Origin of the sequence: Catenulispora sp. GP43, from assembly GCF_041260665.1 — a bacterium.
Taxonomy (GTDB): Bacteria; Actinomycetota; Actinomycetes; order Streptomycetales; family Catenulisporaceae; genus Catenulispora.
Window position 1 is genome coordinate 1 of sequence record NZ_JBGCCT010000033.1, and the last position, 56,470, is coordinate 56,470.

The 56,470-nt window shown below is 70.0% G+C and carries 52 protein-coding genes and 2 pseudogenes (1 of these 54 cut by a window edge); 27 read left to right on the forward strand and 27 right to left on the reverse strand.

All coding sequences use genetic code 11. From position 1 onward, the window contains the following. Positions 1-140 precede the first annotated feature (140 nt). On the reverse strand, positions 141-1,304 hold the full coding sequence (locus tag ABH926_RS43090; RefSeq protein ID WP_370372395.1) for an epoxide hydrolase family protein: 1,164 nt from the start codon (positions 1,302-1,304) through the stop codon (positions 141-143). A 131-nt stretch (positions 1,305-1,435) separates the two neighbouring features. Here ABH926_RS43090 and ABH926_RS43095 point away from each other — a divergent pair, with 131 nt between their 5' ends. Then, a complete protein-coding gene (locus ABH926_RS43095) occupies positions 1,436-1,999 on the forward strand; it encodes a TetR/AcrR family transcriptional regulator (RefSeq protein WP_370372598.1) in 564 nt (187 codons plus the stop codon). A gap of 46 nt (positions 2,000-2,045) precedes the next feature. Here the strand turns inward: ABH926_RS43095 and ABH926_RS43100 are convergent, their stop codons facing one another. Next, positions 2,046-2,945, reverse strand: a complete 900-nt coding sequence (locus ABH926_RS43100; RefSeq protein WP_370372397.1) for an MBL fold metallo-hydrolase — start codon at positions 2,943-2,945, stop codon at positions 2,046-2,048. A gap of 149 nt (positions 2,946-3,094) precedes the next feature. Between ABH926_RS43100 and ABH926_RS43105 the strand changes: the two genes are divergently transcribed. The 8 genes from ABH926_RS43105 (at position 3,095) to ABH926_RS43140 (ending at position 11,073) form a co-directional block, all read left to right on the forward strand. Beyond that, complete coding sequence (locus ABH926_RS43105; RefSeq protein WP_370372399.1) at positions 3,095-3,991, forward strand: helix-turn-helix domain-containing protein; 897 nt, start codon at positions 3,095-3,097, stop codon at positions 3,989-3,991. A 235-nt stretch (positions 3,992-4,226) separates the two neighbouring features. Next, positions 4,227-4,727 (forward strand): sigma-70 family RNA polymerase sigma factor, encoded by a 501-nt coding sequence (locus ABH926_RS43110; RefSeq protein ID WP_370372400.1) that lies wholly within the window; start codon positions 4,227-4,229, stop codon positions 4,725-4,727. A gap of 106 nt (positions 4,728-4,833) precedes the next feature. Then, the gene (locus ABH926_RS43115; RefSeq protein ID WP_370372402.1) at positions 4,834-5,151 is read left to right on the forward strand and encodes a transposase; all 318 of its coding nucleotides are present in this window, start codon (positions 4,834-4,836) and stop codon (positions 5,149-5,151) included. Positions 5,152-5,258: 107 nt separating this feature from the next. Then, positions 5,259-6,533, forward strand: a complete 1,275-nt coding sequence (locus tag ABH926_RS43120; protein ID WP_370372403.1) for a hypothetical protein — start codon at positions 5,259-5,261, stop codon at positions 6,531-6,533. Further along, on the forward strand, positions 6,533-8,833 hold the full coding sequence (locus ABH926_RS43125; protein WP_370372405.1) for a nitrate- and nitrite sensing domain-containing protein: 2,301 nt from the start codon (positions 6,533-6,535) through the stop codon (positions 8,831-8,833). Before ABH926_RS43120 ends, ABH926_RS43125 begins: the two co-directional genes overlap by 1 nt. Further along, positions 8,830-9,270, forward strand: coding sequence for a roadblock/LC7 domain-containing protein (locus ABH926_RS43130; RefSeq protein WP_370372407.1), 441 nt, complete (start codon positions 8,830-8,832; stop codon positions 9,268-9,270). Before ABH926_RS43125 ends, ABH926_RS43130 begins: the two co-directional genes overlap by 4 nt. Next, positions 9,267-10,220, forward strand: a complete 954-nt coding sequence (locus ABH926_RS43135; RefSeq protein ID WP_370372409.1) for an ABC transporter substrate-binding protein — start codon at positions 9,267-9,269, stop codon at positions 10,218-10,220. Before ABH926_RS43130 ends, ABH926_RS43135 begins: the two co-directional genes overlap by 4 nt. Before the next feature lie 85 nt (positions 10,221-10,305). Beyond that, entirely contained in the window at positions 10,306-11,073 is a 768-nt protein-coding gene (locus tag ABH926_RS43140; RefSeq protein ID WP_370372411.1) for a hypothetical protein, read from the forward strand. An 81-nt stretch (positions 11,074-11,154) separates the two neighbouring features. Here ABH926_RS43140 and ABH926_RS43145 read toward each other — a convergent pair whose 3' ends face one another. Continuing rightward, positions 11,155-11,880, reverse strand: coding sequence for a FadR/GntR family transcriptional regulator (locus tag ABH926_RS43145; protein ID WP_370372413.1), 726 nt, complete (start codon positions 11,878-11,880; stop codon positions 11,155-11,157). A 288-nt stretch (positions 11,881-12,168) separates the two neighbouring features. Between ABH926_RS43145 and ABH926_RS43150 the strand changes: the two genes are divergently transcribed. From ABH926_RS43150 to ABH926_RS43170, 5 genes are read left to right on the forward strand one after another with little or no spacing between them, the layout of a single operon-like run. Then, on the forward strand, positions 12,169-13,638 hold the full coding sequence (locus tag ABH926_RS43150; protein ID WP_370372600.1) for an amino acid permease: 1,470 nt from the start codon (positions 12,169-12,171) through the stop codon (positions 13,636-13,638). 20 nt (positions 13,639-13,658) lie between these two features. Beyond that, positions 13,659-15,002 carry a glutamine synthetase family protein gene (locus ABH926_RS43155; protein WP_370372415.1) on the forward strand — a complete coding sequence of 448 codons (1,344 nt, stop codon included), beginning with the start codon at positions 13,659-13,661 and terminating at the stop codon, positions 15,000-15,002. Beyond that, positions 14,999-15,727, forward strand: a complete 729-nt coding sequence (locus ABH926_RS43160; protein WP_370372416.1) for a gamma-glutamyl-gamma-aminobutyrate hydrolase family protein — start codon at positions 14,999-15,001, stop codon at positions 15,725-15,727. Before ABH926_RS43155 ends, ABH926_RS43160 begins: the two co-directional genes overlap by 4 nt. Further along, the gene (locus ABH926_RS43165; RefSeq protein WP_370372418.1) at positions 15,724-17,100 is read left to right on the forward strand and encodes an aldehyde dehydrogenase; all 1,377 of its coding nucleotides are present in this window, start codon (positions 15,724-15,726) and stop codon (positions 17,098-17,100) included. The genes ABH926_RS43160 and ABH926_RS43165 overlap by 4 nt, the downstream gene beginning before the upstream one ends. A 56-nt stretch (positions 17,101-17,156) precedes the next feature. Then, entirely contained in the window at positions 17,157-17,924 is a 768-nt protein-coding gene (locus ABH926_RS43170; RefSeq protein ID WP_370372420.1) for a 3-oxoacyl-ACP reductase, read from the forward strand. Positions 17,925-18,243: 319 nt separating this feature from the next. Here ABH926_RS43170 and ABH926_RS43175 read toward each other — a convergent pair whose 3' ends face one another. The 13 genes from ABH926_RS43175 to ABH926_RS43235 form a co-directional block, all read right to left on the reverse strand. Further along, the gene (locus tag ABH926_RS43175; protein WP_370372422.1) at positions 18,244-19,119 is read right to left on the reverse strand and encodes an NmrA family NAD(P)-binding protein; all 876 of its coding nucleotides are present in this window, start codon (positions 19,117-19,119) and stop codon (positions 18,244-18,246) included. Then, complete coding sequence (locus ABH926_RS43180; protein ID WP_370372424.1) at positions 19,116-19,556, reverse strand: hypothetical protein; 441 nt, start codon at positions 19,554-19,556, stop codon at positions 19,116-19,118. The genes ABH926_RS43175 and ABH926_RS43180 overlap by 4 nt, the downstream gene beginning before the upstream one ends. Positions 19,557-19,655: 99 nt before the next feature. Continuing rightward, positions 19,656-20,171, reverse strand: a complete 516-nt coding sequence (locus ABH926_RS43185) for a MarR family winged helix-turn-helix transcriptional regulator (protein WP_370372426.1) — start codon at positions 20,169-20,171, stop codon at positions 19,656-19,658. Positions 20,172-20,412: 241 nt separating this feature from the next. After that, on the reverse strand, positions 20,413-21,846 hold the full coding sequence (locus ABH926_RS43190) for an NAD-dependent succinate-semialdehyde dehydrogenase (protein WP_370372602.1): 1,434 nt from the start codon (positions 21,844-21,846) through the stop codon (positions 20,413-20,415). Positions 21,847-21,854: 8 nt separating this feature from the next. Further along, positions 21,855-23,027 carry an iron-containing alcohol dehydrogenase family protein gene (locus ABH926_RS43195; protein ID WP_370372427.1) on the reverse strand — a complete coding sequence of 391 codons (1,173 nt, stop codon included), beginning with the start codon at positions 23,025-23,027 and terminating at the stop codon, positions 21,855-21,857. Beyond that, positions 23,024-23,929 (reverse strand): NAD(P)-dependent oxidoreductase, encoded by a 906-nt coding sequence (locus tag ABH926_RS43200; protein ID WP_370372429.1) that lies wholly within the window; start codon positions 23,927-23,929, stop codon positions 23,024-23,026. Before ABH926_RS43200 ends, ABH926_RS43195 begins: the two co-directional genes overlap by 4 nt. 24 nt (positions 23,930-23,953) lie before the next feature. After that, on the reverse strand, positions 23,954-25,432 hold the full coding sequence (locus ABH926_RS43205; protein WP_370372431.1) for an aldehyde dehydrogenase family protein: 1,479 nt from the start codon (positions 25,430-25,432) through the stop codon (positions 23,954-23,956). After that, on the reverse strand, positions 25,429-26,532 hold the full coding sequence (locus ABH926_RS43210; RefSeq protein WP_370372433.1) for a mandelate racemase/muconate lactonizing enzyme family protein: 1,104 nt from the start codon (positions 26,530-26,532) through the stop codon (positions 25,429-25,431). The genes ABH926_RS43205 and ABH926_RS43210 overlap by 4 nt, the downstream gene beginning before the upstream one ends. After that, positions 26,529-27,074, reverse strand: a complete 546-nt coding sequence (gene fae, locus ABH926_RS43215) for a formaldehyde-activating enzyme (protein ID WP_370372435.1) — start codon at positions 27,072-27,074, stop codon at positions 26,529-26,531. The genes ABH926_RS43210 and fae overlap by 4 nt, the downstream gene beginning before the upstream one ends. Beyond that, positions 27,074-28,018: a glycine betaine ABC transporter substrate-binding protein gene (locus tag ABH926_RS43220; RefSeq protein WP_370372437.1), complete on the reverse strand. Its 945-nt coding sequence runs from the start codon at positions 28,016-28,018 to the stop codon at positions 27,074-27,076. The genes fae and ABH926_RS43220 overlap by 1 nt, the downstream gene beginning before the upstream one ends. A 63-nt stretch (positions 28,019-28,081) precedes the next feature. Beyond that, complete coding sequence (locus ABH926_RS43225) at positions 28,082-28,885, reverse strand: ABC transporter permease (RefSeq protein ID WP_370372439.1); 804 nt, start codon at positions 28,883-28,885, stop codon at positions 28,082-28,084. After that, a complete protein-coding gene (locus ABH926_RS43230) occupies positions 28,882-29,913 on the reverse strand; it encodes an ABC transporter ATP-binding protein (RefSeq protein WP_370372441.1) in 1,032 nt (343 codons plus the stop codon). Before ABH926_RS43230 ends, ABH926_RS43225 begins: the two co-directional genes overlap by 4 nt. Then, the gene (locus ABH926_RS43235; protein WP_370372443.1) at positions 29,906-30,562 is read right to left on the reverse strand and encodes an ABC transporter permease; all 657 of its coding nucleotides are present in this window, start codon (positions 30,560-30,562) and stop codon (positions 29,906-29,908) included. The genes ABH926_RS43230 and ABH926_RS43235 overlap by 8 nt, the downstream gene beginning before the upstream one ends. 123 nt (positions 30,563-30,685) lie before the next feature. Between ABH926_RS43235 and ABH926_RS43240 the strand changes: the two genes are divergently transcribed. The 9 genes from ABH926_RS43240 to ABH926_RS43280 all read left to right on the forward strand — a co-directional run bounded on the left by ABH926_RS43240 (position 30,686) and on the right by ABH926_RS43280 (position 42,720). After that, complete coding sequence (locus ABH926_RS43240; protein WP_370372445.1) at positions 30,686-31,468, forward strand: IclR family transcriptional regulator; 783 nt, start codon at positions 30,686-30,688, stop codon at positions 31,466-31,468. Positions 31,469-31,829: 361 nt separating this feature from the next. Further along, complete coding sequence (locus ABH926_RS43245) at positions 31,830-32,747, forward strand: alpha/beta hydrolase (RefSeq protein WP_370372447.1); 918 nt, start codon at positions 31,830-31,832, stop codon at positions 32,745-32,747. A gap of 632 nt (positions 32,748-33,379) precedes the next feature. Beyond that, a complete protein-coding gene (locus ABH926_RS43250; RefSeq protein WP_370372449.1) occupies positions 33,380-34,987 on the forward strand; it encodes an amino acid permease in 1,608 nt (535 codons plus the stop codon). Next, entirely contained in the window at positions 34,984-35,829 is an 846-nt protein-coding gene (locus tag ABH926_RS43255) for an urea amidolyase associated protein UAAP1 (protein ID WP_370372451.1), read from the forward strand. The genes ABH926_RS43250 and ABH926_RS43255 overlap by 4 nt, the downstream gene beginning before the upstream one ends. Next, the gene (locus tag ABH926_RS43260; RefSeq protein ID WP_370372453.1) at positions 35,826-36,500 is read left to right on the forward strand and encodes an urea amidolyase associated protein UAAP2; all 675 of its coding nucleotides are present in this window, start codon (positions 35,826-35,828) and stop codon (positions 36,498-36,500) included. The genes ABH926_RS43255 and ABH926_RS43260 overlap by 4 nt, the downstream gene beginning before the upstream one ends. Then, entirely contained in the window at positions 36,497-40,156 is a 3,660-nt protein-coding gene (uca, locus tag ABH926_RS43265) for an urea carboxylase (RefSeq protein WP_370372455.1), read from the forward strand. The genes ABH926_RS43260 and uca overlap by 4 nt, the downstream gene beginning before the upstream one ends. Then, the gene (locus tag ABH926_RS43270) at positions 40,153-41,802 is read left to right on the forward strand and encodes an allophanate hydrolase (RefSeq protein ID WP_370372457.1); all 1,650 of its coding nucleotides are present in this window, start codon (positions 40,153-40,155) and stop codon (positions 41,800-41,802) included. The genes uca and ABH926_RS43270 overlap by 4 nt, the downstream gene beginning before the upstream one ends. A gap of 5 nt (positions 41,803-41,807) precedes the next feature. Beyond that, the gene (locus tag ABH926_RS43275; RefSeq protein WP_370372459.1) at positions 41,808-42,485 is read left to right on the forward strand and encodes a TetR/AcrR family transcriptional regulator; all 678 of its coding nucleotides are present in this window, start codon (positions 41,808-41,810) and stop codon (positions 42,483-42,485) included. Between the two features lie 4 nt (positions 42,486-42,489). After that, on the forward strand, positions 42,490-42,720 hold the full coding sequence (locus ABH926_RS43280; RefSeq protein WP_370372461.1) for a hypothetical protein: 231 nt from the start codon (positions 42,490-42,492) through the stop codon (positions 42,718-42,720). Between the two features lie 110 nt (positions 42,721-42,830). Here the strand turns inward: ABH926_RS43280 and ABH926_RS43285 are convergent, their stop codons facing one another. Continuing rightward, on the reverse strand, positions 42,831-43,106 hold the full coding sequence (locus ABH926_RS43285) for a histidine kinase (RefSeq protein ID WP_370372462.1): 276 nt from the start codon (positions 43,104-43,106) through the stop codon (positions 42,831-42,833). A gap of 313 nt (positions 43,107-43,419) precedes the next feature. Here ABH926_RS43285 and ABH926_RS43290 point away from each other — a divergent pair, with 313 nt between their 5' ends. Further along, positions 43,420-43,848: an Hsp20/alpha crystallin family protein gene (locus ABH926_RS43290; protein WP_370372464.1), complete on the forward strand. Its 429-nt coding sequence runs from the start codon at positions 43,420-43,422 to the stop codon at positions 43,846-43,848. Between the two features lie 122 nt (positions 43,849-43,970). On the opposite strand, the gene mgtA is transcribed toward ABH926_RS43290, so the two are convergent. The 8 genes and pseudogenes from mgtA to ABH926_RS43330 form a co-directional block, all read right to left on the reverse strand. Next, positions 43,971-46,625 (reverse strand): magnesium-translocating P-type ATPase, encoded by a 2,655-nt coding sequence (gene mgtA, locus ABH926_RS43295; RefSeq protein WP_370372466.1) that lies wholly within the window; start codon positions 46,623-46,625, stop codon positions 43,971-43,973. A 302-nt stretch (positions 46,626-46,927) separates the two neighbouring features. After that, complete coding sequence (locus tag ABH926_RS43300) at positions 46,928-47,518, reverse strand: hypothetical protein (RefSeq protein WP_370372468.1); 591 nt, start codon at positions 47,516-47,518, stop codon at positions 46,928-46,930. 203 nt (positions 47,519-47,721) lie between these two features. After that, positions 47,722-47,997, reverse strand: coding sequence for a hypothetical protein (locus ABH926_RS43305; protein WP_370372608.1), 276 nt, complete (start codon positions 47,995-47,997; stop codon positions 47,722-47,724). Between the two features lie 24 nt (positions 47,998-48,021). Continuing rightward, positions 48,022-48,300: pseudogene (locus ABH926_RS43310) on the reverse strand (cation transporter); the annotation flags it as partial. 10 nt (positions 48,301-48,310) lie between these two features. Beyond that, a pseudogene (locus ABH926_RS43315) lies at positions 48,311-48,419 on the reverse strand (slipin family protein); the annotation flags it as partial. Between the two features lie 26 nt (positions 48,420-48,445). Beyond that, the gene (locus ABH926_RS43320; RefSeq protein ID WP_370372470.1) at positions 48,446-51,241 is read right to left on the reverse strand and encodes a cation-translocating P-type ATPase; all 2,796 of its coding nucleotides are present in this window, start codon (positions 51,239-51,241) and stop codon (positions 48,446-48,448) included. 51 nt (positions 51,242-51,292) lie between these two features. Further along, on the reverse strand, positions 51,293-51,784 hold the full coding sequence (locus ABH926_RS43325) for a general stress protein (RefSeq protein ID WP_370372473.1): 492 nt from the start codon (positions 51,782-51,784) through the stop codon (positions 51,293-51,295). Beyond that, positions 51,781-52,299, reverse strand: a complete 519-nt coding sequence (locus ABH926_RS43330) for a universal stress protein (RefSeq protein WP_370372475.1) — start codon at positions 52,297-52,299, stop codon at positions 51,781-51,783. The genes ABH926_RS43325 and ABH926_RS43330 overlap by 4 nt, the downstream gene beginning before the upstream one ends. A 731-nt stretch (positions 52,300-53,030) precedes the next feature. Between ABH926_RS43330 and ABH926_RS43335 the strand changes: the two genes are divergently transcribed. From ABH926_RS43335 to ABH926_RS43345, 3 genes are read left to right on the forward strand one after another with little or no spacing between them, the layout of a single operon-like run. Next, positions 53,031-53,630, forward strand: a complete 600-nt coding sequence (locus ABH926_RS43335; RefSeq protein WP_370372477.1) for a LemA family protein — start codon at positions 53,031-53,033, stop codon at positions 53,628-53,630. A gap of 11 nt (positions 53,631-53,641) precedes the next feature. After that, positions 53,642-54,592: a M48 family metalloprotease gene (locus ABH926_RS43340; RefSeq protein ID WP_370372479.1), complete on the forward strand. Its 951-nt coding sequence runs from the start codon at positions 53,642-53,644 to the stop codon at positions 54,590-54,592. 47 nt (positions 54,593-54,639) lie between these two features. After that, complete coding sequence (locus ABH926_RS43345; RefSeq protein ID WP_370372481.1) at positions 54,640-55,506, forward strand: universal stress protein; 867 nt, start codon at positions 54,640-54,642, stop codon at positions 55,504-55,506. 207 nt (positions 55,507-55,713) lie between these two features. Here ABH926_RS43345 and ABH926_RS43350 read toward each other — a convergent pair whose 3' ends face one another. Both ABH926_RS43350 and ABH926_RS43355 read right to left on the reverse strand, forming a co-directional pair. Next, positions 55,714-56,022 (reverse strand): three-helix bundle dimerization domain-containing protein, encoded by a 309-nt coding sequence (locus tag ABH926_RS43350; protein ID WP_370372483.1) that lies wholly within the window; start codon positions 56,020-56,022, stop codon positions 55,714-55,716. After that, positions 56,004-56,470, reverse strand: partial view of a phosphoketolase gene (locus ABH926_RS43355; RefSeq protein ID WP_370372485.1) — the final stretch only. The gene runs 1,954 nt beyond the window's last position; 467 of the gene's 2,421 nt are visible here — the last part of the coding sequence; its start codon lies off the right edge, out of view; the stop codon is at positions 56,004-56,006. The genes ABH926_RS43350 and ABH926_RS43355 overlap by 19 nt, the downstream gene beginning before the upstream one ends.

Genomic DNA, 56,470 nt, shown 5'->3' on the forward strand with positions numbered 1-56,470 from the left:
GAAGCTAAGCCCGCCAGCGCCGATGGTACTGCCAGGGGGACCTGGTGGGAGAGTAGGACGCGGCCGGACTAATTTTCACAGTAGGCCCCCGATGGGTTTCCATCGGGGGCCTACTGCTTTTTGGCGTTCCTGCCTAGGTTTCAGGAACGAAGGGTGCGCAGCCCGGTGCGAATCTCGCTGACAAGGATCTCGGGCTGTTCCAGCGCTGCGAAGTGGCCGCCCTTGTCGGCCTCGCCGTAGTGGATCAGATTGCTGTAGGCGTCCTCGATCCAGCTACGAGGCACGCGCGGGATGTCCCTCGGGAAGACGGTCGCCGCGACCGGAAGCGTCAGCTTCGGGCCGGCGAAGGTGAGTGACTTGTTCTCCCAGTAGATGCGGGCGGACGACGCCGCGCTGTTGGTGAACCAGTAGAGGGATATCGCGTCGAGGATGTCGTCCCTGCTGAGGGCGTCCTCGGCGAGCCCGTGGTTGTCGGTCTTGGACTGGAACTTCTCGTAGATCCAGGCTGCCTGGCCGGCGGGCGAGTCCGCCAGGGCGAATCCGACGGTCTCCGGCTTTGTGCCCTGAAGGTGGTTCGAGCCACCGAGCTCGCCGGTGTAGAGGGCGAGGGTCTCTACCGCGTGGCGCTGCTCGGGCGACAAGGTGTCGGGGATCTGTGCGGGAAAGGCGTACTGGGTGTTCAGGTGAATTCCGAGAAGCCCCTCAGGCTGCATGGCCCCGAGGGCGGTGGTGACGACGGCACCCCAATCGCCGCCTTGCGCGGCCCATCTGGTGTAGCCGAGGCGCTTCATCAGCTCCGCCCACGCCTCTGCGATGCGCGGCACAGTCCACCCGGTCTGCGTGGGCTTCTGGGAGAATCCGAACCCGGGGAGCGAGGGGACGACGACGTCGAAGGAATCGGCGGCGTCGCCTCCGAACGCGACCGGATCGGTCAGCGGCCCGATCAGCTTCAGGAACTCGACGATCGAGCCCGGCCATCCGTGCGTGAGGATCAGCGGCATCGCGTCGGGATTCTTGGACCGGACGTGGACGAAGTGGATGTCCAGCCCGTCGATCTCGGTCAGGAACTGGGGGAAGCGGTTGAGCTCGGACTCCAAGCGCCGCCAGTCGTAGCCGTGCTCCCAGTAGTCGACCAGAGATCTTGCATTCTCCACCCGGACCCCTTGCGACCAGTCGCCCACCGTTTCCGGGTCCGGCCAACGTGTTCTGGCCAGCCGCTGCTTGACGTCGTCGATCTCCGATTCCGAGATCGAGACGGTGAACGGGCGGACGAGGGGCGAGGTCGGCGAGGTCGGTACGGTCATGGCCTTCTCCTCTTCATCGAGCTTCCAAGCACGGCGCGACTGTTCGTTGCACACTGCTGTGCAATCTACTTTGTTGCACACTGCTGTGCAACAATGGCGTCGTGCCCGCCGAATCCGCCCGTGTGCGCTCGATGAACGAGACCCGCGACCGCATCCTCGACGTCGCCCTCGAGGTGCTGGGAGAGAGCCCCGACGCTGGAATGGGCGACATCGCCTCCGCCGCCGGCGTCGTCCGTCGCACGGTCTATGGCCATTTCCCCTCGCGCCTGGACCTGATTCGGACGCTCACGGAACGGGCCGTCGCCGAGATGACAGCCGTGCTGACCGAAATCAACGCCTCCGACGCGGAAGCGGACGCGGGGTGGGTCGCATTCATCGCCCGCGTCTGGCCGGTGGCGCACCGGTACCGGGTGCTGGTGGCGCTGCGCCGTGGCGAGTACGGCGAGGCGATCCACGGCCTGCTCGGGCCCGTCGACGAACTCCTCGCCGAGCTCGTGGAACGGGGCCAGGACAGCGACGTGTTCGCGCGGCACCTGCCGGCGGGCCTTCTGAGCCAGGTCGCCTACGGCGTCGTGTTCGCCATCGCGGACAGCGATCTGTCGAACGGGACCCTCGGCGCCCGAGCAGCGACGATCACGAGCCTGCTGATGCTGGGAGTTCCCGAGACGCGTGCAATCGCTCTCGTGGGAGCCTGAACCCGAGCAAGGGCTCGGGTTCAGGCTCGGCGCGGGAAAGGGCGGCTCAGTAGGCGGGGAACGGTCCCCAGTTCTTTATGGCGAACCGGTCGCCGTCGCGCCTGATCTCGAGCGCGGTCTGTCCGCTGAAGTGGGCGGGCAGGACCAGTGCGTTGTTGTCCGCGGCCCAGCCGAGCAGGTCTCGGCGTGTGGCTTGTGCGGTGGACGGGTCTTCGCAGAAGCAGCTGGCGTGGTCGGGGTGTGAGACTTGCAGCGGGGTGTGCACCAGGTCGCCGGCGAACAGCGCCTTGTCGTGGCCGGAGGTGAGGAGCAGGACGCTGGCGCCGGGGGTGTGGCCGGGTGCCGCGAGCAGCCGCAGGTTGCCGTCCACGATGTGTTCGCCCTCCCACAGCTGGACCTGCCCGGCGGCCCGGACCGGCTCGATGCTGTCTTCGAAGGCGTTCTCGTTGACGCTGCCGGCGATGTTCGGGTTCTTCGCCGGGTCGAAGTGCTCGAAGTCGAGTCTGGGCATCAGGTAGGTGGCGTTCGGGAAGGTGGGTACCCACTGTCCGCCGGCCAGCCGGGTGTTCCACCCGATGTGGTCGACGTGCAGGTGGGTGTTGATGACCAGGTCCACATCCTCGGGCGCGATCCCGGCTTCGGCGAGGTTGTCGAGATACCCCAGGGACAGGTGGTCCCAGGCGCCGACGGCCGGGCGGGTCTTGTCGTTGCCGATGCCGGTGTCCACCAGGATCGTGCGGCCCTGGCTGCGCAGCGCCCAGGTCTGGAACGCGACACGGACGATGTCGTCCTCGGCGCCGAGGTGGTCGGGCACCAGCCAGTCGCGGTTGTCCTGCCAGTCCTGCTGCGGCCAGCCGGGGAAGAACTGCTCGGGTGTCATGCCCACCGGACCGTGCATCTCCTGGACTCGGGCGACGGTGACATCGCCGAGCGTGATCTCGTTCATGGGGTGATTCCTTTTCGTTCGTCGTGCTCTGCACGACCAACTGTCGGCCGTTACCGCGCACGCAGCCACGCCGCCTTCAGGTGCTCCCCGGCTTGCCGCACCCCGGCAGGGTGAGGCTCGGGACGCCAGGAAGAGACGACAATGGCGTCATGGCTGATCACCACGACCCCACAGAACTCGGCGCCTTCCTCAAGGCCTGTCGGGCCAGGGTCCAGCCCGAAGATCTCGGACTGACCTCGTACGGAGGTCGCCGGCGGGTGGCGGGTCTGCGTCGCGAGGAGTTGGCGCAGCTGGCCGGAGTCAGCCCGTCGTACTACGCCCGCCTGGAGCAGGGACAGTCGCGCCATGCCTCCACCGAGGTACTGGAGGCGATCGCCTCCGCCCTGGAGCTGACCGCACCAGAACGCGAGTACCTGCGCGCCCTCGGCGCTGCCGCCGGCCGACGGCCCGCGTCGCGGCCGGCGGCAGTCGAGCACGCCGACCCCGCCCTGCTCGAGCTGCTCCAGACCATGCCCCAGGTGCCCGCCCTGGTCCTGGGCCGCCGCAGCGACGTGCTCGCCTGGAACCCGATGGGCCACGCGCTGCTGGCCGGGAACCACGACCGCGGCGCCGCCCGGGTGCCCGGCCGGCGCGCCAACATGACGGAGTTGGTCTTCCTGGACCCGGACACCCGTGAGCTGTACGCGGACTGGGATCGCAAAGCCCGCGCCGTGGTGGGCAACCTGCGCCTGGTGGCCGGTGCCCACCCCGACGACCATGCGCTTGCCACCCTGATCGGCAGACTCACGATGGCCAGCCCGGAATTCGCCGGGCTCTGGGCCGATCATCGTGTCCAGGCCTGCGCCGCCGCCCGCTACGATCTGCGCCACCCGTTGATCGGCGCCCTCACCGTCACCCAGCAGACGCTGCGCTCGATCGACAGGCCCGACCAGACCCTGGTGACCTGCACCGCCCCCGCCGGGTCCGCCTCGGCCGCGGCGCTGGCGATGTTGTCGCACCTCATCGAGCCGAGCCAGGAGGCCAGGACGACGAGCCCGGTGGGGTGACAGCGGAACCGACAAGCCGTGCCCTCATCGGGTCTGCGGCGGCGGCTGATGTCACGGGCGGAAGAAGTCAGGCCGGCACGGTGCTGAGGCGTCTGAACCACCGGCCTGACCTTGTACTAGAATCGCGCAGTCGTCCCGAGGCCGTCCTCACACGCTGGCCGTTTCGGAGCCTGAACCGGTCTACAGAAGGTTCTGAATGGGTGCTGCGCGTGCGGACTGGACAGCGGACGCTTTCATGGCCGAGCTGTTCCGTGTGCATTCCGGCCCGCTCCTGCGCTATCTGCTGCGGCTGACCCTGGGGGATGCGGCGCGCGCCGAGGATCTGCTGCAGGAGACCATGGTGCGGATCTGGCGGCATCCGGAGAACTTCGGCGGCGAGGTCGAGGCGTTGCGGCCGCTGGTCTTCACCGTCGCGCGGCGGGCGGCGATCGACGCGGCGCGGGCTCGTGGTTCCCGGCCTCAGGAAGTCGGCGATGTCGACGAGGGGAGTGCGGACGCGTTCGGGGCCGAGGAGCCGGAGTTCGAGCGCGTGCTGGTGGCGCAGGTGATGAAGCGGGCGTTGCTCAAAATCAGTCCGGAGCATCGGGTGATGATCGTCGAGGTGCATTTCAACGGCCGCACGATCGAGGAGACGGCCCGGCTGCTGGGGATTCCGTTGGGCACGGCCCGGTCTCGGACGTACCACGCGGTCCGGAACCTGCGGAAAGCGCTGGCCGACCTGGGGTATGAGCGCTGAGCGAAAAAATGTTGCGGCGTCGGTGATATGAAGCGCCGCCCCATGCGTAGTGCATCTCGGAACCGCTGCGTTCCTGTCTGAGATGTCGATGCGAGGGGAGTAACCCATGGACGGCGACCTCACCGATGCACAGTGGGCACTGCTTGAGCCGTTGTTGCCCGTTCCGCCGGCGCGGGGGAAGGGCGGACGGCCCCGCCACCGGTCGCGGCGCGAGCTGATCGACGGCATCCGCTGGCGGTTCCGGGAGAGCGGGCGGTGGGACCGGGTCCCTGACCGCTATGGTCCCTATCAGACCACATATGCCCTCTTTTACGCGTGGCGCAAAGACGGCACGTGGGAGCGTTTGGTCTCGGCCCTGGGTGCCGGGCACGAGGCGAGCACCATCATTCCGTGGGCATCCCCGGCGGGGGGCGCCGAGCGCTGAGTGCCGCTTGCCTACCGTGACCATGCATACTTTCCTGATCCGGCCCGTCACTTCCGCCGGCGGGCGGTTGTCTTCGCGCTTTCACCGGCGAAAGGTCTGGTTCCGGCATGAGCAGGGGCAGTGTCGCGGCGAGGCGGCGCGGGCGACGGGTCGCGGTGCTCGCTCTGATAGCCGCGGCTGTCGTTCCGGCTGTCGGGGCGGCGGCCGTGGTGTGGGACAACTCCGGCACGTCGCTGGCTTCGGTGCGTGCCGAGAGGCGTGGCATCCAGTATCTGGGGCAGACGGTGAAGCTCTTGGTGTCCGTCGCGCAGGCCCAGTCGGCGGCGGTGCGGAGTCTGCCGTCGCCGCAGCCGGGCCTGGCCACGGCGGTCGCCGCCGTGGACGCCACCGGCCTGCCCCGCGATCCGGATCCCGGCGCCGGCACGTTGTGGGCCCAGATCCGGCCGCAGGTCTTGGCCCTGTCCGGCACGCCCGCGACCGGCGCGGCTGCCTACCGCGCCTACAGCCAGGTCACGGACCTGCTGCTGCAACAGATCACCGCCATCGACGACGCGTCCGGCCTGGTCCCGGATGCCAGGGCCGATGCCTACCATCTGATCGACGCGCTGACTGTCTTGCTGCCGGACATGGAAGTGCAGGCGGGACGCTACGACGACCAGGTGACCCTGGCCGAACCCACGACGGGGGCGACGCAGCCGGGTACGGCCCGGACCGCCCCTGCCGACCCCGCCGACCCTTCCGGCGCTGCCGCGACAGCGCAGATCGCGGTCTTGCGGAACCGGATCGCCGTGGACGCGCACGCCTTCGTGACCGCGTTGAACAAGGTCTTCCGCACCACCGCCAGCGCTACCTTGGGCCCGCATCTCCTGGGCGACGTCGACCTGGTGAACACCGACATCAACGCGCTGGCGCCGACCGCGTCGGCGATCGACGAGGCCCTGATCATGCGGTCGGCGCCGACCGTGTCCCAGGAGCGCAAGGCGTTCGATCCGGCTGTGCAGGTGTTGGAGACGGCCGGGCTGGACGAGTTGGACAAGCTGCTCCAGGTCCGCGAGGCCGGGTACGAGCGGCAGCGGCTGGAAGTGGCGGCGCTGCTCGGGGGCGGTGCGACGCTCGCGGCTTTGTCGCTGGGATGGCTGTGGCGGCGGCGCGGCGCGGGCCCGGATGTCGAGCAGGAGCCGAAGCAGCATCGCCATCAGGCGTCGAGCTGGCGGTCGAGTCAGTCTGGCCAACGGATCGGTCGGTCGCCGAGTCAGGCGTCGGCGGCACCCGAGCCCGAGCCGGAGCCCGAACCCGAGCCGGAGCCCGAACCCGAGCCCGAACCCGAGCCCGAACCCGCGGCCGACACGGCACCGCTCGCCCTGCCCGAACGGCACCCCTGATGACCCGCCCCCGCCGCGGGCTGCTCATTCGACACAAGCTCCACCTGCTCGTGGCCGTTCCGCTCGTGGGTCTGCTGCTGGCGACCGCGCCGCTCATCGACGACCGGGTGAGCCGTGCTTCGCAGGCCTCGGATCTGGCCGGCCTGATGACCGCGGCCGACCTGATCGGCGCGCTGGTGCAGGACGTGCAGCAGGAACGGCTGTTGTCGATCTCCTATCTGGCCTCGCCGGATGCCGCGCCGAACGCCGTGGTGGTCCAGGAGGCGCTGGTGTCCGGGGCGGCGGCCGATCTGCGCCGGTCCCTGGGCCGGCGGCTCACCCCGCAGGTGAGCGCCGCCCTCGACGGAGTGGACGGCCTCGGCCCGCTGCGCCAGCAGGTGCTGCACCAGACCGTGACGCCGAACCGGCTCAATTCCGCCTACGACACAGTCGTCGGCGCGTTGATCGACGCGATCGGCCTGATCCATCCGCAGGACGCCACGGTCGCCGGCAGCGCGGACCAGACCGCGCTCGACGCGCTTTTCCGCGCCGATCAATACCGGGGCTCAGCCGGTGCGGCACTGCTGGCCTCGGTCGCGGCGCCGGCCGGCGCCGCGGGATCGCTCGGCGCGGCGGGCCGCGCCGAGCAGCAGGAAGCCGTGGAGGTCGACCGGTTCAAAGAACTGGCCACGGCCGACCAGGCGCGGCTGTTCCGCCTGGCCGAGTTCGGCACCGCCTCCGCGCTCGTCAACGACCTGCAGGGCCAGATCGAGACGGCACACGGTGCCCCCGCTGATGCCCAGGCCGGTCAGGATGGCCAGACGGGGTCCGCCCCGAGCCCGGCCTCGCAGCCACAGACTCAGACACAGACACAGGCACAGACACAGACCGCCGACGACCGCGAGGTGCTGGTCGACCGCCTCGCCGATGCCGTCAGGGCCCAGTACGGTCTGCGAGTCCTGGTCGAGGAGAAGATCGCCCACGACATCTCCACCGAGGCCGAGCATGCCGCCCACACCGAGCGGATCGCCGCCCTCGGCTTCGGCGTGGCGGTGGAAGCCCTGGTCGTCGTGGTCATCTGGCTCAGTATCAGCATCCGTCGTTCGATCTCCGAACCGCTGCGCGGCCTGACCGAGGCCGCGACCGAGGTCGCCGACCTGGCCGACTCCGAGCTGCGCCGGGTCGCCGACGTCGACGACTCCGGGCCGCGCGCGCCGATGCCGCGGCTGGCGGCGGTCCGCCTCACCAGCCGCGACGAGGTCGGCACGCTGGCCGAGGCGTTCAACCGGGTGCAGGCCACCTCGGCGCGGTTGCTGGAGCGGCAGATCCTCAGCCGGCGCAACGTGGCCGTGATGTACGGCAGCATCGGCCGGCGCACCCTGAACCTGGTGCGCCGGCAGCTGGCGCTCATCGACGAACTCGAGGCCGGGGAGGTGGACGCCGACCGCCTCGACCGGCTGTTCCGGCTCGACCACGCCGCCTCCAGGCTGCGCCGCAGCGCCCACAGCCTCATCGTGCTGTCCGGCACCCCGTACGCGGACGGAGCCCCTGGCGAGCCGTTGACCTTGTACGACGCCCTCCGCGCCGCGCAAAGCGACATCGACGACTACCGTCGCGTGATCCTGACCTCGGTCGTCGAGGACGTCCTGCGCCCGCGCACGGCCGGCGACGTCGTCCTGGTACTGGCCGAGCTGCTGGCCAACGCGGTCGCCTTCTCGCCGCCGGACAGCCAGGTCGAGGTTGAGGTCGCGGCCCACGGCATCGGCGGCGACCGGTGCGTCCGGATCGTGGACCACGGCGTGGGCATGCCCGCGGACCGGATCGAGCAGGAGAACACGCGCTTGGTCTCCCGCGAACGGCTGGACTTGGCGCCGACCGACTTGCTGGGCCTGTTCGTGGTCGGCCGACTCGCCCGGCGGCACGGGCTCAGCGTGCGGTTGTCCGACTCGCCCGGCGGCGGGGTCACGGCGGTCGTCGTCATTCCCGACCGGCTGTTCGTGGCGGGTACCGGAAAGGGCGGGACGGCGCATCCGGCGGACCGGGCGGACCGGGCCGACAGCGGGGAGGAAGGCGGAATCCGGCAGGAGGTCGCCGAGGCGATCCGTCGCGCGATGACGGCGTGGAGCGGGGAAGGCGTGGGGCGACAGATGCCCGGCCACAGGGCCGGCTTGTCGGCTCCGGACCAGGACGACCAGGACGGCGTGTTGCCGGCCTGGCAGCCGTCCCGGGACCCCGGTGCCGTCCCGTTCCCGCTGGACCGGCGCGTGCCCGGAGCCACCATGACGCGCGCCGCTTCGGAGACGAGCGTGGAGCACCAATGAGCGACACACCGACCGGGGCCGAACTCGGCCGACAGGCGCAGGACTTCTCGTGGGCGGTGGACGCCTTCGTCCGGCAGACCGACGGCGTCACCGACGCGATCGTGGTGGCCGCGGACGGGCTGCCGATCGCGGCGTCCGAAACGCGCGGCCCGGACGCGGCCGACCGGCTCTCGGCCATCGTCTCGGGGCTGGCGAGCCTGGCCGGCGCGGTGACCACCACCGAGGACCTGGGCCCGCTGAACAAGATCATCCTGGATCTCGCCGACGGCTATCTCCTGGTGGCCGCGATCGGACACGGGGCGTTGCTCGGGGTCCGCGCCGTGAAGGACTCCGATCTCGGCACGGTCGCCTTCGAGATGACCGTGTACGCCCATCAGGCCGGCGCGCGCCTGACGCCGCCGCTGGTCCACGAGCTGCAGCGGGCCAGGCCGCTGTGAGATTCGCGATCACCCGCGCCCCGGACCGCCGCGGGCACCGGCACCGGCACCGCCGACGGATCAGGGTTCTGGCCATCCTCGCGGCGCTGGCCTGCATACCCGGGCTGACAGCCGGCTGCCGGGCGTCCGGTACCCGGTCCGCGGCGGACGTGGGTGTCGGCCAGGTCGATCCGGCGGCCCGCGCGCAACTGCCGCCGGAGATCCTGGCCCGCGGGCTTGTGACGATCGCGACCGACCCCACGTATCCGCCCGACGAGTTCCGCCAGTCCGACGGCACGCTGGTGGGCATGGACGTGGACCTGGCCCGCGCGGTCGGGGCCAAGCTGGGCGTGCGAGTGCAGTTCACCCAGGTGCAGTTCCGGGACATCCTCGCGGGAGTACAGCAAGGGGAGTACGACATCGGCGTCTCCTCGATCACCGACACCACACGCCGGGAGGAACTGGGCGACTTCGTCACCTACTTCCAGGCCGGCTCCTCGCTGCTGGTGCGGGGCGGCAACCCGCTGACGCTCTACCCGGACGACGAGTCCCTGTGCGGGCACCGGGTCGCAGCCCAGGAAGGCACCGTCGAGGTGGATCCCGTGCTGTCCTCGCGGTCGGCGCAGTGCGTCGCCGACGGCCTGCGCCCGATCACCACGGTCGTGGTGGCCGCCGAGGCCGACTCCCGGGCCGCCGTGCTCAGCGGCCGCGCCGACGCGATGGTCGAGGACGCCCCGATCGCCATGTACGAGACGGCGCACTCCGGCGGCCTGCTGGAGATCGCCGGCGACCAGATCGACAAGGCTCCCTACGGTTTCGCACTGGCCAAGGAGGACAAGCCGATGGACGACGCCATCCTGCGCGCGATGCAGGACCTCATCGACGACGGCGAGTACGGGGCCATCCTGTCCCACTGGGGCCTGACCGCCGGCAGAGTCCCGGCCGCGACGCTGGACGGAGCGATCAATTGACGTCCGTTCATCTCTGCGCAACCTCGCGCGCGGGTACCATGACCACCAAGCGGACCACGAGATACGCCCGGTGGGGAGGTATGCGATGAGCTCAAGGAACCGCGACACCCAGCCGGGTTCCGACCACACCGCGGCGGACAGTGAGGCGCTCGCGGCGTATGTCCTCAACGCGTTGGAGCCGGAGCAGCAGCACGCGATGCAGCAGCACCTCCAGGACTGCGACATCTGTTACCTGGAGTACACGAGCCTCGGCGTGCTGCCCGGTCTGCTGGACTCGCTCTCGCCGGAGGACATCAGGGAACTGACGGCGACGGTGACCGGGCAGCCCGCGAGTGTGACCGGAGCCCGCCCCGAGCGGCCGGCACACCCGGCACACCCGGCACGCCCGGCTCGGCCGGCCCGGTCGTGGTCCCGTCGACGGCGCGCACTGCTGGCCGGCGGCGCGTTCTCGGCCGCGATGGTCGCCACCGGCTTCGCCCCCGCCTACGCGGACACCACACCGCCGGCAGCGCACCCCGGCGAGACGGCGAAGCCGGCGCCGGACTCGTCGGCAGCACCGGACGCAGCAAAGGCAGCGGCCGTGCTGACCGTGTCGGCGCAGAGCCTGCCGGAGGACCAGACAGCACTGGACGTGGAACTCCGCTCATCCCGAGCACTCCGCGAATGCGTGCTGGAAGTGACGACGGACGACGGCGCGCGCATCGAAGCCTGCCGCTGGTCCGGTACGCCGAGCACCCGCGTGGTGTTCAGCGGCGACATCCCGCTGGCGGCCGCGCGGCTGCGGGCGGTGGCCGTGTTCACCGGGGACGGCACGGTTTTGGCGCGGCAGGAGCTGCCTGCCGGCCAGGCCTGATCGGCCCTGCCCAGGCCGGTGGTGTCCTCAGCTCGTGAGACCTCGTAAGGCCTCGTGGGACCTCGTGGGACCTCGTAAGACTCAGTCCAGGAAGCCGCGCAACAGCATGGCGGTGCCGTCCAGATGTTCCAGCATCGCGCGGCGCGCCCCTTCGGGATCGCCGCCGAGCACGGCGGTGGTGATGCGCTCGTGCTGGTGGGCGGCGTGCCGGAGGTTCACCGACATCATGGGGATCGATTCCAGCAGGTCGTTGATCCGCAGCCGGGCGTCGGCGACCGCGGCGGCCAGCTGCGGCGAGCCCGACAGCTCGGCGACGGCCAGGTGGTAGCGCGTGTCGGCGATGCGGTACGCGGCGATGTCCGCTGATTCCGCCGCCTTCATCCGAGTCACCAGCAGGGCCCGCATCTCGGCGTCCAGCGTCCGGGCCGCGGCGGCCTCGGCGGCACCGCCCTCCACCGCGTGCCGGAACACCAGTGTGTCCTCGAGCCCGTTCGGCAACCGGTCCACGGCCTCGCGCAGGTGCCCGGGCGGTGCCGGAGTCCGGAGCACGTAGGCGCCCCCGGCGCGGCCCCGCCGGCTCTCGACGATGCCTTCGGCCGACAGCACCTTCAACGCCTCGCGCACCGTGTCCCGGCTGACGTTCAGCAACTCGGCCAACTCCCGCTCCGGGGGCAGCCGGTCCCCGATCGGCACCTCGCCGAGCTTGATCACTCGCAGGATCCGCTCGATGGTGTCCTCGAAGGCGTTGCCCGTCCGCACCGGCTGGAACAGCGAGTAGCCCTGGACGTCGGCCACCGTCGAGACCATCGGCGCACCTCATGAGTTCTTTCGAAGGCCTGATACCCAGCCATTATGGCTGCCCCGCCTTGGGCGTGTCCACGCCTGCTGCCGCGTTGTCGTAGCTGATTCAGCTGATCCGGCCGAATGCTTGACACGGCGAAACGCTCACTGGAAACTTGCGGGCACCCCAATGGATGGTTTGCCAACCATTAGAGTCCCGAAACTCCCGCCGCGTTTTGCCGGAGGTGCGCCGTGACCGCCGAATCCACCGATACCGACAGACCGCTCGAGGACGACGAGCAGCGTCTGCACGAAATGGGCTACGCCCAGGAGCTGGCCCGCTCCATGTCGGGCTTCTCGAACTTCGCCGTCTCCTTCTCGATCATCTCGATCCTGTCCGGATGCCTGACCCTGTACGGATACGGCATGACCACCGGCGGCCCGGCCATGATCGTCTGGGGCTGGCCGCTGGTCGGCCTGATGACCCTGCTGGTGGGCCTGGCCATGGCCGAGGTCTGCTCCAGCTACCCCACCGCCGGCGGCCTGTATTTCTGGGCGGCCAAGCTGGCCCGCCGCAACGGTGCCGCCTGGTCGTGGTTCACCGGGTGGTTCAACTTCCTGGGCCAGGTCGCCACGACCGCGGGCATCGACTACGGCGCGGCGCTGTTCGCCAACGCCTTCCTGGACCTGCAGTGGAACTTCGCGACCACGCCCGGCCACACCCTGACGATCTTCGGCGTGATCCTGCTGCTGCACGCTCTGCTGAACACCCTCGGCGTGAAACTGGTGGCCCTGTTCAACGACATCAGCGTCTGGTGGCACGTCGTCGGCGTCGCGGTCATCGTCGGCGCGCTGGTGTTCTGGCCTTCGCACCACGCTTCGGCGAGCTTCGTGTTCACCAAGTTCGTCAACGAGACCGGCTTCCACAACCCGCTCTATGTCGGCCTTCTGAGCCTGCTGCTGGCGCAGTACACGTTCACCGGCTATGACGCCTCGGCGCACATGACCGAGGAGACCAGGAACGCCGCCGTGGCCGGGCCCAAGGGCATCATCACCTCGATCCTCGTCTCGCTGGCCGCCGGCTGGGTCCTGCTGATCGGCATCACCTTCGCCATCACGAAGTACGACGGCGCGGTCACCTCCGCGACCGGGGTGCCGCCGGTCCAGATCTTCATCGACGCCATCGGCGCCACCGGCGCCAAGCTGCTGCTGCTGATCGTCATCGGCGCGCAGTTCTTCTGCGGCATGGCCTCGGTGACCGCGAACTCCCGCATGATCTACGCCTTCTCCCGGGACGGGGCGCTGCCCGGCTCGAAGATCTGGCACCGGATCAGCGACCGCACCCGCACCCCGGTGAACGCGGTCTGGCTCGCCGCGGTCGGCGCCTTCGCGCTCGGGCTGCCGTCGATGTGGAACAGCACCGCCTACGCCGCGGTGACCTCGATCTCGGTGATCGGGCTCTACATCGCCTACGTGATCCCGGTGTTCCTGCGGCTGCGCCAGGGGTCGTCCTTCGAGCGCGGACCGTGGCACCTGGGCCGCTGGAGCCGGCCCGTCGGCATGGCGGCCGTGGGGTGGACCGCGCTGATCACCGTGGTGTTCGTGCTCCCGCAGGTCAGCCCGATCACCACCAAGTCGTTCAACTACGCCCCGGTCGCGGTCCTGGTGGTCCTCGGCTTCGCCGGAGTGTGGTGGATGGTTTCGGCCCGGCGCTGGTTCACCGGGCCGAGAGTGCAGGGTTCGCTGGAAGAGCTGGAAACTATCGAGGAAGGACTCGAACACTGATGAGTCCATACCGCGGTCGCATGACCCTGGACGAGCTGCGCGACATGGTCGCTGCGGGCACGATCGACACGGTCGTCCTGGCCATGACCGACATGCAGGGCCGGTTGCAGGGCAAGCGGATCGCCGCCGACTACTTCCTGTCCGACGTCGTCGCGCACGGCTCGGAGGGCTGCGGCTATCTCCTGGCGGTCGACGTCGACATGAACACCGTCGACGGATATGCCATCTCCTCTTGGGAAAGCGGATACGGCGACTTCGTCCTGGCCCCGGACATGGCGACGCTGCGCCTGGTGCCGTGGCATCCGGGCACTGCGATGGTGCAGTGCGACGTGGCGCACCACGACGGGACCCCGGTCAGCGCCTCGCCGCGCCAGGTGCTGCGCCGCCAGCTCGACCGGCTGGCCGGACTCGGCTGGGACGCCTACGCCGGCACCGAGCTGGAGTTCATCGTCTTCCGGGACACCTATGAGCAGGCCTGGGACCGTGACTACCACCGCCTGACCCCGGTGAACCAGTACAACGTCGACTACTCCGTGCTGGGCACCGGCCGCGTCGAGCCGCTGCTGCGCCGGCTGCGCAACGGAATGGCCGGCGCGGGCATGATCGTGGAGTCGGCGAAGGGCGAGTGCAACCTCGGCCAGCACGAGATCGCGTTCAAGTACGACAAGGCCCTGAAAACCTGCGACGACCACACGGTCTACAAGACCGGGGCCAAGGAGATCGCCTCGCAGGAGGGCGTGAGCCTGACGTTCATGGCCAAGTACGACGCACGTGAGGGCAACTCCTGCCACATCCACTTGAGCCTGCGCGACGGGGAAGGCAGCCCGGTGATGGCCGGCGACGGTCCGCACGGCTTCTCGCAGGTCATGGAGCACTTCCTGGCCGGACAGCTGGCCTGCCTGCGCGACTTCTCGCTGTTGCTGGCCCCGAACGTCAACTCCTACAAGCGGTACGTCGCCGGGAGCTTCGCCCCGACCGCCATCGCCTGGGGGCGCGACAACCGCACCTGCGCGCTGCGCGTGGTCGGGCACGGCTCGTCGCTCCGGTTCGAGAATCGCGTGCCCGGCGGCGACGTGAACCCGTACCTGGCGGTGGCCGCGTTGATCGCGGCGGGGCTGCACGGTGTGGAGAACCAGCTGGAGCTGGAGCCGGAGTTCACCGGCAACGCCTACGCCTCCGACGCTCCGCGTGTGCCGTCCAGCCTGCGCGACGCCATCGAGGCGTTCGAGGGCAGTCAGCTCGCCGCGGACGCGTTCGGCAAGGACGTCGTGGCGCACTACGCCCATGCCGGCCGTACCGAGCTCGCCGCCTATGACTCCGAGGTCACCGACTGGGAGCGGCGACGGGGGTTCGAGCGGCTGTGAGCGGACGACCCCTGATCGGTGTCACTTCGTACCACGACATGGCGTCGTGGGGAGTGTGGCAGCAGTCTGCCGCACTGATCCCGTACAGCTATGTCAGTGCGGTGACTCGTGCCGGAGGCGTCGCGGTGCTGTTGCCGCCGCAGGAGTCGGGTGCGCTGGAGGCCGTGGCCGCCATCGACGGCCTCGTCCTGGCCGGCGGACCGGACCTGGATCCGGACACCTACGGCCAGGATCCCCATCCCCGGACCGGCACGCCCAACAGCGGGCGGGACGACTGGGAGTTCGCGGTGCTCGGCGAGGCTCTGCGGCAGCAGATCCCGGTCCTCGGGGTGTGTCGCGGGATGCAGCTGATGAACGTCGCGTTCGGCGGTCGTCTCATCCAGCATCTGCCTGACCGACTCGGCGACGTGGCGCACCAGCCCGCGCCCGCGGTGTTCGGGGACCAGAGCGTCCGGATCCGGCCCGGCAGCCGACTCGCGCCGATCCTCGGCACCGGCCCGGTACCGGTGCGCTGCTACCACCACCAGGCGGTCGCCGAGATCGGGCACGGTCTGCTGCCGGCCGCCTGGTGCGGCGACGAGACGGTCGAGGCCCTCGAGATGCCGGAGCGGGACTTCGTCTTCGGCGTGCAGTGGCATCCCGAGGCCGCTCCGGACGACAACCGCCTTTTCGAAGCCCTCGTCGAAGCGGCGTCGAAGAACAGCATGGAAAGAGAGAACGCATGACCGACAGCCAGGCGTCCGTCCACGAGGTGGTGAACCCGGCCACCGAAGAGGTGATCGCCAAGGTCGAGCTCGCCGGAATCGCGGAGGCCGACGCCGCCATCGCGCGCGCGGCGGCGGCCTTCGAGAGTTGGCGCTCCGTCGCGCCGGCCGACCGTGCACGGCTGCTGCGGGCGTTCGCCGCCGAGGTCGACGCGGACCGGGAGCATCTGGCGGCCCTGGAGGTCGCCAACGCCGGCCACACGATCGGGAACGCCCGCTGGGAGGCGGGGAACGTCCGGGACGTCCTTGACTACTACAGCGCCGCACCTGAGCGGAACTTCGGCCGCCAGATTCCGGTGGCCGGCGGTATCGACGTCACTTTCAAGGAACCGCTCGGCGTGGTCGGCGTGATCGCGCCGTGGAACTTCCCCATGCCGATCGCCGGCTGGGGGTTCGCGCCCGCGCTGGCCGCCGGGAACACGGTCGTGCTCAAACCCGCCGAGCTCACCCCGCTCACCGCCCTGCGGTTGGCCGAGTTGGCCCTGCGAGCCGGGATCCCGGAGGGGGTGTTCCAGGTACTGCCCGGGCGCGGTGCGGTCGTGGGCCAGCGCTTCGTGGACCACCCGGCGGTGCGCAAGGTCGTGTTCACCGGCTCCACGCGGGTCGGCAAGCAGGTCATGGCCGGATGCGCGGCGCAGGTGAAGCCGGTGACGCTGGAACTGGGCGGCAAGAGCGCGAACATCGTCTTCGCCGACGCGGACCTGGCGGCGGCCGCCGCGGCCGCGCCGATGGCGGCGTTCGACAACGCCGGCCAGGATTGCTGCGCACGGTCCCGCATCCTCGTCGAGCAGTCGGCGTTCGAGGATTTCATGGCCCTGCTGGAGCCCGCGGTGCACGGCGTGCGGGTCGGCGACCCGCTCGACGAGTCCACCGACATGGGCCCGCTGATCTCGGCCGGGCACCGGGACAAGGTCGCGGCCTACGTCCCCGACGGCGCACCGGTCGCCATCCGGGGCACCGCACCGTCCGGCCCCGGCTACTGGTTCACGCCCACGGTCCTGTCCCCGGTCGAGCGCACCGCCGCCGCGTTCACCGAGGAGATCTTCGGCCCGGTGATCTGCGTGGCGCCGTTCCGCGACGAGGACGAGGCAGTGCGCATCGCCAACGACTCCGAGTACGGGCTGTCCGGCTCGATCTGGACCCGCGACCTCGGCCGTGCGCTGCGAGTGGCACGCGGCGTCGAGGCCGGCAACCTCTCGGTCAACTCCCATTCCTCGGTGCGGTACTCCACGCCGTTCGGCGGCTTCAAGCAGTCCGGCCTCGGCCGCGAACTCGGCCCCGACGCGCTGGACGCCTTCACCGAGACCAAGAACGTGTTCATCTCCACGAACTGAACCGCGGTACCCGAACCGCGGAACTGAACCACGGAACCGAACGACAGGAACAATCCATGAGCAAGCGTCTCGACGGCCGTGTCGCCGTCATCACCGGTGCCGGCAGCGGCATCGGCCTGGCCAGCGCCCGCCGCCTGGCCGCCGAAGGAGCCAGGGTGGTCTGCGCGGACGTGGACCCCGAGGCCGGCGAGAAGGCCGCCGCAGAGATCGACGGCCTGTTCGTCCACGTCGACGTCACCGACGAAGCCGCCGTCGAAGCCCTGTTCCGCACAACGGTCGACACCTACGGCAGCGTGGACATCGCCTTCAACAACGCCGGCATATCCCCACCGGACGACGACTCGATCCTGGTCACCGGCCTGGACGCCTGGCGCCGGGTCCAGGAGGTCAACCTGACCAGCGTCTACCTGTGCTGCAAGCACGCGATCCCGCACATGCAACGCCAGGGCAAGGGCTCGATCATCAACACCGCGTCCTTCGTAGCGGTGATGGGCGCCGCGACCTCGCAGATCTCCTACAGCGCGTCCAAGGGCGGCGTACTGGCGATGTCGCGGGAACTGGGCGTGGAGTTCGCCCGCCAGGGCATCCGCGTCAACGCCCTGTGCCCAGGCCCGGTGAACACACCGTTGCTCCAGGAACTGTTCGCCAAGGACCCCGAACGCGCAGCCCGCCGCCTGGTACACATCCCGCTGGGCCGCTTCGCCGAACCCGAGGAGATCGCCGGCGCCGTAGCCTTCCTGGCCAGCGACGACTCCTCGTTCATCACAGCCAACACGTTCCTGGTCGACGGCGGGATCTCGGCAGCATACGTCACCCCGGTGTAATACGGCCGACCTGCGGCTGAACTATGCCGCGCTCGAGACCCGGGCCTGGCGGGGCGGTGGCGTCGAGGACGCCACCGCCGCCACGGGCAGCTTTCGGCCCCAATCGGTCGCCGAAAAACATCAAGGGCCTCAATCCGATTCTTCGGATTGAGGCCCTGATCTGCGACGCTACCGTATCCTGCGTCGCAAGTCCGATCGCCCGTTGGGTCTGCGGATCGTAGCCCGAAAGGCGGTGCGCTTCTGCGAGCTCCAGAATGGACGGGCGAGGGTGTCGACCCCCGGGCCGACGAAGGGCACAGATCGCGTGGGCTTCAGGGCTTCAGGATCCTGCAGGTTGCCCGAACGCTGCGCGGTTCTCCGCGAGAAAGTCCTCAAGGCTTCTTGGAACCCGCCCCAGAACCGCCTCGATCACAGAGTTCGGCGACTCCGGCCGCGTGACGGCCAGGCGTTGGATCTCCACGATGTGTCGGGCCAGCCAGTCGGGCATGCCCGCGGTGTGCACGAGGTGGGCGTGGAATTCGGCGGGGTCCAGATCGACGGAGGCGACCGGCCGTCCCGTCAGCGACGTCAGCAAGGCCGCGAGCTCGGGATGGGAGACGGCCCGTCCGCCGGTGAGTTCGTATGTCGCACCCGCTAGTTCCGGCTGCGTCAGAACGGCAGCCGCCACATCGGCGATGTCTCGGACGTCGACGTAGTTGCAGGGCGCCGCACCCATCGTCCCGATGATGACGCCCCTTGCCGCCACCACAGGTGCGAGGACGAGCAGCTTCTGCATGAAGGCGTACGGACGCAGGATACTGACACGAGGGATCATCGCCGCCAGGTGCGCTTCTATCGCGGCGTGGCCGCGCGACACGGCGACGGGCGAGTCCGGTTCGGCGGCCGGCGCGGAAAGCTTGACCAGGTGCCCGATGCCGGCCGCGGCCGCGGCGTCGATCACCGCGGTCTCCAGCTCGACCTGGTCCGGCCCGTTCGCCATGGACAAGAAGAGCTGGTCGCAGCCCTTCAGCCCCGCGCGCAGCGAGTGGGGGTGGGCGGCGTCGGCGTACGCGACTTCTATCGGCGCGACGGCCGTGATGGTTCCGCGCAGCTTTTGCGGCGTGCGGGCCAGGGCGCGGCAGGGGACGCTCTGGGCGGAGAGTGTGCGGAGCAGGGTGTTGCCGGTGCTGCCGGTCGCTCCCATGACGGCGATCATGCGAAGTCCTTCCGGGTCGGGGACGTGGTGCCGCGGTGTGCGGCGGCGGGGCGGGCAGAAGCCGAGCCGTGCCAGCGCCAGGTGACGATGGTCGCTGCCAACACGGCGGCCACGGGCAGGTCTATGCGCAGTCGCGGCAGCAGGACGGAGGCCGGCAGCCCCACCGCGGCGGCGATCGCGCCGGCTGTCAGGCCGGCGGCCAGGGCGGCCGGCAGGCGCCGCCGCGATCGTCGCGCCGCACCGCGCCGTTGCAGGATGGCTCCGGTGATGGCCGCGACGACGGCGGAGGTGAGGCCGATCGAGGTCGGGGCGGCGACGGCGAGCGCGCTCTGGTGCGTGGCCAGGCCGCTGATTCCCGCGGTCACGGCGGGGGCGAGGAAGGCGACGAACACCTCTTCGCGGAGTTTGAAGGGACGGGGTGGGCGTTTTCCGGGCATGGTGGCCTCCACAAGTGATTAGGCGGCTAACTACATGGGCATGGGAAAGGGCATGATGGGGCAGTGGGGCAGTGGGGCAGTGAGGCGGTGGGGCCGAGGTCAGTCTGCGACGAAAGCGCCGATGCCCTCGTCGATCCGCTCCAGCATGCCGAGGAACTGTCCGCGCTCGTCGATGCTGAGCGCGCCGACCAGGGCTTGCAGTCGCTCGAAGTGCTCGGCGGCCATGTCCCGAAGGCGCTGCGCTCCTTGCTCGGTCAGGGACACGACGGCACCGCGGCCGTCCTCCGCGGACGCGCTGCGGACCACGAGTCCCTCCCGCTCGAGGCCGGCGAGCAGACCGGTCACCGTCGCCCGCGTCACTCCGAGGCTGGCAGCCAATTGCGACGGGGACTTCCCGCCGCCGTGGTCTTCCAGGTCGGCCAGCAGGCGGTAGCGCCCGGTGGACAGCCCGAAGCGGGCGAAGTGCACCTCGGACGCCTGTCCGAGCCGGGCCCCGACCGCCATCAGCCGCGCCGCCACCAGGATGGACTGCGGATCGGCGTCGAGGCCGTAGTGGCGGATCTGGCGCCGGGCCTGGTCCAGGCTCGGCGTGGCGGGTCGGGCTTCCGGGGTCATGAAGATAGTATGGCGCCTTACTACTTGGCCGGTCAAGTCGCGCCGAGTCGCACCGGAGTCGCGCCGGAGTAGCGCCGAGCACCTCAGAACACTGCCAGCCCGGCTCCGCGAACCGTTCGCGCACACCGCTGCAGCCTGAGCAAGGCTCTGACCAAAACCGCCGGGGCGGGCGCGACCTGGTTCAGCGGTGCGGTGGCTCGATCGAGGCCTGACCGTCTGGCCCGCGGTCGATTGGCCCCGGTCACCAGCTGGTCGCGATGTAAGAGGTCTCCAGATACTCCTCGATCCCCTCGAACCCGCCCTCGCGCCCCAGCCCCGACTGCCGCACCCCGCCGAACGGCGCCGCCGGATCTGACACCAGGCCGCGGTTCAGGCCGATCATGCCGATCTCCAGCTGCTCACCGATCCGCAGGCCGCGGGCCAGGTCGCGGGTGTAGAGGTAGCCGGTGAGGCCGTATTCGGTGGCGTTGGCCCGTGCGACGATCTCCTCGTCGGAGGCGACCGGGTAGATCGCGGCCACCGGTCCGAAGACCTCCTCAGTGGCGAGCGTGGAGGCTTGGGAGGACCCCGTGAGGACCGTTGCCGGGTAGAAGAAGCCGGGGCCGGCGGCGGGGGTGGCGCCGAGGTGGATCTTCGCGCCGCCGGCCACCACGTCGTCCACCAGCTTCGTGATGCGTTCCACGGCGCGGCGGTTCACCATCGGGCCGAGACCGGTGGCCTCGTCCGAGCCGGGGCCCAGTCGCAGGGCCGCCATGCGGTCGGTGAGCTTGGCGGTGAACTCCTCGGCGACTTCCGCGCGGACCAGGAATCGGTTGGCCGCGGTGCAGGCTTGGCCGCCGTTGCGCATCTTGGCGAGCATCGCGCCGTCGACCGCGGTGTCCAGGTCGGCGTCTTCGAGCACGATGAAGGGCGCGTTGCCGCCGAGCTCCATCGAACAGCGCAGGACGCGGGGTGCGGCCTGGGCCAGCAGCAGTCGCCCGACGGCCGTCGAGCCGGTGAAGGACAGCTTGCGGACGCGCTCGTCGGCCAGTGCCGCGGCCACCAGCGGCCCTGGCTGCGCGGTCGGCAGCACGTTGACCACTCCGGGCGGCGCGCCGGCCTCGGCCAGTAGTCCCGCCAAATACAGCGCGGTCAAGGGGGTGTCCTCGGCCGGCTTCAGCACCACGGTGCAGCCCGCCGCCAGCGCCGGCCCGATCTTGCGCGTCGCCATCGCCGCAGGGAAGTTCCACGGCGTGACCAGCAGGCACACTCCCACCGGCTTGCGCAGCGTCAGGATCCGGTTGCCACCGCTCGGTGCGGTCCGCAGCTCGCCGCCGATCCGCGGCGCCTCCTCGGCGAACCAGCGGAAGAACTCGGCGGCGTAGCCGACCTCGGCGCGCGCGTCGGCGAGCGTCTTGCCCATTTCCAGGGTCATGAGCGTGGCCAACTCCTCGGCCCGCTCATGCATCAGCTCGAACGCGCGCCGCAGCACCTCGCCACGGACCCGCGGCGCGGTTCGCGACCACGTCGGCAGCGCGTCGGAGGCGGCGGCGAGTGCCGACTCCAGATCCCGCTCCCCGGCTCCGGCGACGGTCGCCAGTACCTCACCGGTGGCGGGGTTCAGGACGTCGAAGAGGTCGCCGTCGCCGACGGCCCACGCACCGGCTATGTAAGGGCTTGAGGGCAGTTCCCTCATCGTGGCACTCACAGCGCCGCCAAAAGAATCGCCTGTACGTCCTCCGTCGAAGCGGCGCGCGGCGTGTTCGCCATCACCGCGTCCGCGAGCGTGTCCGCGACAAGCTGCGACAGGTCGGCCTTCGTGATCCCGAAGCTGTCCAGCCGCAGGTCCAGCCGGACGTCCGTGACCAGCTGCCCGATCGCTGCGATGGCCGCGTCCGCGTTGCGCTCGGCCGAGGCCGAGGCGTCGAACACGTCCAGCGGCTCCGCCAACCGAGCCAGTCGCTCCACCCGCTCCGGCCGGTTGAACCGCAGGCACTCGCCGAGCACCATCGCCAACGCCACGCCGTGCGGCACGTCGAAGCGTCCGCCCAGCGGATGCGCGACGCCGTGCACGATCCCGAGCCCCGTCGTGCTCATCGCCAGGCCCGCGGTGTGTGCCGCCAACAGCAGGTGCGAACGCGCCTCCAGGTCCGAGCCGTCGGTCACCGCGCGCCGCAGGAACCGCGCGACCAGCCGCACGACCTGCAGGTCCAGCCCGTCGGCCCAGGCGTTCGCCCGCACTGACAAGAAAGACTCCACAGCGTGCGTCAGGCAGTCGATCCCCGAGGCCGCCGTCGCGCCGGCCGGCAGCGTCAGCGTCAGCGCCGGGTCCAGGATCACGGCGCGCGCCAGGCAGCTCGGGCCGCCGAGGTAGCACTTGCGGTGCGTCGCGGTGTCGGTCACCACGCCGAAGTCGTTGCACTCGGCGCCCGTGCCGGACGTCGTGGGCACAGCGATGATCGGCAGCGCCGGTGCCAGTCCGGCGGCGCCCCACTCCAGCGAGGCCGCCGGCACCGTGTTGGCCGCCGCCAGCGCGATGGCCTTCGCGCCGTCCAGCGCCGAGCCGCCGCCGAGCGAGACCACCGCCGTGCCGGAGCCCAGCGCCCGTACCACCGCGGCCCCGCCGTCCACGTCGTCGGTGGTCGGGTTCGGGTGCACGTCCCCGAACACCTCGACGTGCAGGTCCGCGGAACGCAGCAGCGCGGCGACGTCCTCGGGCAGGGGAGTGGCGACCAGTCCCCGGTCGGTCACGATCGCCGCCTTCGTGGCGCCCAGTGCGCGTACTCGCTCGGCGAGTTCTGATATCGCCCCCACCGCGAAGGTCGCCGGCGGGAACGGCCCGATCCCGATGGTCTGCTTGGTGATGTCCAGCGTCATGCTGCGGCCTCCATCCGTAGCTCGATCCCCGCGATGTCCTCGTACAGCTTCACCGGCGACATCTCCCCGGCCAGGTCCCCATAGGCCGCCCGGGCCCGCCGGAACACCTGCTCGGCCACCGCCCCGACCTCGACCGGCACCTTCACCGAGCGCGCCAGGTCCACCGCCAGACCGGTGTCCTTGCACGCCAGCGCGATCGCGAAGCCCTCGTCGTAGTCGCCGGCTGTCAGCAACGGCAGGAAGTCCCGCTCCAGCAGCACCGAGTTCGCCGGCGACGCCACCAGCGACCGGTGCAGGACGCCGAGGTCCACCCCGGCCTTCACCCCGACCGTCAGCGCTTCGGCGATCGCCACCAGCTGCACGAACCACAGCTGGTTGATCATCAGCTTCACCGCGTACCCGGCGCCGTGCCCGCCGACGTGCAGCACCCGCTCCGGGTCGCCCATCACGTCGAACAGCGGCCGCGCTGCCTCGAAGTCCGCCGCGTCGCCGCCGACGAAGATCTGCAGCATGCCGGAATCAGCACCCTTGGTCATCCCCGACACCGGCGCGTCCAGCACCCGGATCCCGCGCGCGGCCCCCCGCGCCCGAACCCGCTCGGCGACTTCGGGCACTGATGTCGACATATCGATCCAGAGGCGGTCCTCCGGCATCGCCGCCAGCACCCCGCCCGCGCCCAGCAGCACGTCCTCGACGATCGCCGGCGTCGGCAGCATGGTGACCACCACGTCGGCCTCGGCGACCGCCGAAGCAGCCGACTCCGCGAGCACCGCGCCGTGCGCCACCGCGGCGTCGGCGCGCGCCGCCACCGTGTCGAACACGGCCAGCGGCACACCCGCGGCGGCCAGATTGCGGCTCATGTGCCCGCCCATGTTGCCCAGACCTATGAAGGCGACCTTCATCTCAAAGCCCTCCATCACCGGATATCACCCGAGGTTGATCCACGTCGTCTTCAACGCGGTGTAGTTGTCGAAGGCGTGCAGCGACTTGTCGCGGCCGGAGCCGGAGTCGCCGAATCCGCCGAACGGCGTGATCACGTCGCTGGCGTCAAACGTGTTCACCCACACGGTCCCGGCCCGCAGATCGCGCGCCGCCTGGTGCGCGGTGGTCAGGTCCCGTGACCAGACGCCGGCCGCGAGCCCGTACCGGGTCCCGTTCGCGAGCCGCACGGCGTGCGCGGCGTCCTCGGCCGCCAGGTGCAACAACACCGGCCCGAAGATCTCCTCCTGCGCCGACCGCGCGGACGGTGCCACGCCGTCGATCACCGTGGGGGCCACGAAAGGCGAGGGCAGCGCGTCCGGGCCGCCGACCACGAACCGTCCGCCCTCCTCAGCGGCGGTGTCCAACCAGCCCAGCACCCGTTGCCGGTGCGTGGCGCCGGCCAACGGTCCCACCTGGGTCGCGGCGTCCAGCGGATCCCCGACCACGAAGCCCTTCGTCTTGGCCGCGACCAGCGCGAGCAGTTCCTCGCGCACCTCGGGCACGGTGACCAAAAGCGATCCGGCGTTACAGGTCTGCCCGGCGTTGTAGTAAATGCCCCAGGTGATCGCGTCGGCGGCGGCATCGAGATCCGCGTCCGCCAGGACCACCTGCGCCGACTTGCCGCCGAGCTCAAGTGCGACCTGCTTGCCGTTCGAATCCCCGGCATACGCCAGTAGCCTGCGACCCACTCCCGGCGAGCCGGTGAAAGCGATCTTCGCCACCAGATCGTGCTTGGCCAGAGCCGCGCCCGCTACCGGCCCGAGTCCGGGCACGACGTTGAACACGCCGTCCGGCACCCCAGCGGCGCTCGCCAACTCGGCCAGCAGCAACGAGCCCAGCGTGGAGTCCTCGGCCGGCTTGAGCACCACCGAGTTCCCGGCGGCCAGCGCCGGCCCGAGCTTCCAGCTGCTGATCATCAGCGGGTAGTTCCAGGGCACGATCGCCCCGACGACACCCAGCGGCTCCCGCGTCACCAGCGCCAGGGCGCTGCGCGGCGCGGGCGCGATCTCGTCGTAGCGCTTGTCGATCGCCTCGGCGTACCAGCGGATCGCCGCCGCCGTCTTGGGCACGTCCACCACCGTGGTGTCGCCGATCGGCTTGCCGACGTCGAGCGTTTCGAGCAGCGCGAGCTCTTCGGCGTGCTCCTCGATCAGCGCGGCGAAGCGCAGCAGCACCCGCTTGCGCACCGCCGGATCCGCCCTCGACCACACCCCGGACTCAAAGGCCTCATACGCCGACCGTACTGCGCGGTCCACGTCCTCCTCCCCGCTCGCGGCGATCTCGGCCAGTACCCGGCCGTCGCGCGGTGAGGTGGAGATGAACCGCTCGCCGGAGGCGGCGGATACGAACTCGCCGCCGATGAACGCGTCCCGCCGCGTGATCTCCAGTGCCGCCGCCTTTGCGGCCCAATCAGTAGTGCTCATGCCAGCCGCGCCAATCGTTCCTCGTCGATCTCGAATCCCAAGCCCGGCGCCGACGGCACCTGCAACATCCCGTCGGCGGCGATCCGTACCGGTTCGGCCAGCATGAAGTCGCGGCGCTCCTCGGTCCAGGTCGGCGGGTCGTAGGGGTACTCCAGGTAGGGGCCGCCGCCGACACCGGCGGTGACGTGCAGGTTGGCCAGCAGCCCGATGCCGTTGGACCAGGTGTGCGGGGTGAACCGCCGGTTGCGGGAGAACACGACCTCTGCGAGGGTCCGGGTGCGCAGCATTCCGGCGGCCAGCACCACGTCCGGCTGGTAGACGTCCAGCACGTCCGCGGTGACCAGGTCCAGCAGTTCCGGGAAGGTGCGGACCATCTCGCCGCCGGCCACCCGGATCCCGGTGGCCTGCCGCACCGAGCGCAGCCCGGCCACGTCGTCCAGCGGCAGCGGCTCCTCCAGCCAGAACACGCCGAGTTCGGCCAACGCCGCGGCGATCCGGCGCACCTCGGCCGGGTCCAGGGCGGCGCGCACGTCGCCGGGCATCCGCCAGCTCTGGTTGAGGTCCACCATCAGCTCGAAGTCCGGTCCGACTGCCTCGCGGACGGCGCGCAGGGTCGCGATGCCCTCGTCCGCACGCTCGGCCGGGATCCGGATCTTCGCGGCCCGGAAGCCCTTCTCCTTGATGGCCAGGATGCTGTCCACGCGCTCGGCCGGCCCGAGGATCCGGCCGGTGGAGGCGTAGACCGGCAGCCGGTCCGTGGCTCCGCCGAACAGCGTGGCCACCGGGACCCCGAGGGCCTTGCCCATGATGTCCCACAGCGCCACCTCCAACGGCCAGTAGCGGCCGGCGTGGAAGGAGATGGTCTCCAGGGCCCTCACGTGCCGGGCGATCGCCAGCGGGTCGTGGCCCAGGAACAGCTCGGCGTACGGCTCGAAGCCGTCCATGCTGTCCCCGGAGCCGTAGCCGACCAGGCCCTCGTCGGTGGTCACCTGGACGACGGTGGCGGCGAACCGGGTACGCGGCACCGGGTCCCACGCGGCGTCGAACGGCGGGTCCAAGGGCAGGGTGGCCCGCAACAGCCGGATGTCGGCGATTTTCACGTGGTGCTCACTTCGCTCTTATCGGGCATTGCCGCGCCGGAGAAGAAGGGGTTGGACGGCGCGGTGCGATGCTTCATGACCTCGTCGAGCCCCGGCCGGCCCGCCGCCCCGTTGGCCAGCGCCGTGGCGGTCGCCAGCCGGTTGTTCTCGTACACGGCCTGCTCGTCCTCGGCACCGGGGTTGACCCAGACCGCGGCGATCAGGACCAGCTCGCCGAGGGCGTCGGCGGCCACATGCCCGGCCGCCACCGCGTCGGCGACGCCGCCGGCCACCCCGGCCTGCGCGGCGCCCCAGGTGAGGTTCCCGTGCTGGTCGTTCTCGATGGCCGCCTTGGTCACGAACAGCGTCGGCGGCTGCACGGCCACCCCCGGCGCCAGCACGGCCATGAACGGCACGTGCCCTGCGCTGGGGGTGGCCAGCGCGGTGGCCCAGGCGGTGCCCGCCGGGCCGGAGCGCGGGCCCAGGACGGTGTTGATGTGCGCGGCGTCGACGCCCGTTCCCACGAACGACTCGCCGATCTGGAGCTCGCCTTCTGCTCGCATTACTTGATGAATCCGTTCTGCTTGAGCCAGTCCTTGGCGACCTGGTCGGCGGGCAGGCCTTGGGCGTCGACCTCGGCGTTCAGCTCGGTCATGGCGGCGTCGTCGAGCTTGGCGGCCACCGGGTCCACGATGGTGGCGATGGCCGGGTACTTGGTGAGCAGCGACTGCTTCAGGGTCAAAGACGCGTTGTAGTTGGGGAAGAAGTTCTTGTCGTCCTTCAGGACGGTGAGCTTCAGGGCGCTGATTCGGCCGTCGGTGGCGAACACCTCGCCGAAGTTGCAGGTACCGCCCTTGGCGGTCTCGGTGTAGATGACGCCGGTGTCCAGCATCTTGATCTGGTCCTTGCCGGCGGTCAGGCCGTAGGCCTTGGTCATGCCGGGGAAGCCGTCGTCGCGGGTGGAGAACTCGGACTCGATGCAGTACGTCGCGTCCGAGGGCGAGAGCTTGGCCAGATCGGACAGGGAGTGCACGCCGAGCTTGTCGGCTTCGCCGGCCCGGGTGGCCAGGGCGTAGGTGTCGTTCATCGGGGCCGGGTTCAGCCAGGCGATGCCGTTGGCGGCGTCGGCGGACTTCACCGCCTGGAACTGCGCGTTGGGGTCGGCGATCGGCTTGGTGTTCTTCAGGTAGGTGATCCAGGCCGTGCCCGTGTACTCCCAGTACATGTCGACCTGGCCGGCGGTCAAGGCGTCGCGGGTGTTGACCGAGCCCTTGATGTCGGTCTTGTCGGTGAAACTGGCGCCGTGTGCCTGCAGCAGGTACTCGGTGATCTTGCCGAGCAGGATGCTTTCGGTGAAGTCCTTGCTGGAGACGGTGAACGAGGCGCCTTTGAGCTCGTCGCCCATGGAGCCGGAACTACCGCCGGCGGACTTGGAACTGCTGCAGGCGGTCGTGGCGGCCAGCAACGCTGCGGTGGATATGCCGCACAAGAGAATGCGGGAACGCATGAGGGGCTCTCCGTTCAAGATGAGGGTGGGGGAGTGCTCTATGTGCTCGGTGAACTTGATGCGCTACAGCCCGCGAGGCCTCGTGAACTCCTCGGCGATGCGCGCGAGCCAGTCCACGAAGAAGGCGATGCACATCACCAGCACGGCGCCGGTGACCTGCACGGGGAACCGGTTGAGCTTCAGGCCGTTGACGATGATGTCGCCCAGCCCCCCGGCGTTGACGAAGGTGGCCAGCGTGGTGACGCCGACGGCCAGCACCAGCGTGGTGCGCACGCCGGCCATCAGCACCGGTACCGCCAGCGGCAGCTCGATCCTGCGCAGGATCTCGCCGGGCCGCATGCCGATGCCGCGGGCCGCCTCGGTCACCGCCGGGTCGATCTGCTGCAGGCCGACGATGGTGTTGCGCAGGACCGGCAGCACGCTGTAGGCGACGATCGAGATCATCGCGACCTTCACGCCAACGTCGAGCTTCATCGTCAACAGGACCAGCAGGCCGATAGCGGGGAAGGCCTGCCCGATGTTCGCCAGGCCGAGGAAGACCGGCGCGACCAGCCGGGCGCGGGGCCGGGACAGCAGGATGCCGAGCGGTACGGCGATCGCCAGGGTGATGGCCGCGGCCAGGAAAGTGAGCTTGAGGTGCTGGCTGATCGCGGTGCTCAGGTACGACCAGTTCAGGGTGCGCTGCTCGATGGAGTCCAGAGTCTGCGAGTGGACCCACAGATACAGGCCGAGCAACGCGAGGGCTATCAGGATCGGCGTTGTCGCCAGCCGTCTGATGTTGCGGCGTGCGGTCCGGTCGCGGGCCACGGTGAACGCCAGGCTTCCTGCGTCGACCCCGGTCGGGGGTGCGGCTTCGGTGGCGGTCACGGTTCGACCCCCACGTGCGCCATCTCAGTAGCCTGTGTCTCTGCCAGTCGCGCGGTCGCGATCGCCTTGCGGACGCTGGCGAAGTCGGCGGCGCCGAGGGCGTTGCCTTCCGCGTCCACTATTCGTACCGCCTGCGCGCCGCCCAGCAGCTGTTCGGTGACCTCGCGCAGCGTCGCATCGGCGGCGATCACAGGATCCTGCTTTTCTGTGGCAACCGCTGGGTCGATGGCGTTCGCGGCCGGAAGCAGTGCCAACAGCCGCACGTGTGCCGTGCTGCCGACGAACTGCCGCACGTGCTCGTCGGCCGGGTTGGTCAGCAGCGCCAGCGGTCGGTCGTACTGCACCACCCGCGACTGATCGGCCAGCACCGCGATCCGGTCGCCGAGCAGCAGCGCTTCCTCGAAGTCGTGGGTGACGAAGATGACTGTCTTGCCCAGCGACCGCTGCAGGTCCTTGAACTCTCGCTGCAGACGCAGCCGGGTGATCGGGTCCGTGGCACCGAACGGCTCGTCCATCAAGAGCACCGGCGGATCGGCTGCCAAGGCGCGTGCCACACCGACCCGCTGCTGCTGCCCTCCGGACAACTGCCGCGGGTACCGCGACATGTACTTCGCCGGCTCCAGACCGACCAGCGTCAACAGTTCCTCGGAGCGATCGGCGATCCGCTTCTTCGGCCAGCCGAGCATCTTCGGGACCGCGGCGACGTTGTCGGCGATCGTCATATGCGGGAACAGCCCGATCGACTGGATCACGTAGCCGATGCGTCGGCGCAGTTTCACCGGGTCGGAGTGGGTGACGTCCTCGCCGCCGAGCCGGATCGCCCCGGACGTCGGCTCGATCAGCCGGTTGATCAGCTTCATGGTGGTGGTCTTGCCGCAGCCGGACGGACCTACGAACGCGACCAGTTCCCCGGCCGGGATGTCCATCGAGACGTCGGCCACGGCCGGGGCCGGCTGGCCCGGGTAGACCTTGGTCAGGTGCTCCAGCTCGATGCCGAGCGCCTGCGGGTTGTCGTAGTTCTCAGACACGGATCCCCCTGGAGACGGTGACACGGCGGAGCACGAGGTACAGGCCGTCGAACGCCAAAGCGAGGATGGCGATGCCGAACGCGCCGACGACGGCCTGGTTGGTGGCGTTGACCGAGCCCAGTCGGGACAGGCCGGTGAAGACCAGGTTGCCCAGGCCCGGGCCGGAGACGTAGGCGGCGATCGCCGAGATGCCGAAGACCAGCATGGTCGCCACTCGCAGGCCGGCCAGGATCACCGGCCAGGCCAGCGGCAGCTGGACCCGCACCATCCTGCGCACCGGGCCCATCCCGATGCCGGCGGCGGCCTGTGTCACCGCCGGGTCCACGTTGCGCAATCCGGCGACGGTGTTGCGGATGATCGGCAGCTGCGCGTAGATGATGAGCGCGATGACGGTGGTGGTCCACCCCAGGCCCGTCTCGGGCTGCAGCAGAGTCAGCAGCGCCAGCGAGGGGATGGTCAGCAGCGCACCGGCCAGCGCCGTCACCGGCCCGGAAAGCCGTGGGCGGTCCCAGACCAGGGCACCGACCGTGACGCCTATCAGGGCGGCGATGACCATCGTCAACAGGACCAGCTGTATCTGCTCCCAGAACAGGGGCCGGATGTACGGCCACTGGACCCTCAGGTAGTCCGACAGCGATGGGCTCGGCACGGTCCCCTCCTTCCTGCACGTTGTTGCTGCTTGTTGCGGTCAGGGGCTTGTTGTGTGGCTCACGCTAGAACTCCATGCGGAAAAGTTTCAATAGGCGACACCAGAAGTTGCTATGGTTGCAACATGCCGCCGATATCAGAGGTCAAAGAGTCCGGTTTTGTCCGGGATCTCGACATCCTGGAGGCCCTCTCCGAGGCGATCGCCCGGACCGGCGAGGGCCTGCGCCTGACCGACATAGCCACGGTCACCGGCCGCGAGAAGAGCCAGCTCTCCCGCGCTTTGTCCAGATTGGAGAAGGCCGGCCTGGTCGCCCGCGACGACACCTCCCGCCGCTTCGGCCTGGGCTGGCGCCTGTTCCACTTCGCGGCGATGACCGCCGAGGCCCGGCTCACCAGCCGCGCCCAACCGGCGATGCGCGAGCTGGTCGCCTCCCTGGGGGAGACGGTTCACCTGTGCGTCCTGCGCGGCGTGGCCTGCGTGACGGTCCACTCCGAGATCCCACGCCACGGCTTCCGCGGCCTGGCCTGGGTCGGTGTCGAGGCCCCGGCCCACACCCTGACCGCCGGCCGGGTGCTGCTGGCGGAGCTCGGCGAGGACTCGCTGCGCGCGCTGTACCCGGACGAGACCCTGCCGGACGTCCCGCCCACCGGGCACATCAGGACCCGCACGGAGCTCCTCGCCGAGTGCACACGTATCAGGACACGCGGGTACGCCACCGTGGACGAGGAATTCGAACCCGGCCTGGTCGGCGCCTCTTCAGCGGTGTACGACTTCCGCGGCCTCGCCGTAGCCTCACTGAACGTGGCCGCACCGAAGAGCCGGCTCAACGGCCGCCTGGACGCACTGGGGCAACGGCTCGCGGGGGTGGCGCGGCGGCTGTCGGGGGATTTGGGGTGGCGGGCTTAGAGGGCGGCCATTAGCTGAAGTGCGCCCAAATAGCTGCCTCCAAGTAGTCCCCAAGGCGAGGTGGAGCGGATACACAACGACGCCGAAGCCGAGGCGGCACCGTTCGGGAAACCGGGTCAAGCTCACGGCGCCGCTCAATGCCATGTCAGGTTACTGTCGTAACAGAGAACCGATACCGACGAGTGAGCGTCTTCTGTATGTGAAACTATTTAGTGTAGTAGCCGCCGTGCTGCTAGCTAGTGGACTGATAACGGCCCCGGCAGCCAACGCGAGCTCGGACAACCTCGGGTCGGTCGCGGTCGCTGACTACAACCTCGGGGACACGGCATTCACCGACTCGCAAAGCGGTACGGTCAGCGAGTTGCGCGCCGAGGTGTACTACCCGCGTGTGCTGGTCGGCCGCCATCCCCTGATCGTGATGTCGCACGGTTCCTGGTGGGCTTGTGACAGCGAGGCCGCGACGAGTTGGCCCTGTCCGGCCGGTACGCACCCGTTTCCGAGCTACCAGGGCTACGCCTACCTCGGCAAAGCCTTGGCAGCACAGGGTTTTGTCGTGGTGTCGATCAGCGCGGACGGCATCAACATGACCTCGTTCGACTACGGTGACCGGGCGCGGCTGGTCAATGAACATCTCTCGCTCTGGGAGCAGCTGGCCGACCACGACAAAGGCCCGCTGGTCGGGAAGTTCTACAACCCGGTGACCGGGCGGCCCGTCGCGCCGGCCTTCGCCGGGCACGTGGACATGAAGGACGTCGGCACGATGGGGCATTCGCGGGGCGGCAAGGGCGTGATGTGGCAGGCGTCCGACAAGCACAAGTCGGAATGGCCGGCCGGGGTGCAGGTGCAGGCGGTGCTCGGTCTGGCACCGGTCAAGTTCGACGACCCCGAAGGCGACCACAGCGATACGCTGATCACCACTCTGCCCTTTGCCGTCGTGACCGGCAGTTGCGATGGTGCCGTGCATGAGGCGGGCCAGCAATATCTGGACGACCTGGCCGGCCAGAACGCAGTCGCCGATTTCTCGATTTCGTTGCAAGGCGCCAACCACAACTACTACAACACGAACTGGTCGCCGCCGTTCGAGTTCGGCGAGGACGACAGCACGTGCCCCACTACCGAACTGCCTCAGAACCAGCAGCACGACGCGCTGGTCGCCTACGCGAGCGCGTTCTACCGCTACGAGCTCTACAGTGACCCGTCCGGCCTGCCGATCCTGACAGGGCGATCGCCGGTGCCGGGAGTCACCTCGACGGTCCGGGTGGCGCCACCCGGGAGGTAAGAAGCGCGTCGCTCGCAGTAGCCCCGAACAGGTACTGGGACCCGGTCGAGGCCGGCTGGCCGGTTGCGCAGGTCGACGATGAGCCGGAGCCCTATGAGGGCGACGTGGTGCGAGTCCGAGCCCGATGCTGGTCGGGCCTGATGGCGTTGGCCAGGGGCCGACCTGGTCAAGGCTCTGTGGCTCCCAATTGGCCCCCAAGGGCGGTAACCGTTTTCGCATGTCACGCACGAAATGCCTCCTCCGTCAGTCGGGCATGGCGCGTGTCCACCTGCAGGCCGTTCGTGATCGTGCATCCCGTGTGGCCCCAGCGGCCCCCAGCGACGGGCGCGCGCCAAGAAAGCTCCGTCGTGGACACGCGTCGGCATCGCCGATCTCGGTCGAATCGGCAACCCGGCGACGTCGGAGGCTCGCTCATCAGCACATTTAGTCGGCGGGGAGACGATGTGGCTGGTGCTGCTGACCTTCTCTCGTAGGCGAGCACGCCATCTCGAACGCCCTCCGGCCTCCGCGTCCCCGGTGTGCACCGGAGTTAACACAGCATGTACGGCCGTGTCACGGGGCCGTGACCACCGGACATCACCCTAAGCGATACCTGTCGAACGACAGATATTCCGAGTCCGGTGAGGTCCGCGATGAGCCAGCCGCAGAACGTTGCGCCACCCGCCCAACCCCCGTTCCCGTCCGGCCGCGCCGACGCGGCCGCCCTTGCTGAGGCCGACAGCCTCGCCGCCCTCGGCTACCGTCAGGAGCTGCGCCGCGGCGTCGGCTCCTTCTCCTCCTTCGCCGCGGGGTTCTCCTTCGTCAGTATCCTGACAACGGTCTTCCAGCTGTTCGGCCTGGGCTTCGGCTTCGGCGGCGCGGCCTTCTTCTGGACCTGGCCGCTGGTCTTCGCCGGCCAGATGCTCGTGGCGCTGAACTTCGCCCAGTTGGCCGCGTGGTGGCCGGTGTCCGGGGCGATCTACCAGTGGTCTACGCGGCTGGCCGGGAAGGGTTTCGGCTGGTTCACCGGGTGGGTGATGATCGTGGGCCAGGTCCTCACTGTCGCGGTGGCGGCGGTCGCCCTGCAGGCGGTGCTGCCGAGCATCTGGGACGGGTTCCAGGTCGTCGGTGGCCGGCACGCCGACCCCACGCCGACGTCGTCGACCGGCGCGCAGAACGCGGTGCTGCTCGGCTGCGTCCTGCTGGTCGTCACGACGGTCCTCACCATCGTGTCGGTGCGTGTCATGGCCCTGGTCACCAGCGCCGGCGTGGTCGTCGAACTGGTCGGCGTGGCGGCGCTCATCGCGCTGTTGTTCTTTCTGCCCAAGCGGTCGGCGACTGTCGTACTGCACACGACCGGAGCAGCCCCAGGCGGCTCCTACCTGTTCGCGTGGCTGGCTTCGGCGCTGATGGCCGCATATGTGCTGGTCGGCTTCGACGCCGCCGGCGAGCTCAGCGAGGAGACCCGGGCACCGCGCCGCACGACGCCGAAGACGATCGTGCGCGCCGTCGCGGTGTCGGGGCTCGGCGGTGGGCTGCTGATCCTGGCCGGGCTGATCGCGGCGCCGAGCCTGACCGACGGGGGCCTGGCCTCCGGCGGGTTGGCCTGGGTGGTCTCCGAGCGGTTCGGGCCGGTGCTGGGACGGTTGCTGTTGTGCACGGTGGCGGTAGCGGTGTTCGCGTGCACGCTGGCCTGCCAGACGGCCGGGTCGCGGATGGTGTTCTCGATGGCGCGGGAGAACGCGCTGCCGTTCTCGCGGGCGCTGGCGAAGGTGTCGCCGCGGACGGGGACGCCGGTCACGGCGAGCCTGGTCGTGGGGGCCGGGGCCGTGGCGGCACTGGTCGTGAACATCGGTCAGACGGCGCTGTTCACGGCGTTGTCGAGTCTGTGCATCGCGATGCTGTATCTCGCGTATCTCGGGGTGACCGGTCCGCTCCTGTGGCGTCGGCTGACGGGGTGGACCGCCCAGTTCGACGGTGGGCGGGACGAGGATGGACGCGCCATCTTCAGCCTGGGCCGGTTCGGCGTCGCCTGCGGGGCGGTGGCCGTGCTCTATCAGGCCACGATGGTGGTCAACCTGTTGTGGCCCCGGGCCGCTGTCTACGACACGACCGGGCATACATGGTGGCTGCGGTGGTCGGGGGTCCTGTTCATCGCCGGGGCTACCGCGGTCGGTGGCCTCTACTACGCGGCGACGCACCGGCGGCACCGCGCGGTCGGCGGGATCGCGATCGCAGCGGTGGCCGAGGCGGTGTCATGACCACCCGCCAGACGGACACCGTCGCCGGCGCCCGCAGCGACGCGCGGTCCCAGGCCGTGTCCGCCGCCGCGACGGCCACGAAGTCCATGCCGTACGTCCCCGCCGCGACGTCTCCCAACATCCCGCCGGACGTGTCACCAGACGCCCTGACCTGGGCTGAGACTGTTCCGCCGGCGGCCTACACCCACCGGGTGGTCGCCCGCGGGACGCGCATCCGCCTGGAGGATCCCACCGGCGATGCCTGCGCCCACCTCTTCCTCCTCCGGACCGACGCGCCGTACGAACGCCTCAACGTCGCCGACACGCTCAAGATCCCCTGGCAGGCCTACCTGGGTCCCGGCCACCCGCTGCTCTCCGGCGACGGCAGGGTTCTGGCCACTCTCGCCGCCGACACCTCCCGGCACCATGACGCCTTCTGCGGCACCACGTCCGACGCGTGGAACATCGCAAAGTACGGCGACGCCCGACCCGAAGGGCCCACGCCGTCCGGACAGTCGCTCCTGACGCTCGCCGCCGCGAAGCACGGCCTGACGCTTCGGGACCTGGGCCCGACGCTCTCCCTCTTCCAGGGCGTCCGTGTCGCTGAGGACGGCGCTTTGAGGTGGCAGGGCTCCGCCGGTCCCTGCACCTCGGTCGACCTGGTCGCCGAACTGCCGCTCACCGTCCTGGTCGCCAACGTCCCGCATCCTTTGGACCCGCGTCCGGGCTATACCGTCGGCCCCCTGCGAATCCACGCATGGCGCAGCACCCCGACCGGTCCCGGGGACGAGTCCTTCACCGCCAGCCCCGAACGCACCCGCGCGTACCTCAACACCCTCGATGACTGGGAGTCCCGCTCGTGACCACCCTCGACTGGTCCGGCTCCCTCGTCCCCGGCGCCGTGGTGCGCGACGACCGGGTCGCGCCGCGCGCCGCGTGGTCGGCGGTCGTGCCGGCCGGGCACGTGCTGACGATCGTCGACGTCGGCGGCAACCAGAGCGCCGACTGCCTGCTGTTTGACGCCGCCGACCCGGCCGAGCGCTATAGCGCCCCGGACACACTGGGCTGGTCGGGCGACGCCTATGTCCGCACCGGCACGGTCCTGCGGTCCAACCACGGCAACCCCCTGATGACCGTCGTCGGCAACGAGGTCGACCGGCAGGACACGATCGGCGGGGCCTGCTCGAAGGAGTCCAACACCCTGCGCTACGGCCATCACGCGGCCGCCGACCACGCCTGTCGGGAGAACTTCCTGTCCGAGGGCGCCAAGTGGGGACTGGGAGCGCGGGACCTGGTCTCCAACCTGAACTGGTTCATGAACGTGCCGGTCGAGGCGGACGGGTCACTGGGGATCGTCGACGGCCTGAGTGCGCCGGGGAAGCGTGTGGCGGTTCGGGCCGAGCGGGACGTGCTGGTCGTGGTGTCCAACTGCCCGCAGATGAACAACCCCTGCAACGCCTTCGACCCTACTCCGTTACGCATGATCGTCACCGCCGTCGGGGCCGCCCCCGAGACGGCTCAGGAGGACCTGTGAACCCCCGCTTCGACACCGTCTTGATCGCCAATCGCGGCGAGATCGCTCGGCGCGTGATCCGCTCGGCGCGGGAGCTCGGGCTCAGGACCGTCGCCGTGTTCTCCGACGCCGACCGGGCCGCGCCACACGTCCGCGAGGCCGACACAGCCGTCCGGATCGGTCCCGGGCCCGCGCGCGAGAGCTACCTGCGCGCCGAGGCGATCCTTGAGCTCGCCGTGAGGCACGGCGCGGCCGTGCACCCCGGTTACGGCTTCCTCTCCGAGAACGCGGGGTTCGCCCGATCCGTCGAAGAGGCCGGACTCGTGTTCGTGGGCCCCACGGCTGAGCAGATCGAGGCCTTCGGCAGTAAACACACGGCGCGCGCCCTCGCGGCGGCGGCCGGGGTGCCGATGCTCGCCGGGACCGGGTTGCTGGCCTGCGCGGACGACGCGGTCGCCGAGGCACTGCGGATCGGGTTCCCGGTGATGCTCAAAGCGACCGGGGGCGGCGGCGGGATCGGCATGGCCGCCTGTGCGACCGGCGAGGAGGTCCGAGAGGCGTTCGACCGGGTCAGCCGGCTGGCAGGCGCCAACTTCGGCACGGGCGGGGTGTTCCTGGAACGGCTCGTCCGGCCCGCGCAGCACGTCGAGGTCCAGCTCTTCGGCGACGGCGCCGGGCGCATCGCGGTGTTCGGCGACCGTGACTGTTCGCTCCAGCGCCGACACCAGAAGGTGATCGAGGAGGCGCCCGCTCCGGCGCTGCCCGACGATGTCCGGGCCCTGCTGCAGTCCTCGGCGCGGACCCTGCTGGCCGGCGTCGGATACCGGTCGGCCGGGACCGTGGAGTTCGTCTACGACCCGATCCGGGCCGAGGCCTCGTTCCTGGAGGTCAACACCCGGCTCCAGGTCGAGCACCCGGTCACCGAGGAGGTGTTCGGAGTCGATCTCGTGGCCCTGATGCTTCGTCTGGCGCGTGATGGCGCCCGCGGGCTCGACGACTCCGTCTTCGGCCCGCACGAGCCGCGCGGCCATGCCGTCGAGGCCCGCGTCTACGCCGAGGACCCGGCGCGCGGCGGTCAGCCCAGCTCCGGGCTGGTCACCGCGGCGGTGTTCCCGGGCCAGGGCACGCCGCCGCTGGCCGGCGTGCGGGTGGACGGCTGGCTGGAGACGGGGATGGAGGTCGGGGGGCACTACGACCCGATGCTCACCAAGGTGATCGCCTCCGGCCCGACCCGCCAGGACGCCCTCGACGTGCTGCACGAGGGGCTCCAGGCCTGCCGTGTGGACGGGATCGTCACCAACCTCGGACTGCTCAGGGCGTTGACCGGAGACGCAGCGCTGCGCTCGGCGACGCATTCGACCTCGACGCTGGCCGAAGGCGGGATCGCAGGGGATCCCGAACCGCGTGTGGAGGTGCTGCTGCCGGGTCTGCAGACGACGATCCAGGACCTGCCGGGCCGGGTCGGATTGTGGTCGGTCGGCGTTCCGCCGAGCGGACCCTTCGACGCGGTGTCCTTCGCCGAGGCCAACCTCGCGGTCGGCAACCCGGCCGGGGCGCCGGGCCTGGAGGTCACCGCGGCGGGGCCGACACTGCGTTTCTCGACGGCGACGATCGCCGCGGTCACCGGCGCGTCCTGTGAGGTCCTGCTGGACGGGGAGCCGGTCCCGATGTGGGAGCCGGTGGAAATCGCGGCCGGCTCCGAGCTGGCGGTCGGTGCGGTCGCCGGACCGGGTCTGCGGGTCTACCTGGCCGTGCGCGGCGGTTTCGACGTACCGCGGTATCTGGACAGCGCCTCGACCTTCACGCTCGGCGGTTTCGGTGGCCACGGCGGGCGGGCACTGATGACCGGCGACGTTCTGCGTCCCGGATCACCGGACTCCGACCACCCGCACCCGGCGTTCGCGCCGGGCGAGCGGCTGACGCGGGTCGGGCCGCCGACGCCCGCGCACCGGCGCCCGGCGTTCACCGGCGACTGGGAGATCGCCGTCACCGAGGGACCGCACGCCGCGCCGGAGTTCTTCACCCGCGCGGACATCGAGACCTTGTACGCGTCCTCCTACACCGTGCACCACAACTCCGCGCGGACCGGCGTGCGGCTGCTCGGGCCCAAGCCCGCGTGGGCTCGCCAGGACGGCGGCGAGGCCGGTCTGCACCCGTCGAACATCCACGACACGCCCTATGCCGTCGGCGCTCTGGACTTCACCGGCGACACCCCGATCATCCTCGGGCCGGACGGGCCGTCGCTCGGCGGCTTCGTGTGCCCCGCTGTGGTGGCCGGCGGCGACTTGTGGAAGCTCGGGCAGCTGCGGCCCGGCGATACGGTGCGGTTCGTTCCGGTGAGGGAGGAAGATGCGGCGCAGCTCACCGACAACCGCGCCTCGACGGCGGTGCCGCGGCGCGGCGGCGACGGGGATGACGGCGTGCTGGGACGCCTGCCGGCCGAGGACGGCCGCCCCGAGGTGACCTACCGGCGCGACGGAGACGGCAACGTGCTCGTCGAGTACGGGCCGATGATGCTCGACATCGGGTTGCGCATGCGCGTTCACGCCCTCCAAGAGGCGCTCGCCTCGCACTCGCCGCACGGTGTCCTCGACGTGACGCCGGGGATCAGGTCCTTGCAGGTCCACACCGACGCGCGGATCCTGCGCGCGACCGATGCGGCGGCGCTGCTGCGGGAGTTGGAGGCGATGATCCCGCCGACCAGCGAGCTGACAGTGCCGTCGCGGACGGTGCGGCTGCCATTGTCCTGGGACGACCCGGCCACGCGCGTCGCGATCGACCGCTACATGGCCGGGGTGCGCGACGACGCGCCCTGGACGCCTTGGAACATCGAGTTCATCCGCAGGATCAACGGCCTGGACTCGGTCGAGGACGTGCGGCAAATCGTCTACGACGCCTCCTACCTCGTGCTGGGGCTCGGTGACGTCTACCTGGGCGCGCCGGTCGCCACGCCGTTGGACCCGCGGCACCGGCTGGTGACGACGAAATACAACCCGGCCCGCACCTGGACCGCCGAGAACTCGGTCGGGATCGGCGGGGCGTACCTGTGCGTCTATGGGATGGAAGGGCCCGGCGGTTATCAATTCGTGGGGCGGACGGTGCAGGTCTGGAACCGATTCCGCCGCGGCGGACTGTTCCGCGAGCATCCCTGGGCCCTGCGGTTCTTCGATCGGATCGAGTGGTATCCGGTCTCGGCCGAGGAGCTGCTGGAGCTGCGTGCTCAGACCGATGCCGGACGCGGCGACTTCGAGACGGTCGAAGGGACCTTCTCCATCGCCGAGTACGAGCGCTTCCTGACGCGTGAGACGGACTCGATCGCCAAGTTCCGGGCGAGACAGAGCGCGGCGTTCGAGGAGGAGAAGGAGCGTTGGCGCGCCTCGGGGGAGTTCGACCGGCACACGGAGCCGGTCGCTGCGAACACGCCGGATGAAGAGGCGGTCGTGGTGCCCGACGGTGCGGTCGTCGTGGCCGCGCCGTTCCTGTCGACGGTGTGGCAGCTGCACGTCGAGCCGGGATCGATGGTCGCGGCGGGGGAGCGGATCGCGGCGGTGGAGGCGATGAAGATGGAGTCGGTGGTGACGGCGCCGTGCTCGGGGCGGGTGCTGGGCGTGTACGCGCAGCCTGGGGATCAGGTCGCCGCGGGGCAGGCGCTGATGGCGATCGGAGTGGCGGCGTGACCTCGAACAACGCCGTCCGGCGGGTCCGCCCCGCCTTCGCCCGGATCCGGCAGGCCGACCGGCCGGAGGTCTGGATCAGTCTGCGTCCGGAACCCGAGGTCCTGGCCGAGGCCGCGAGGATCGATGATCGGATCGTCGCGGGGGAACGGCTGCCGCTGGCAGGCCTGGTGTTCGCCGTCAAGGACAACATCGACGTTCTCGGACTTCCCACGACAGCGGGCTGCGCCGCGTATTCGTACCGTCCGACCCAGGACGCCGCATGCGTCGCGCGCCTGCGCGCCGCGGGCGCGATCGTCATCGGCAAGACCAACCTCGACCAGTTCGCGACAGGCCTGGTCGGAACGCGCAGCCCCTTCGGCGCGGTCCGCAACGCCTGGGACCCGGCCCGGATCTCCGGCGGCTCGTCCTCGGGGTCGGCGGTCGCCGTGGCGCTCGGCGAGGTCGACTTCGCCCTCGGCACCGACACCGCCGGCTCCGGGCGGGTGCCCGCCGCGCTGCAGGGTGTCGTCGGGATCAAGCCCACCGTGGGTGCGGTGCCCACGTCCGGCGTGGTCCCGGCCTGCCGTTCGCTGGACTGCGTGACGGTGTTCGCCCCCGATGTCAGCCTGGCGCGCGCCGTCGCTGAGGTGATGGGCGACCCGGCACCGTTGTCCCGGGCGTTGCCCGCGCGTCCGCGCGTCGCCGTCCCGCTCGCGGCACAGGTGGCCGGCCTGGCCGAGGGCTGGCCGGAGGCGTTCGCGGCGGCGGTGGCCCGGCTCCGCACCTGCGGTGTGGAAATCGTCGAGGTCGACATCGCTCCGCTCCTGGAAGCCGCGAACCTGCTCTACGGCGGTGCTTTTGTGGCCGAACGCTATGCGGCTGTGGGCGAGTTCATCGAGAACCATCCCGACGCAGACCTCGATGCGACGGTCGCCGCGATCATCCTGGCTGGCGCGGCCCCGAGCGCCGCTGACCTGTTCGGCGACCGCGAACGTCTGGAACAGCTCGGCGCCGAAGGGCTTGAGGTCTTCGACACCTGCGACGCTCTGCTGACCCCGACCACGACAGGCCACCCCCGGATCGCCGAGGTGCTCGACGATCCGGTCGGCGCGAACGGTCGCCTGGGCCGGTATACGAACTATGCGAACCTGTTCGGCCTCGCCGCGGTCGCCGTCCCGGCTGGGCTCGTCGACGGACTGCCCTTCGGTGTCATGTTCACCGGCGCGCCGCGCTCCGACGCAGCCCTGGCCGAGCTCGCCACACGGTTCGCCTCGCCGCCGGTCCAGATCGCTGTCTTCGGTGCACACCTTCGCGGCCAGCCGCTCAACCGGCAGTTGGTCGCGCTCGGCGGTGCGTTCACCGCGGATGTCCGGACGGCTCCGGCGTATCAGATGTTCGCGCTCCGGACTGTCCCGGCCAAGCCGGGCCTGGTCCACAGCGGTGCCATTCGAGGTGCGTCGGTGGTCGGTGAGCTCTGGACCCTTCCCGCCGCCGGCTTCGCCGAACTCGTCGCGAGTCTTCCGCGACCGATGGCGATCGGCTCGGTGGAGCTCGCAGACGGTCAGTTCGTGCCCGGCTTCCTGTGTGAACCGTCAGCCCTCGACGGCGCCGAGGACATCACCGGGGCCGGTGGTTGGCGTGCTCATCTGGCGGCCACGCCAGAATGACTCTCATGGAGAAGACGTCACGCGCGGGCCGCCCGCGTGCGGTCCCCGACGCCGCCCCGGAGCTGCCGCCGCGCGAACAGATCCTGCTCGCTGCCGCCGGGCTGTTCGTCGGTCAGGGCTTCGGCGGCACGTCGACGCGCGCCATCGCCGACGCCGTCGGCATTCGGCAGGCGTCGCTGTACTACCACTTCGCCGGAAAGGACGACATCCTCGCCGAGCTGTTGAACCGCTCGGTGCGCCCCAGCGCCGAGCTCGCGCGGCGCCTGGAGGAGCAGGCGGGCCCTGACCCGGCGGTCTCAGCGGCGGCGCTGTACGCGCTGGCCGCGACGGACACGGAGCTGCTTGCACGCGCGCCGCACAACATTGGCAGCTTGTATTTGATCCCGGAGGTGCGCGACCCGCGGTTCGACGAGTTCCGAGCGCTGCGGGAGGAGCTGCAGGAGGTTTACGGGCGGCTCGGTGGCAAGGCCGGACAGCTGGCTCCCGGTGCGAACGCGGTACCGGCCTCGGTGCTCGGGGCACTGCTGATCCAGGTGGTGGAGGTGGTCATCCCGTTGCGCCGGCTGGGCGGGTCCGAGCTGCCGGTCGAGCCGGCGGTGGTGGCGGAGGCGACGCTTCGGATGGCCGGCCTAGGTCCGGCGGAGATCCGGGCAGCGGCGGCGCGGGCCGCGGGGCTGCCGTGAGCCGGTGAACCCAAGGGAGCTGCTCGTCCGGGACCGTGACGCCAAGTTCACTGCGGCATTCGACGCGGTGTTCGCTTCGATCGAGGTCACCGCGATCATGATCGTGCCGCAAGCACCGAAGATGAACGCCACCTCCGCGCAGTCCTGGACCAGTACATCGCGCACTATGACGTCGGCCGCAGCCATCAAGGCGACGGAATGTTTCTGCGTGCCCCGGATGACGACGCGAACGTGATCCCGTTCCCGGCCCACGCCGAGCAGATCCGCCGCAAACGCCTCCTCGGGGGACTGATCAACGAGTACGAGACTGCCGCATAAAAGCCCCGGTCAAATCCAGTGGCCGAGTTACTGACCACCACAGGGCGCCACGGCGGCGGCGAGCGTGTCCTGGGCTGCGGCGGCTGGATACTCCAAGTCGAACACCGTGGTTCGCACGTGGGCGATGGCCTGGTCGAGCGCGCCGATCGCGGCCCGTACCCGATCGTGGACCTGGTCGCTGGCCTCCAGGGCCAGCGCGCCGTGCAGGTCCAGGCTGGCCGCGAACATGGAGTGGATCACTTCGTCGTTCAGGCCGGCGGCGATACGTTCCCGCTCGGCGTCCAGATCTCGAGCGGCTTCCATTGCACTGGGCCTCGACGATTTCTCGGCCCGAACGCGGAGAGTCATGTGTGAGCCACCTTGCCATTGAGGCAGACAGCACGGCGGAACCGGGACCGACGGGGTCCGGGCCTGACCGGGACTTGGCGGGGCTGCCCTTCTGTGAAGCATCTGATTTGATCCTAGGCGCACTGATTGCGCGCTACAAGCAGCGAACGGCGCCGCGGCGGCATACGTCCCGGATATGCCAGGACTTATGGCACTGCTCTGATATCCGCGCTGGGTGTTGTGTGGAAGGTGAGCAGAAGGCGGATACGTCTTCTGGATAGGAGTTCCCATGAGCGAGTCCACTCGCCGTGCGCAGTTCCCGGCCATGCCTGACCTGAGCGACCTGACCGATCCGCTGCAGCAGCTGTTCGGCATCCGCCCGCAGTCGCCGTACGGCATCCGTATCGAGACGCACTACGAGACCGACGCCTACGTCGTCCGGGGCGAGATGCCCGGACTCGACTCCGCGAAGGACTTCGAAGTCGCCGTGACCGACGGCATGCTCACCCTGCATGCCGAGCGCAACGAGCGGCAGCAGGACCGCCAGCACTCGGAGTTCCGCTACGGCGCGTACAACCGCTCCGTGCGCCTCCCGGACAGTGCGAAGGCCGAGAAGGTCACCGCGACCTACGACGAGGGCATCCTGACCGTCCGGGTTCCCCTGGACAAGCCGGTGAATGCGGCCAGCCACAAGATCAAGGTCGCGTCTGCCAAGTAGTACCGGGCGTCCGCCTCGGAGATCCTCGTGACTCCCGGGCTGTGAGCCAAGACCGAACCGCCCCGCGCTCATGCGCGGGGCGGTTCGGTGTGTCCGGCAGGAGCTTGGGATCTCTTGCCACGTCAGCGATCGGCGGTTGTGAACTGCGCAGCGCGGCGCCGCAGATGGCGAAGGCTTCGATGTGAAATATCGGCCTGAACCTTGGGTGCGCGAGTGGCCGCAGTGCGGTAGAAGATCCTCTTGCCGATCTCGATCAGGACCAGGTATCCGATGACCATGCCGGCCAGGGCTGCGAAGTATGCGGCCGGCAGCGGCTGGAAACCAAGTGTGTGGGCCAGTGGGCTGGCGGGGAGGACCGCGCCGATGGCGACCACGGTCAGCGCGGCGAGGGTTAGCGGGAGGCTGGGGTGGCTGCGGAAGAAGGGGATGCGGCGGGTGCGGATGGCGAAGATGACCAGGGTTTGGGTGGCCAGGGATTCGACGAACCAGCCGGAGCGGAACTGGGCTGGTCCGGAGTGGAAGACCCAGAGCATGACTCCGAAGGTGAGGAAGTCGAAGACGGAGCTGAGCGGCCCGAAGAAGACCATGAAGCGGCGGATGAAGCCGATGTCCCAGTGCGAGGGCCGGCGCAGCTGTTCCTCGTCGACGTTGTCGGTGGGGATCGCCAGCTGGCTGGTGTCGTAGAGCAGGTTGTTGAGAAGGATCTGCGAGGGCAGCATCGGCAGGAAGGAAAGGAACAGCGACGCGCCGGCGGCCGAGGCCATGTTGCCGAAGTTGCTGGAGGTGCCCATCAGGACGTACTTGATGGTGTTGGCGAAGATCCGCCGGCCTTCGGCCACGCCGTCGGCGAGCACGTCGAGATCCTTCTCCAGCAGGATCACATCGGCGGCGTCCTTGGCGACGTCGGTCGCCGAGTCCACCGAGATGCCGACGTCGGCGGCATGCAGCGCGAGGGCGTCGTTGACGCCGTCGCCGAGGAACGCGACACCGCCGCCGGTCAGCCGTTGGACGTGCACGATGCGGGCCTTGTCCTCGGGACTGACGCGCGCGAACACGGTGGTGGTGGCGATCGCCGCGGCGAGCTGGGTGTCGTCGAGCTTGTCGAGGTCGGCACCGGTCAGCGCGTCACCGCGGCCCAGCCCCAAGTCGTGGCAGACCTTCAGGGCGACGGCCGCGTTGTCGCCGGTGACGACCTTCACCGCGATGCCGAGGTCGGCCAGACGGCGCAGCGCCTGGGCCGCGTCCTGTTTGGGCGGGTCCAGGAAGACGAGGAGCCCGACGAGGGTCAGCCCCCGTTCGTCATCGGGTGTCACCTGGCTCATCCCGCTGACGGATCGGGTGGCCACCGCGACGACCCGGTTCCCCGCGGCGAACTCCCTGTCCAGGGCCTTGCGCGCCTCCTCCGGGACGTTGACGCATCGGTCCAGGACACTCTCCGGTGCTCCCTTGGTCACGATGGTCGTCTGTCCCGCGCCGTCCCGGACCAGGGTCGAGGCCAGTCGGCGCTCGTGGTCGAAAGGCAGCGTCGCCAGGCGCGCGTAGTCGGCCAGTGCGGGGTACAGGGCCTGCGAGGCGGGAGATAGCCAAAGGGCCTGGTCGAGTGGATTCCCGCCAACGGCGAGTCCGTCGGCCCCCGAGTTCTCCGTGCACAACAGCCCCCAGCGAAGCACGGCCCCTTGGTCTGCTGCTGCGTCGTCGCCGGGGTCTGCGGGGATGGCGCGCTCGTAGTCGATCTTCCCTGCGGTGAGGGTGCCGGTCTTGTCGGTGAACAGCACGTCGACGTCGCCGAGGTCCTCGATGCACACCAGGCGCTTGACCAGGACCTTGCGGCGGCTCATCCGGTGCGATCCGGCGGCCAGGGAGGTGGAGACGACCGCGGGCAGCAGTTGCGGGGTGATGCCGACCGCGATGGCCAGGGAGAACAGCAGTGCGTCGATGATCGGTTTGTGCAGCACCACGTTCATCACGAAGATCGTCGTGGTCAGCGCGCCGGCGACGTATACCAGCAGCATCGAGAACTTCCGCAGCCCGACCTGGAACTCGGTGTCCAGGGGATGCGTGTCCAGGCCCGCGGCGATCTTGCCGAACTCGGTGCGCGGCCCGGTGGCCACCACGAGCCCGGTGGCGCTCCCGGCGTGGACCACGGTGCCCATCAGTGCGCACCCGGACAGCTCGGCCAACGGGGTTCCTGCGGGAACCGGGTCGGTGTGCTTGTCGGTGGGCAGCGATTCACCGGTCAGGACCGACTCGTCGCACTCCAGGCCGGTGACGGCCAGCAGCCGCAGATCGGCCGGGACGATGTCGCCGAGCTTCAGCTCGACCAGATCTCCGGGTACGAGCGCCGTGACGTCCACCGTGCCCGGTCGGCCGTCGCGGATGACGACCGTGGTGTGGCGGATCTGGGAGTGCAGCGCCTCGGCGGCTTTCTCGGCCCGGTACTCGTTGACGAACCCCAGGCCGACCGACACGGCGACGATCACGCCGATGATGACGGCGTCGCTGCGCTCGCCGACCAGGAAGGACACGGCGGCGGCGGCCATCAGCAGCCCGAGCAGTGGTGAGCGCAGCTGGTGCCAGAGCACTGAGAGCATGCGGGCCTTGTGCGAGGCGACCGCGTTCGGTCCGTACTCGGCCTGCCGCCGGTCGGCCTCTTCGCCCGTCAGACCTTGCTCGGCTGTCACGCCGAGCCCGCGCAGAACGTCCGCCGTGGGCATGGAGGCAGCGGAGGCCGCTTCGTGGACGGAAGCGGCCGGCTGCGATAGGGCGGAGGCCGTCATCGGCTTACGCCACCCGTCTGGGCGGCGTAAGAAGGACGATCGCCACGTCGGGAAGCCTTCGGCCTAGGGTCCCCGTCAATCAAAAGGCCTGTCATGTGTCTCGCCGCCTGGTGGAAGGTCACGCGCGGCGGGAGAGCACGTGGTCTGGACAGACCCAAGCGCGCTGCGTACTCCCAGCATCGCACGAATCGATGACGAAAGGTACAAGGTCACAGACGTCTCACCTACGGATCCGGCACCACGCGGGACTTGCCTGGCCGTGAGGTCACGGCCAGGCAAGTCCCGCGTGGTGCCGCGGTCGATCAGAGTGCCCAGCGGTGCCGGGTCACGAACGGCAGCCTGGCCCACATCCGGCCCAGGCCCCAGGTGGTGCCGGCGTAGGTCAGGGCGAGGACGATCAGTACGAGGGCGTCCATGACGTGCTCGTCGACGAACGGGTTGGTGGAACTGGTCGCGGCCCCAGCCCTGGTGTGCTGGGCGAGGGGGTAGGTGGCGAGCCACATGAAGGCGACCATGAGGACGCCGGAGGCGGCGGCGATGCGCACGGCGACGCCGGCGATCATCGCGGTGCCGATGCCGAGCAGGCCGAGCATGAACAGCCAGTCGGTGACCGGGTTGCCGGCGATGGAGTGGAACGCCGACTGGAACGGCCCGACGGCGACGCCCTTCAGGAAGCCCTTGGTGGGAGATCCGCCGTGGATCCAGGCCTTGGCTGACGGCGTGGAGTAGTGCAGGCCGAACGTCTTGTCCAGGAAGGCCCACAGGAACAGGAAGCCGGCGGCGATCCGCAGCACGGCGAGGGCCTTGGCCGCGTACGAGGTGATCATCGCCCCGGGGATCTCGGCGATCTCTGGGTGGACGGTGTTCACGCTGACGGGCTGCTGGCTGGTCATGGGGACTGCCTCCAATGGGTCGATGGTCTCAGGATCCTGCGGTCGACCGTTTCGCGGACGAGGCGAAGGACCCCTGTTGGAGGGCCGAACTGCCCTGCTCGGGTGGCGGACGCCTCTGCACCGCCGCACTCTGAGAATCACGGTCGGTGGTGACGGGCACCTGGTGGCCGCCGATCGGTGTCCGGCTCCTGCGATCCGTAGGATCAGCAGGGATGTAGCGCCGCCGTCGGTGCTCCGCCGCCGGGTCCGACGACACCGGGCTGCTCGCCGACGAGGACCCTCATCCGGTCCTGCTGTCCCGGCGCCACCGACCGACCGGTGAGCAGTTCCCGGTTGGTGTGCAGCAGCACGACGGTGGTGACCGCGGGATCGGTACCCCACCACAGGAATCTGACCAACGGCAGGTGCCGGTCGGCGGCGCCCCGTCGCAGCGGACGCAACCCTGCCGACAGCGCCACCGCGTCCAGCGCGATGCTCACAGCGAGCACCGTGTAACCGGTGAGGTAGGCACCGGTGGGCCGAGGGTGGGTCAGGGCCTGGAGGGTTTCAGCGGTTGCCGCGCCCAAGCCGCCGATGAAGATGCCGACAGCGGCGATGAGGGACCAGAAGAACCGTTCCCGGCCATATCCGAGGGGATGACTGTCGTCCGGGGGCCGGTCGCTGCCCGGGCCGCCGAGACGCGGTACCCGGTCGATGACGTCCTGGACCAGGTGGAATCGATCCAGGCCGTTCTGTTCACCACGCGGACCCGCAGATCGGGCAGGTGTCCGCGCAGGATCGATACCGCGGCGAGGACCTCGAGCACTGCGTCGACGACGCGGAAGTAGGCCACAGCGGACACATCGACGCTGACGTTGTCGCGGGTGATGATGCCCAGGGACTGGATCGGCATGGTGACGATCCACGCGAACACCATGATGGGATTCCTTACTGTGCGGCGGAGAGCGCCGGACTGGGAGTCGCGGGGGCGGCGGGTTCGCTCCTGCTGCGACGGGCCCAGCGGACGAGTTCGTCGACGCCCCAGACGATGACCGGGAACGGGGCGATGACGGCCAGCTGTGCCGGGCTCAGCGCCGCGGTTCCGAAGATGTGCTGTAGCGGCGGTGTGTAGATGACGGTTGCGGTGAAGAACAGCTCGAAGGCGATGCCCCACAGCAGCAGCGGGTTGGACCACAAGCCGATGGTGAACAGGGAGGCCCGGTCTGTCCGGGAGGCGAAGGCGGTGCCTATCTGGCAGGAGACGATGCCTGCGAAGGTGATCGTTGTGGCCTGGAGGTAGGCGTGGTGCAGTGGGGTGCTGCCTCCGGTCGGGTCGCCGGAATGCCAGCCGGCCCGCCACAGCGTGAAGAAGAACGCCCCCATCACCAGCGCCGCCGAGATCGATCCGAGCAGGGCCCAGGCGCGCAGGAGCAGTACGCGGTCGATGACGCCCGCGGTGCGCGGCCTGGGCGGCCGGCTCATCAGCCCGGGTTCGGCCGGCTCGCGGCCCAGAGCCAGTGCCGGGAGCGTCTCGGTGCCCAGGTCGACCGCGAGGATCTGCAGCACGCTCAACGGCAGCGGGATCGCGCCGCCGGACAGAGCGAACACCAGGAACGGCACCACTTCCGGGACCGCGTGGGCGAAGATGTAGAGCACGAACTTGCGGACGTTGTCGAACACCCGCCGCCCGGCGTCGACCGCGACGACGATGGTGGCGAAGTGGTCGTCGGTCAGGACCATCGTCGCGGCCTCCCGGGCGACGTCGGTCCCGGACCTGCCCATCGCCACGCCGATGTCCGCGTGCCGCAGCGCCGGGGCGTCGTTGACGCCGTCCCCGGTCATCGCCACGACCTCACCACGGGCTCGCAGCGCCGCACAGATCCGGAGCTTGGCCTCCGGGGACGCACGCGCGAACACGATCTCGCCGGCCTCGGCGAGCACCGCGTCCAGCTCGGCATCGGCCAGCCGGTCCAGCTCCGGCCCGGCCACGATCCGGCCGTCCCGGCCGCCGATACCGACCTGCCGGGCGATCGCAGCCGCCGTCGGGCCGTAGTCGCCGGTGATGACATGGATCCGCATCCCGGCCCCATGGGCCTGGACCACCGCTTCGGCGACCCCGGCGCGCGGCGGGTCGGCCATCGCGACCAGCCCGATCAGGGTGAGCCCGGACTCGGCGTCCTCGCGCTTGTCCGGGACGGTCCGGCCGGCGTCCACCGTGTGACTCGCGACCGCCAGGACTCTAAGGCCGCCAGCCGCGTAGCGATCCATGGCCTGCAGCAATTCGGCTCGCGCCGGATCGTCCAGCGGACGCTCTGTGCCCTGCTGGTCGAGCAGTCGCGTGCAGCACGGCAGGACCGTCTCCAGCGCACCTTTCGTGTGGACGGCGGCAGTCGCACCGTCCACATCGATGGTCGACATCCGCTTCAAGCGTGCGTCGAAGTGGAATATCGCGCGCCGGGAGGCCGTTCGTTCGGCGGGATCGACGGCGACGCCGAGTTCGTCGGCCAGCCTCAGGAGGGCGAGTTCGGTCGGGTCGCCGGTGCCGTTCGGCTGGGTGTCGCTGGGAGCCTCGGCGGTCGTGCAGGCCGCTGCGGCCCGGATGAGTGCCAGGGCCCGCGGATCGTCGACCGGAGTCGTGGCGTCGAGTTCGGTACCGGTCAGCCAGAGTTCGGTGACACGCATCCGGTTCTCGGTGAGGGTCCCGGTCTTGTCGGTGCAGATCACGGTGGTCGATCCGAGCGTCTCCACCGCGGACAGCCGCTTGACGACGGCACCCTTTCGCGCGAGTTCGCGTACTCCGGCGGCCAGCGCCAGGGTGATGGTCGGGAGCAGTCCTTCGGGCACGTTGGCGACGATCAGCCCGATCGAGAAGCTGATCGCCGCGCTCCAGTCCAGGCCGGCGGCGAGCCCGGCGGGCAGGAAGGCGGCTCCCATCACGACCGCGACGAGCGCGATGATCCAGGTCGCGCGTCGCACCTGGGTCTCCAAAGGGCTCCGCTCGGTGGTCCCGCGTTGGGACAGGGCGGCGATCCGCCCGAGCTCGGTGTGCATGCCGGTCCGGGTCACCACGGCGGTCGCCTCGCCGCCGGTACAGCTGGAGCCGCTGAAGACCAGGTCGTGTGCCTCCAGCAGAGAACCGGGCGCTGCCGTCGGCTGCCTGGAACGGCTCACCGGCTCCGATTCGCCGGTCAACGACGACAAGTCCAGCAGGACGTCCCCGTCGATGATCCGCGCGTCCGCGCTGACCCGGTCGCCTTCGGCGACGACCAGGACGTCGCCGGGAACCAGGTCCCGGGCCTGGATCTCGCCCCGCACCCCGTCGCGTACCACCTTCGTCGTCGCGGGCAGGAACGCGGCCAGGGCCTCCACCGCACGCTCGGCCTGCATCTCCTGCACGAACGCGAATCCGGCGTTGAGCAGGATCACGGCCACGACGGCGATGGACAGCGCCGGCGTGCCACCGGCCCACGCCAGCACCGCCGCGACCGCCAATAGGATCGCCAGCGGCTGGGTGAACTGATCGAGCAGCTCCCGAGGCCACCGCCGGCCGCCGCGCCGGGTCAGTTCGTTCGCGCCGTAGACCAGGCGCCGCCGGGCGGTCTCCCGTTCCGACAGTCCCTTCGGTGAGGTGTGCAGATCACGGTACAGCTCGGCCAGCGGTTGACGTTCGTCGACGGTTTCGGCTGTGCCGGCGTCGTTCGGCGACCCGGGACTTTCGACGGGTGCTGTGTCAGTGGCGGTCATCGTCGTCTCTCCTCAGCCCTGCCGACCTCGCGGATCCATCGCCGGGGGTGCTTATCGCGGGGAGGCGGCCAGCAGGGCGTGGGCGCGGTCGCTGTGCGCCGCGGCCACCAGGACCTCGAAGCGGCTCGGAACGATGGCGCTGCGGGAGGTGAAGTCGCGGCGGCCGGCTGTCAGGCCGTAGCTGACGGCCGCGTAGACGCCGCCGAAGATCACGCCCCAGACCAGGCCGAAGAGCAGCGCGCGGCCGAAGGACACGGTGGTCAGGATGTCGATGAGCAGGCCGACGAACAGCCCGAACCACGCCCCGGAGCCGATGCCGCCGATCAGCGCGCGCGGCCAGGTCAACCGGCCGGTCACCTGTTCCACCATGCGCAGGTCGTTGCCGATGATCTCGGTCGTCTCGACCTCGAACTGCTGGTCGGCGAGACGCTCGATCACGCTCTGCGCCTCCGCGTAGGTCGGGTACGAACCCAGCGACACCTGGTCGCCCGATGCCGCTGCGATGGTGATCCGCATGCTTGCCGATGTCGCGGTGTTCATCATGACTGGCTCCAGGCGTCATCGGTGTTCGGGATGTGCGATGCGGCGGTCTCGACTGCCGGGGGGACGACCACGACGGGGCACGGTGCGTGCTGGACGCAGTGTTGGCTGACTGAGCCGAGGAGGATCCCGGCGAAGCTGCCGTGCCCGCGGGTGCCGACCACCAGCATTCGCGCGCCGGCCGCAGCCGTGATCAGCACTTCGGCGGGATGGCCCTCGGCCACGCGGGTGAGGACCTTGACCGGCTGGTCCGACTCTGCGCAGACGTCGGAGACGGTCTCGTCCAGAGCCTTCAGGGCGTCGGCGGCGACGCTGCCGCCGTCGAACGTCGAAGACGGATACGCGTAGCCGAAACCGGCTCCGTACACGGTCGGGAACTGCCAGGCGGCGACGGCTTCGACGTCGGCTCCGGTCTGCCGTGCCTGGTTCATGGCCCAGCGCAGGGCTGTCTTCGAGCAAGGCGATCCGTCGACTCCGACGACGATGCGGTGTTCTCGGTCTGTGGTCTGATCTGGCATGGCAACCTCCGTGATGGGGTGTCGCGGTCGCCTGGGGACCGCTGCGCTGATGGGCCGGGTTGCTTGGTCGAGCGTTTGTCGACGGCCCGGCGGTTGTTGGACGCCGAAGGCAAGAGGGGTCGGGGCGCCGACCACAGGAAGCCGCGACAGGTGGCGGCGAAAAGCTGACGGTGGGTGATCTGCTCGGTCGGAGCCCGCGAGTCTCGTGGGGGGCGCGTCATCGGCGGCGGGTGGACAGCCACCGGGGACCAGAGCGACATGTCGAGCCTACGCTCGTATTGGACGAATGTTCTCATCGAAGCGCCTTGGGCAGTGCGGTCCGGGCCGCCGATCCCGGCGACGAGGGTATCCGGCTCGGATTCGTACGTTTGATCTGTGCGGACTGGGCATGCATGGGCGGAGGAGATCGGCCCGGGCAGCTGCCCGGTGTCGTCCACGAGGCATCAGATCCTCGCCTTGACCGGCCTTGACCGGCCTTGACCGGCCTCGACCGGCTTCGATCACCCGAGGAAGCAGGTACGGCCATCCCTACCAGAGCGCTTGCGTACGATCGGCCAGGCGAAAGGCATCTGCCGCAGCGATCAGCCGTACCGCGATCCGCGGGCGACGGAACATCCCGTGACTTCCGTGATCCTCACCGCCGCACCGTTCCGGACGGCGGCACCGGGGCCCGATGAGACGACCAGGCCGGCAGACGCCGCTGGGTCAGACAACTCAAGGAGTGCACGCTCATGACCGCAGCCATCATCGTCGTAGTAATCGTCCTGGTCGTGGTGCTGGCCGCCGGGCTCGGTTACAACAGCCTGGTCCGTAAGCGCAACCGGACCAGCGAGGCCTGGTCGCAGATCGACGTGGAACTCAAGCGCCGCCACGACCTGATCCCGAACCTGGTGCAAACCGTGCGGGGCTACGCCACCCACGAGAGCGGAACGTTCGAGGCGGTGACCGACGCCCGCGCCCGGGCGGTGACCGCCGGGGTCACGGCCGATCCGAAGGCCGTCGCCGCTGCGGAGAACACGCTGAGCAGTTCCCTGCGTTCGCTGTTCGCGGTCGCTGAGAACTATCCGATGTTGCGTGCCCAGGAGGGATTCCTGGCGCTGCAGGAGCAGTTGGCCGCTACCGAGGACAAGCTGGAGTACGCCCGCCGCTACTACAACACCAGCGCCCGGGACTACAACACCGCCACGCAGTCGTTCCCGCGCACGCTGATCGCCTCGCCGTTCGGCTTCCACCCGGTGGTGTTCTTCCAGGCCGACGAGACCGACAAGGACGTCCCCGTCGTCGACTTCACCACCGCGACCACAGCCGGCGCGCCGCCGACCCAAGGCTGAGGAGACCAGCCATGTACGAGCAGATCGCCCGCAACAAGCGACGCACGATCGTCTACATCGCCCTGTTCTTCCTCGCCTGGCTGGGGATCGGAGCGATCATCGGGGCACTGTACGCCGCGATGTCACCCGCGCCGGCCGGGACCACCGGCGGCACTGCCGCGCCCGGCGACATCGTGCTCGGACTCGTCATCGCCGCCCTGGTCGCCCTGGCCGGGATCGCGTTCACCCTGCGCTCCGGGACGCGCCTGGTCCTGTCGGTGGCCGGAGCCAAGCCCGCGGACCCGCAGCAGAACGCGCAACTGTACAACCTGGTCTCGGCGCTCGCCCTCGGCGACGGGGTCCCGATGCCCGCCGTGTACATCGTCGCCGATCCCTCGCCGAACGCCTTCGCCACCGGCCTGAGCCCGTCGCGGTCTGCGGTGACGGTGACCTCCGGTCTGCTGGCGATGATGGACCGCGAGGAGCTCGAAGGCGTCCTGGCCCACGAGATGAGCCACATCAAGAACTACGACACCCGGCTGCTGCTCGTGGTCAGTACCCTGATCGGCCTGGCGGCGCTGCTCGCCGGGCTCGTCTGGCGCAGTGCGTTCTTCATGCGGTCCCGCGGCCGCGACGGCGCCCAGCTGATGCTGCTGGCCTTCGCCGCCGGGGCGCTGCTGTCCGTCGTCGGATTCCTGCTCGGCCCGCTGATCCGCCTGGCGCTGTCCCGGCGTCGGGAGTCCCTGGCAGACGCCAGCGGCGTGGAACTGTCCCGCAACCCCGCCGGACTGCTCAACGCCCTGCGCAAACTCCAAGCCAACGACATCCCGCTGGCACACACCAACCACGCCACCGCCGCGATGTGCATCGACGACCCGCTCCAACACCACACCGGTCGGGTGCACCGCCTGTTCGACACCCACCCGCCGATCGCCGACCGCATCGCCGTCCTGGAAGCCATGCAGCAAGGCCTCACCGTGTAGGCACGTCGAAGCAGGCCGCACACGTACAGCCCATGAAGGAGACCGCCATGAACCACAACGTCGTCGTCGGCTACGACCACACCGCGCCCAGCGAGCGTGCACTGGCTGAGGGCACCCGTGAGGCCGTCGCCCGGGGCGGTGTGCTGCGTATCGTCCATTCCTACCACTGGCCGGTCGCGGGCCGGCTGTCCTCGCAGCCCGAGATGTCCCAAGAAGCGTGCCACGACGCGGCCGAGGTACTGCTGGAAGCGGCCGCGAATGGCGTCCGCGCCGGCCATCCGGAGATCGACGTCCAGACCCGCGCCGTCGCCGGATACGCGGCCACGGCGCTGGTCGAGGCCTGTCGCGACGCCGAACTGCTGGTCGTCGGCAACCGCGGCACCGGCGGGTTCGACGGACTGATGGTCGGCTCGGTGTCGCTGCGGGCGCTGGCCGGGGTCGTCTGTCCGGTCATCATGGTCCGCGGCGAGGAACGCCCGGCCCGGAGCGCGGTGCTGGCCGCCGTCGACCTCGCCGGGCCCTGCGACCGGGTCTTCGACTTCGCCTTCACCCTGGCCGCACGGCGCGGGGCCGCGCTGACCGTGGTGCATGTCTGGGACGAGCCGTGGTTTCTGCCCTACAACGAAGGCGACAGCGCCTTCGAGAACACCGCGAACGTCAAGGACGAGTGGGCGATCCGACTGGAAGCCGTGGTCCAGCCGTGGCGGTCCAAGTACTCCGAGGTGGCCGTCACCGAGCTCATCGGTGCCGGCCCGGCCGGTGCCGAGCTCGTCGAGGCCTCCAAGGGGTTCGATCTGCTCGTGGTCGGAGCCCAGCGCCACGGCGGCAACCTGCACGGCATACGGATCGGGCCGGTCGCGCACGCCACGCTGCACCACGCCGAGTGCCCCGTCGCAGTGGTACCGCTCGACTGATGTCTGTCGCGCCGGATGAGGCAGGAGCGTCGTCACATCCGTCCCGGTGGGCTTGGCGGCCAATCTCCGACGCTGTCGGCCGTCGCCGTGAAGGACCTTTTCTGGCGGCTCGAGATGAACAGGTTGGGAAGGCCGAGGCGGGGACCTTCGGCTCTCCACGGCTTCGCATCGCCGGAAGGCGCTGGAGGGGCTTGGTGCGTACGGGTCTCAGCGGCGCAGACCTCGGACCGGGCCGAAGCGGTGGCTGAGCTCGTCCCGGGACATCCGCTCGACGAGCAAGGGGACGAAGTCACGGATTCGCGCGGTCGCGAAGCTCTCCGTCACTCGGGTGACGACGCCGTCGACCTCGGACCGGCTGCGGTCGCCGAACACCGTCCGGAGCCTTTCGCACACCTGCGTGATGGCGTGGTCCTCGTGATTCTGCCGAGCCGACACGGTCATCTTGTGAGCCCTCTCGTCGAGCGTTGCCGGAGCCGGGTGGGCCGGCCGGGTGGCGGTCATGAGGTCCACGTCCATGTGCGGATCTCCGGCAGGTCCTCGTCGTGCTCGAGGATCCAGTCGCGGTGCCGGGCCCGGGCGTCGGTCATGGCCTGCCGCACGGCCGTCGCCTCGGATGCCAGGTGGGGAACGCGGTCGATGACATCGCAGACCAGTTGGAAACGGTCCATGTCGTTGCGCACCAGCACGTCGAACGGCGTGGTGGCCGAGCCCTGCTCCTTGTAGCCCCGCACGTGCAGGTTCACGTGGCCGTGCCGGCCGTGGGCCAGGCGGTGGATGAGGGAGGCGTAGCCGTGGAACGCGAAGATGACCGGCTTGTCCGTGGTGAAAATGGCATCGAACTCGGCATCGGGTGAGCCGTGCGGGTTCTCGGACTCGGGCTGCAGCCGCATCAGGTCCACCACGTTCACCACGCGCACCCGTAGACCCAGGATGTGCTCGCGGATCAGCTTGGAGGCCGCGAGAA

What these genes read in the sequence shown, in the direction of transcription:
- ABH926_RS43145 (WP_370372413.1), bottom strand. Translation starts at nt 11,880, where the DNA reads ATGGTCTCGACGGTGGCCGACGTCCAGGGCTACTCGCTGTTCCAGCCG.
- ABH926_RS43220 (WP_370372437.1), bottom strand. Translation starts at nt 28,018, where the DNA reads ATGCGTTCCCGCATTCTCTTGTGCGGCATATCCACCGCAGCGTTGCTG.
- ABH926_RS43200 (WP_370372429.1), bottom strand. Translation starts at nt 23,929, where the DNA reads ATGAAGGTCGCCTTCATAGGTCTGGGCAACATGGGCGGGCACATGAGC.
- ABH926_RS43090 (WP_370372395.1), bottom strand. Translation starts at nt 1,304, where the DNA reads ATGACCGTACCGACCTCGCCGACCTCGCCCCTCGTCCGCCCGTTCACC.
- fae (WP_370372435.1), bottom strand. Translation starts at nt 27,074, where the DNA reads ATGCGAGCAGAAGGCGAGCTCCAGATCGGCGAGTCGTTCGTGGGAACG.
- ABH926_RS43110 (WP_370372400.1), top strand. Translation starts at nt 4,227, where the DNA reads ATGGCCGAGCTGTTCCGTGTGCATTCCGGCCCGCTCCTGCGCTATCTG.
- ABH926_RS43105 (WP_370372399.1), top strand. Translation starts at nt 3,095, where the DNA reads ATGGCTGATCACCACGACCCCACAGAACTCGGCGCCTTCCTCAAGGCC.
- ABH926_RS43325 (WP_370372473.1), bottom strand. Translation starts at nt 51,784, where the DNA reads ATGATGAACACCGCGACATCGGCAAGCATGCGGATCACCATCGCAGCG.
- ABH926_RS43195 (WP_370372427.1), bottom strand. Translation starts at nt 23,027, where the DNA reads ATGACGCTGGACATCACCAAGCAGACCATCGGGATCGGGCCGTTCCCG.
- ABH926_RS43125 (WP_370372405.1), top strand. Translation starts at nt 6,533, where the DNA reads ATGACCCGCCCCCGCCGCGGGCTGCTCATTCGACACAAGCTCCACCTG.
- ABH926_RS43250 (WP_370372449.1), top strand. Translation starts at nt 33,380, where the DNA reads ATGAGCCAGCCGCAGAACGTTGCGCCACCCGCCCAACCCCCGTTCCCG.
- ABH926_RS43130 (WP_370372407.1), top strand. Translation starts at nt 8,830, where the DNA reads ATGAGCGACACACCGACCGGGGCCGAACTCGGCCGACAGGCGCAGGAC.
- ABH926_RS43190 (WP_370372602.1), bottom strand. Translation starts at nt 21,846, where the DNA reads ATGAGGGAACTGCCCTCAAGCCCTTACATAGCCGGTGCGTGGGCCGTC.
- ABH926_RS43180 (WP_370372424.1), bottom strand. Translation starts at nt 19,556, where the DNA reads ATGCCCGGAAAACGCCCACCCCGTCCCTTCAAACTCCGCGAAGAGGTG.
- ABH926_RS43300 (WP_370372468.1), bottom strand. Translation starts at nt 47,518, where the DNA reads ATGACCAGCCAGCAGCCCGTCAGCGTGAACACCGTCCACCCAGAGATC.
- ABH926_RS43185 (WP_370372426.1), bottom strand. Translation starts at nt 20,171, where the DNA reads ATGACCCCGGAAGCCCGACCCGCCACGCCGAGCCTGGACCAGGCCCGG.
- ABH926_RS43350 (WP_370372483.1), bottom strand. Translation starts at nt 56,022, where the DNA reads ATGGACGTGGACCTCATGACCGCCACCCGGCCGGCCCACCCGGCTCCG.
- ABH926_RS43285 (WP_370372462.1), bottom strand. Translation starts at nt 43,106, where the DNA reads ATGGAAGCCGCTCGAGATCTGGACGCCGAGCGGGAACGTATCGCCGCC.
- ABH926_RS43320 (WP_370372470.1), bottom strand. Translation starts at nt 51,241, where the DNA reads ATGACCGCCACTGACACAGCACCCGTCGAAAGTCCCGGGTCGCCGAAC.
- ABH926_RS43155 (WP_370372415.1), top strand. Translation starts at nt 13,659, where the DNA reads ATGACCCTGGACGAGCTGCGCGACATGGTCGCTGCGGGCACGATCGAC.
- ABH926_RS43345 (WP_370372481.1), top strand. Translation starts at nt 54,640, where the DNA reads ATGAACCACAACGTCGTCGTCGGCTACGACCACACCGCGCCCAGCGAG.
- ABH926_RS43120 (WP_370372403.1), top strand. Translation starts at nt 5,259, where the DNA reads ATGAGCAGGGGCAGTGTCGCGGCGAGGCGGCGCGGGCGACGGGTCGCG.
- ABH926_RS43100 (WP_370372397.1), bottom strand. Translation starts at nt 2,945, where the DNA reads ATGAACGAGATCACGCTCGGCGATGTCACCGTCGCCCGAGTCCAGGAG.
- ABH926_RS43255 (WP_370372451.1), top strand. Translation starts at nt 34,984, where the DNA reads ATGACCACCCGCCAGACGGACACCGTCGCCGGCGCCCGCAGCGACGCG.
- ABH926_RS43175 (WP_370372422.1), bottom strand. Translation starts at nt 19,119, where the DNA reads ATGATCGCCGTCATGGGAGCGACCGGCAGCACCGGCAACACCCTGCTC.
- ABH926_RS43115 (WP_370372402.1), top strand. Translation starts at nt 4,834, where the DNA reads ATGGACGGCGACCTCACCGATGCACAGTGGGCACTGCTTGAGCCGTTG.
- ABH926_RS43150 (WP_370372600.1), top strand. Translation starts at nt 12,169, where the DNA reads ATGGGCTACGCCCAGGAGCTGGCCCGCTCCATGTCGGGCTTCTCGAAC.
- ABH926_RS43275 (WP_370372459.1), top strand. Translation starts at nt 41,808, where the DNA reads ATGGAGAAGACGTCACGCGCGGGCCGCCCGCGTGCGGTCCCCGACGCC.
- ABH926_RS43290 (WP_370372464.1), top strand. Translation starts at nt 43,420, where the DNA reads ATGAGCGAGTCCACTCGCCGTGCGCAGTTCCCGGCCATGCCTGACCTG.
- mgtA (WP_370372466.1), bottom strand. Translation starts at nt 46,625, where the DNA reads ATGACGGCCTCCGCCCTATCGCAGCCGGCCGCTTCCGTCCACGAAGCG.
- ABH926_RS43205 (WP_370372431.1), bottom strand. Translation starts at nt 25,432, where the DNA reads ATGAGCACTACTGATTGGGCCGCAAAGGCGGCGGCACTGGAGATCACG.
- ABH926_RS43240 (WP_370372445.1), top strand. Translation starts at nt 30,686, where the DNA reads ATGCCGCCGATATCAGAGGTCAAAGAGTCCGGTTTTGTCCGGGATCTC.
- ABH926_RS43165 (WP_370372418.1), top strand. Translation starts at nt 15,724, where the DNA reads ATGACCGACAGCCAGGCGTCCGTCCACGAGGTGGTGAACCCGGCCACC.
- ABH926_RS43335 (WP_370372477.1), top strand. Translation starts at nt 53,031, where the DNA reads ATGACCGCAGCCATCATCGTCGTAGTAATCGTCCTGGTCGTGGTGCTG.
- ABH926_RS43095 (WP_370372598.1), top strand. Translation starts at nt 1,436, where the DNA reads ATGAACGAGACCCGCGACCGCATCCTCGACGTCGCCCTCGAGGTGCTG.
- ABH926_RS43170 (WP_370372420.1), top strand. Translation starts at nt 17,157, where the DNA reads ATGAGCAAGCGTCTCGACGGCCGTGTCGCCGTCATCACCGGTGCCGGC.
- ABH926_RS43340 (WP_370372479.1), top strand. Translation starts at nt 53,642, where the DNA reads ATGTACGAGCAGATCGCCCGCAACAAGCGACGCACGATCGTCTACATC.
- ABH926_RS43140 (WP_370372411.1), top strand. Translation starts at nt 10,306, where the DNA reads ATGAGCTCAAGGAACCGCGACACCCAGCCGGGTTCCGACCACACCGCG.
- ABH926_RS43330 (WP_370372475.1), bottom strand. Translation starts at nt 52,299, where the DNA reads ATGCCAGATCAGACCACAGACCGAGAACACCGCATCGTCGTCGGAGTC.